Below are 51,638 nucleotides of genomic sequence, written 5' to 3' on the forward strand. Positions count from 1 at the left end.
TTGAAGTGAAGCAGCGAAGTGTCTTGTTTTGAAACAATTTCAATGTGTAATAGATTTTCTAATGCATATTGCGGGTTAAATCCGATTTTCCGGAACTGGAAGCTAGCTGATCGTTTTTTGGCAGTCTGATAATAAATTCGGAACCCTTTCCTTTTTGAGAATTAACCTCTATTGTTCCATAGTGGTTTTCAATGACCTGGTAAGATATGTATAATCCTAATCCGGTACCTTTGCCAACATTTTTTGTTGTAAAAAAAGGATTAAATATTTTATCTTTAATCTTTTCAGGTATGCCTGTTCCATTGTCTTTGATACTTATAATAAAAGTATCGTCATTCTCTTCCCACCAGGTTTTAATGGTAATGTTCCCACGCCCATCAATAGAGTCAATGGCATTGGATATTATGTTCATGAATACCTGATTCAGTTTGGTGGGTAGTCCATACACGCTGTCTTTGTTATGGTAGTTTTTTATTATTTTGATGTTGTTTTTATATTTGCTGTATAAAATAAGTAGTGTGGAATCCAGTAATTTGTTAATGTTCACTTCTATGAAATGGTTGGATGCATCCCGCGAAAAATTACTGATGCTTTCAATAATATTTACCACTCTGGATATTCCCTTTTCAATACTGCCAATCATAATTTGTGCAGAATCTATAGTTTGTGCAATATCCTTTGGGTTGCTTTGGGGACTATTATTTTTCTCAGTGTCTTTGATGAGATAATGGGTTAGTTTTTGAATGCATTTTTTTAACCCGGCAATACCACCGCTTATATAGTTAATGGGATTGTTGATTTCGTGAGCAATGCCGGCAGTCAGAATACCCATTGATGCCATTTTTTCAGACTGTACCAATTGATTCTGGGTTTCTTTCAGGTGCAGTCTTGCTTTCACTAGCTCCTCGTTGTAATTTTCTAATTTAGTTACATAATGATTTAGCCATAACTGATCCTGTTCTATTTTTTCTTTGGCATCTGCCAATTCTGTAATATCCGTTGTTATGCCCAGCAGGCCATATATTTTGTTATTGTGGTCAAACAGCGGGATTTTTTCAGTTATAGTGGTTTTTTTTGGCCCATCAGGGAATTCGGTTTTTACGGTGAGTTTTTGTGGTGACTTTTGGGCCAATGTTTGCTTATCAGTTTTGTTGATTTGTTCCGCGATATCTTTGGGGAATAAATCAAAAGCGCTTTTTCCAATGAACTCGCCAGGGGCAATATGCCAAGTCTTTTCTACATATTTGTTGTATAGTATATATTTAAGGTCGGTATTTTTAATAAACACAGAACTGTTGAGGTTGTCAAGAACAATGTTCAGCCATTTTTGGGATTCTACTAGTTGGATTTCATGTTCTTTATATTGAGATATATCGACAATAGTGCCTATCTTCCTTTCTACCTCACCCGATTTGTTGCGGATTACATGGCACGTATCCTTAACCCATTTAATGGTTCCGTCAATATGTTGTATTCTATATTCGGTTTCATAGATATTTACACCTGCACTAATATTTTCGTTCCATTTGTTTATGGTTTGTTCTCTGTCTTCGGGAAATATAAAATTTAAATATTCCTCCGTGGTGATTGGCATCTTGTCGGTTTCAATGCCGAATAATTCTTTAGAATATTTGCCACGGACAAAATTATTTTCATGGTTAGAATGAACGGAATATAAAATCATCTTATGAATATCCAGAATTAAACTATCTGTATTTGGAACTTCTTTCATTGTCGTATTCAATATTATCTGTAAACATTGAGCTGCTTATAACAAACTGAGCGTCTATATTAATTTCTGTTTTTTTTTGAGTGCGAAAATCATTGGATTTCAGACAAAAGTATTATTTTTTTTTATTTGTTGAATCGAACAAGTATAGCGTTTATTGCGTTATTGGTTATTCTAAAGCCTGCATAAAGCGAAATATAAAAATAAAGGGTATTTTGAAAATTCCACTTGTGCAGTTATTGCTGACTAATGGACTGGAATACCAAAATGTTTTAATTTACGCTAAAAAAATCAAACAAAATAGTATGTTTAACTTTTAATATCTTTTTTTGTTCTAGAATTTTTCTGTAAGCAATCGAAAATGGCCATACGGTAATTCGATGAAAAGCATATTGTACATAGATGGCGAAAGGGCAATTCTTGATGTTTTTAAGCTTATTTCGGGTAATGCGGATTTTGAGGTGCGAATTAAAATTGAAATGTCATTATATTGACAAATTCGATTCCGGCGTGATGAAATAACGACACTATTATTGGTGTTATAGCTAAAAGAATTTTGTAAGATTTAGATTAACAAGCATCTGTGAAGTTGGCGTGGTATTTGTTAATCTGTTTTTTTTGACCGGAATTCCCAAAGCTGGTTTTAAGAAAAACAGTACCAAATTAGAACATTTATATTCTTGTTTAGCAAAAAGGCGCTAACCTGGATGATTTTGACAAATTGAATTGCAATGAGAAGTGTATTGTACATAGATGACGAAAAGGCAAATCTTGATGTTTTTAGGGTTTGTTTTGGTGATGATTTAACTATTTATACCGCCACCTCCACAAAGGAGGGGTATGAAGTTTTATTGAGCAGGGATGTACAGGTAGTTCTTGTTGATCAAAGGATGCCGGGAGAAACCGGGATTGATTTTATATTAAGGGTAAAAGATGAGTTTCCGCATACCGTTTTTATGGTTGTTTCGGGTTATGCGGATTTTGATGTGGTGAAGCAGGCCATTGAAACGGGCAGGGTATATCGGTATTTGTCGAAGCCTTGGAATGAGGAAAAATTACGACTGGATATTCTTAATGCCATCGATAAATATAATGATGAACATAGAAACAGGCAGCTTTTACATGAGTTGGAAAAACGGAACAAGGAACTGGAATTATTGCAGCAAAGGTTGAAAGATGAAGTTGTTTATTTAAGAAAGGAATTGAAAGTCAAGCATGGTATCAGCAATATTGTTACCTGTGACTATCGTTTCCAATTGCTGTTAAGTAAGGTTAAGACCATAGGGCTGACCAAAGCACCGGTATTGATAACCGGAGAAACGGGGACCGGTAAAGAGTTGGTAGCTCGGGCAATTCATGAAAAAAGCAACAGGCCTGGAGCATTTGTGTCCATAAATTGCGCCGCGATTCCTGAAAATCTGATTGAAAGTGAATTGTTCGGACACGAAAAAGGGGCGTTTACGGGAGCTGTTAATCTGCGGAAAGGTAAATTCGAAATTGCCGATAACGGAACCCTTTTTTTGGATGAAATTGGAGAGATGCCCATGGCTATTCAGCCCAAGTTGCTGAGGGTCCTTCAGGAAGGGACAGTAGAGCGGGTAGGGGGCAACAAAACAATGAAGTTGAACGTAAGGATTGTTGCGGCGACAAACCGGGTTTTAAGCGATGAGATAGCTAATGGCAATTTCCGATCAGACCTCTATTACAGGATTAACGTCATAGAGCTGGCTATACCCCCCCTTCGGGAAAGGAAAAAAGATATCCCCTTGTTGGTTAGTTTCTTTCTGAAAAAATATAACCGTATATATGGTAAAAAAGTTAAATCCATCTCGGCTTCGAGTTTAGATTGTTTGCAGCGGTACGAATGGCCTGGGAATGCGAGAGAATTGGAAAATGTAGTGGAACGGGGCGTGATAATTTCGAGTTCGGAAACCTTAAGCGTTGACCTCCTGGGTGATCATCATGCAGCAGAGGAGAAGGACAAACACCCTTACCGGCATGAGGAGGGCAAGAGCCTTTACCTGCATGAGGTGGAGAAGCGGCACATTGAACATGTGCTTGAGCGCACTTCGTGGAAGATAGGCGGAGATGCTGGCGCGGCCGAATTGTTGGGTTTAAAAAGAACCACACTGTTGGCGAAAATGAAGAAATTAAATATTGAAAAAGTATAAGTAGAGATATAGGTGCCACGTTCCCATTGGATGTGAATAATACAGTTCATGGGTGTGGTTTAACCTTCTGATCAACTCCACGTTGCAGCTTTGCCTCCTTTCCCACCTTTTCCGCCTTCAACAAAACCAGCATGGGATCATATTTTATGGGCTGTTTGATGGAACAGGGCCCTTCACCTACTGTCGTATTTGCCCAATCACAATAGCACTTTGTTTTCAGTATGACTTTTAAGATAGGGATGTCGTTATAGTGGCACTTTCGGTTACGATGTGACGGAATAATGACTAATTATTTCATGCTATGTTTAAACGTAATTTGTAAGAGCAAGAATAACAATATATTGGAATATTAGGCACGGTGTTTGATGTTCTCGTTTTAAAATTGAAAACGAACGGCTAAAAAATAGTCAAATGATGTTGAATATTTTGTAGCAAAAAGCAACTTAAATGATAAATATAGATATTGACATATTGCTGGATTATATTGAAAACAGAACAGATGAAATATGTTATCAGAACGTTAAAGAGAATGAAGCGTTAGGCAAATGCAATCAGGATATTTGCGGGTATAACATGGAAATTGTGGAAATAGTAATCCACAGTACCCTGAAGGCACAGTTAATTCAGAGTTTGATTTACATAACCAATGAAATCGTTGCCATAAAAATGAAGGCAATATCAAAAACTCAAATGGCGGATCAACTACACCGGTTATTTCGTCGATATATTTCTTATACAATCAAAGGTGTGTACAAATATGATAAGCTTCATCCATTTTGGGGGTTTTTGCCATTTGAACAATTGGTAATTAGTGAACTAACGAGACTTGGGAAGTTTGAGGAATTAGGAAGTATTCAAAAAGTACGCAATAAGGAATATGGTTTAAACAAAGGATCTTATTCCTTCCGACAGCAAGATTTAGGCATGCAATGAATTTAAAAAAACAGGAAACGCGTTTCATTACTTAAAAAAAATGACGCAAACAATAAATCTATCAAACCCAAAAATTGGAAGGAATCATATCCATTATATGGATATTGTTATAAATAATTCATCTGTAGATGCCTTAGGTGGTTCACATGATGAACTATAGGTAAAAACATGATCAACCTACATGTACCAATGCAAACTAATTCACAAAGTAATCCACAAAAGAATTATCCCAATACAATAGAAGCCGATACAAAGAATCACTCCATTATCGCAAATGGTCCGGTTTCCAAATATATTAAAATGCTCGGGGAAGACGAAAGCTTGAATACTGTCCACGAAAACAACCGATGCAGGGAGGAAGACTTGGAAATCATAACGTTAGAAGCAGCTTTTGAATACAGTGCGAATGCGGTAATAATTTCTAACAAAGAGGGTATTGTAAAATATGTTAACCCAAAGTTTACCGAGACTACGGGTTATTGCCCGCATGAAACAATAGGAAAAAATCTGCGATTACTGCTTGCCGGAAAAGATGCAGAACAGAAATATAATGCGATTGGAGATACCATGATGTCAGGGGACATTTGGAGGGGTGAGTTGAACACAAGGAAGAAAAATGGCGAATATTTTTGGGAACGCGTGACGATCACGCCCATAAAAAGCAGGCAAAACGTAATCACCGCTTTTCTTGTCGTAAAAGAAGATTTCACAACGCAGAAAGAAATGGAGCGAAAATTAAAGGTACAGGCCCAACAGCTGATTGAAACAAAGCTAAAGGCAGGGGAAAGTGATAGGTTAAAATCGGTTTTCCTATCCAATATAAATCATGAAATTCGGACGCCCATGAATGGAATATTAGGTTTTTCGAACTTGCTAAAAATCCCGGAGCTTTCAGGTGAAGAAATTGAAGATTATACTGATGCCATAATAACTAGTGGAGAACGATTGCTTAATGTCGTTAATAACCTGATTGATATTTCAAGAATAGAATCAGAGCAGGTTAGCGTTGTTAATGAAGAAATAGAAATATGCCAGCAAATGCGCACTGTTTACAACTATTTTAAGCCGGAAGCTGAACAAAAAGGTTTGCGCTTAATTTATGAGAAGAACATAGCCTCAGATAAATTAATCATAAATACAGATTTTGATAAAATATTTTCAGTTCTTACAAACCTTATACATAACGCGATTAAATTTGGTGACAAGGGCAATGTTACATTTGGATTCAGCAAGATGAACAATTGCCTTGAGTTTTATGTAAAGGATAATGGAATAGGTATAAGTGAAAAAAATAAGAGAGTGATTTTTAATCGGTTTAGACAAAGTTCTGAAACATTTACCAGGGAATATGAAGGAACAGGCTTGGGTTTGGCTATATCCCAGGCTTATGTTAAAATGCTGGATGGAAAAATTTGGGTGGAAAGCGAAGAAGGGGTAGGTTCAACTTTCTTTTTTACTATTCCTTATACTGCATCAGATGAAATAAATAAAATGGATATTGCTTATTTGAATCAATAAATGTTATTGATTCAAGATGTTTTTTTTAATGAGAAGAGTTAATAGGGGTAAGAGTATCGGATTAATGACCAATATAATTTAGTGATGGAAACCTATAATGTACAAAACAAACAACCCGGTAACCAATCGGATGATCTAATGGCAAATTACAATCGGAAACTTAATAAAGAAATACATTTGATTTATGATAGGTTAATCCAACTGAAGAGGGAGCTTGAAATGGACCATTTAACGCCAAAGGTAAGGGAATACCATCATGTCAGAATCGATGAGCTGCAAACACTATTGAACCTATTGGGAATGTAAGCGTTTAGTAGGGTATGTGAACTGGGGAATGTAAGCTGAGCTCTGTCCTGTGATTTTGTTTATTATTTCAAATTAAATTATTTTTTTCTTTGAACCAATTTCTAAAAGCACAATTGGGAAGCTTTCAGGTTCTATAAAGGGCAGCTGAGGTACCAAGCCGTTTATAAACCCTTGACGGGTTCTGCAAGCGACTCACCTTCGCCTTTAGATTTAGGGGCATTAGCTTATTTCACTTCAGCCTGGCCAGTTCTTTCTTCACGTTTTCCTTTTCTTTCTTAATCCTCGAAATTTCTTGCAGAACAAAAGAAATCTCATATCCGTCGGCAATAGCGTCTTTATCGAACTTTTCCATGACAATGTAGTAGTGTTTTTTGCCAATAAACTGCACTTTTAAAGGTTTGTCCGTGTTTTGGGCAATAAAATCAATAATGCCGTTGTCGGCTCCTTTTTTGTAATTGACCACTTCCCAATACGTTCCCTGGTCTTCGAATTTTCTATTATCAAAGCCATCTTCGGGTATTTCTTCGCTCATAACGGATTGGCCCTTGTCGTACACTTTTATTTTTTTGTGGTAGATATAGTAATCGCCGGAATATCTGCTCGAGATGTAGAAATTACCTTCCATATCCAGGTGGGCTCTTAGGTAGGTTCTGTTGTATGAGTTTTGCGGTTTCTGGCGTTTGTGAATCAGAATCTGTTTTTTACCATATTCGTCGGACACAATAAAATTCTTCATTAAAACCTTAAGTTCATTTTCTTTAGCCACCAAGGCACTGTCGAAAAAGACCAGGTTCCGTTCTTGCTCGCCTATTTTAATGGTTCTCATCAGGTCTTCTGCCCGAGCTACAAATTCAATTTCCTTGGGAAACTCATCCAGAATTGAATCCAGGACCACTTTGGCATCGTTAAACTGATCTTGACTAAACAGGTGTGTTGCCCTGTCCAACTTCTCTTTGGCCATTTCTTGGGGAGTAGGCCCACAGGCATATACCATAAATATAAAAGCAACAATAAATAGGTGTTTGGCTTTTGCGCAACAAGGTGTTTTCATGCAGTTTTATAATATTCGTTTTGATTCCCGATATTGTGAATAATGTGCAATAGTACAAAAATAAAAAAACCGACAATAAATGCCGGTTTTCATGTCAATAAGTTGTGTAATATTTAATTTAAAAACTCAAAATCTTTTACTGTCACCTCTAGTGTCGATTGAATTTCGCCATTTTTGTTTTGGTAACCGGAACTGTGTGGTTCGCCTTCAATCAGTACCTTTTTGCCTTTTTTAATGTATTCGGCAAATTTGGTGTCAGAATCTTTGCCGCGCCATATAGCTGCTCTCACCCACTCGGTTTTTTCTACCTTCTCACCTTTAGAGTTTTTGTAATTCTTTGAAACGGCAACATCAAAATTTATTACTTTACCGTTGTTGGTTTCTTTTACTGTGGCATCATTACCAACATTACCACTTAAGATTAGTTTTAACATATCGAGTAATTTGTTTGATTAATACTAAAACCAATTTACCTTAATTTTAACAGAATGTCAATAGTGTTCTAAAAATATTGCTAGCTGCATATTTATTTGTTGCACTAGGTTAAATCACGCTGCTTGCCACGTAGAGGGAGGATCGCCACTTAATTTTGTTGAAATCTGTCCCAAAAGTCAAAATATTTCAATGTCCACTTGCAATTTTCGGATAAGTCAAGATTGTACACCGGGTGGTTTCAGGCTTGATGTTAGCTGCACCCCTAATATGTTGTAACCTTTGGTTGGTTTATGCTCCTGTTAGATATATGTAGATTATGGATTTACATATTTAGCAATAAATTCCTGAGGAACTGGAACAGGGCGATTTTTTGCTTCGTTGATCATCACAACCAAAGTGTCGCCAACGGCATATACCTCATTACTATGTTTGTTTTTAAACGTGTAACTCACATTAAATTGAACCGCCCTTACCATGGTAAAAACCATTTCGCATAGCACACAATCTCCCAGCCGTATAGGATTTTTATATTTGCAAGAGGTTTCGGAAATCACAAAAGTCAATCCCTGTTCCCTGCAGCGCAAAAATTCGTTCATCAATAATTCCGTACGTGCATTCTCCATATAGGTAAAATACACCGAATTATTTACGTGATGGTTCATATCTATATCGAAGAACCTAATATTTACAGGTTGTGTGAATTTTTTCATGCCATATGTATTTTTTTCTGCAACAAATATACGCTGTTATTAAAACAAGCGTGTTGCCAAAGTAAGCTCAAACATAAAAGAAATACTACCTTTGCAAATAATTAAGGAATGTATTATAGGCAAGTGAAGGATATGGTAAAAGAGGCACTGTTTGGAAAAACATTAAAAGAACTGCAGGAAATTGTCAAAGAGCTTGGATTTCCGGCGTTTACCGCAAAACAAATTGCAGACTGGCTTTACAAAAAGAAGGTGAATAGTATTGACGACATGTTGAACCTTTCCAAAAAGAATCGGGAAATACTCAACAAAGCATATCATGTTGGATTGAGTCCATTTGATAATGTTCAGGAATCCATTGATGGCACCAGGAAATATCTATTCCGTACCAGTACCCAACAATTTATCGAAGCGGCCTATATCCCTTCTGAAAACAGAAAGACTTTATGTGTTAGCTCACAGGTTGGATGTAAAATGGGATGCTTGTTCTGCATGACGGGAAAACAAGGGTTTCAGAAAAACCTTACCGCAGGAGAAATACTTAATCAAATGGTGAGCATTGACGAACGTGATGTGCTGACCAACCTGGTATACATGGGGATGGGTGAACCTATGGATAACATAGATGAAGTACTCAAAAGCCTGGAGATTATCACCTCGGATTGGGGTTTTGCCTGGAGTCCTCGAAGAATAAACGTATCCACCATTGGTGTTGTTCCCGCCATGCGCCGCTTTATTGAAGAAAGTGAATGCCATCTGGCGATCAGCATGCACAGTCCCTATAACGATCAGCGAAAGGAACTGATGCCTATCGAAAATGTATATCCTATCGAAGCCGTCATTGAGACGTTAAAAGAATATGATTTTGGACGCCAGAGAAGGATTTCATTTGAATACATTATGTTTGAAAAGGTAAATGATTCCACTGAACATGCCAAAGAATTAGTTAGATTGGTGGACGGGTTAAAGTCAAGGGTTAACCTGATTAAATTTCATCCCATACCAGATACCCCGCTGACAGGTTCTAAGCATAAAACCATGGAGGCATTTAAAGAAGTGTTGGAGAAGAAAGGGATTATTGCGACGATTCGTAAGTCGAGAGGTGAAGATATATATGCGGCATGCGGCCTGCTTAGCACAAAAAAATTATTAAAAGAGGACAAGGAGAAAGACTTTTAACCCGCATTGTTCAACTTATATTATATTTGGGCTTGTCAATTTACTAATAGAACAAGGGGTGCGATGTACTCATAAAGCATTTTCAAAGTGCATCCGAAGAACTGATGCTAAAAATATATTTCGGCCATTATATGGTCAAAGTCAACACCCTTGCTTAATACTATATCTCTCACGTCCACTACCATATCAGGATTGCCACAAAGGAAATACTTCATATCTTTGGGCAGTTGGTCTTGATCGTTAAGCCAATGTGTTAGTCTTCCTTCGATAACATCATCTCCGGTTTCCTGCGTGCAAAATCTAAGGTAATTATCGGCTAGTTTTTCTTTGAAAAAATCCTGAAACAAAAAACCATCTAGCGTTCTGGAGCCATGCAAGAACTTTTGAGGTATGGATTGGCCAGATTCCAACACCGATATAAATGGGGCAATGCCCGTTCCGGTTGCTATCCACCATTCTTCTGTCGCTGAAGGAGTGAATTTTCCGAACGGCTCCGAAACCAGGACTATATCTCCGGGATTTGCGGCAGACAAGGGAGGTGTGAGAAGTCCTTCGGGATATACATCAAACAAGATGCGCATGTTCTCTTTTTGATTGCCACTGGCAATGCTGTAAAGTCGCGGGTCATCCTGTAAATTTAACGAAACGGCCACTACCTGACCAGGAATAAAATTAAATTTCCTTTCGAATTCCAGCGTAAAATAACCAGGTGTAATTTCATTGACAGAAGTAACTACGTGAGGAAACAGTTCTTTTCTTTTTCTTGCCATGGATCATTAGTTTTTCTCCCAAACACAAAAATTCCGCACTTTGTTTAGCGGCTTCTGTATAATACATGTTAATATATCATTCGAATCAAGGCTGTACTATGCTTCCACAAACATACAGCCTTGATTCGCATAAAAAATTATTATTCCTTTACGGGCATATACACTTCTGTAACCCATTTTCTTGAGTCAGGTTCTTCCATAGGGCTGTTTAAATACATCTCGTATGGCGGAATATCCTTATTCTCTTTTATTTTATGGGTTCTGGTATAAGTCATACCGGCAGCCCAGGCATTGCCTATATGCTTATAGTCTCCTAAGAATTTTATCTTCAGTGCTTTGGTAGTTGGTAGTTTACTTACGTAAAATGGTTCTTCGGCCTCATAACCTTCATTTATGGGAACTGCGGCCGAATATTCAATATTTCCTGTTATAAAATCAAATACATGGTAAATAGATAGTGCTTTCTCAAATTCAATGGAATGGTCCATGGCATAGCTGCTAAGTGCAGAAAACGATGATTTCATATTAGATTCGACATCGTCCATGTTACAAGCTACCTTCTGACCCACGTAGTTTATGGCGGGAGCGTCAACAATACCAATAATCTCAACATTTGAGGCAACATAACCTTTCTCGGCCAATTCTTTAATCATCTTTAATCCGCGTTCATAGTCCATGCCAATCCAAGGTTCCATCATCTTGGTCATAAAACGCAGATAAAAAGGCATCTCACCTTTCATTCCCCAGGTAAGCTTGGTAGTTGAATCATTTAAGCTGCTGAATTCCCAATAAACAAATGAGCTTGATTCCATGGGCTGTTTAAATACGATATCCTGTTCAATCGATTTGCCTGCTTCTATTTTAGTATGGCTAATCGTCCCTTCGCCAACCAGTTCGCCAGCCCAGGTGTAGGTATCGTTTACGGTATTGCCATGGCCCGTTACATCTACCTTAGCATCTGGTTCCATGCACAGCCATGGCGACCAGGCCGTCCAATTATTAAAATCTTGAACCAAATCAAAAACCTCCGCGTTTGAAGAATTTACAGTAATGGACCTCTTAACGTCATACGCACCTTCAAGCGTAGCAAGCCAAATAGCTGCCGCTCCAAGTGCAACAATAACAACCACAAGAATGGTAATCAGGAATTTCTTCATGATAATTGGTTTTAGTATTTAAAAAGTATATGTTTTTATTAGACTAGTTCAAAATAGGGAATATATTTTATTTGTTCAATGTTTATCCCGGATTTGTCTTTACATAAGCCAAATCAATCAAGTTAGCACCGGGGGATCTCCGCAAAGCAGAATGTAAACAAATACCTGACTGATAGCAGGCAGGCCGATGACTTGTTCAGAAGTATTATAAAGTATCCATGAATATTGAAAGGAACGTAGTGAAACCGGTACTAAAATCATTGAATGATTGGTATTGGTCAAAAAGGGTTAGAAAATTTGTAACCTTATGCCTAATTTTCTCGAACAAACAAAATACGTACCTATTACTCGCTTAAATATATGAACAAATCCTCTAAATATATTTTATTCGCATGTAATGTCTTGCTGATCACCGCGTGTCATTTTTTTAATCCCTCCGAAAAAATTCCGTCTGTTCCTTTGTTATATTTTAATTTTGATGGAGATAACACCTCTTCGGGTATCGAACCTTTCCGGATATACGGGAATCAGGAAATGTCGTACAGTCAGGGATTAAAAGATTCGTGTTTAAACCTTACCGTGAACTCATTCCACCGCAAACCTATCGTTATCGAAACGAAGGGTGACTTTATCCCTCGGCAACAAAACGCTTTTTCTGTAATGGTGTGGGTAAAGATGCAAGAAAATGATGGTGAAGTGTATGGGATTATTGGCAATAAAAGTATCGGTAGTGATACCGAAAGGGGATGGGCAATTTCAAGCACAGCTTCGGGATCGTGGCAGTTAGATGTTTCTGATGGTTTTCAGCTGCAAAAGTATACAGCTACGCCTGTTCGTCAAAAAATTAATGATGGAAAATGGCATCAACTCGGTTTTATGATGGACAAAAACGAACAGGTGGCCCGCACTTATTTCGATGGCAAATTGGTTGGGGTTTTAAGTTTAAATGGAATTCAAGGTTTCGATGCGGATTATAATTTGTACATAGGGTGTAACGCAGGCTCGATGGACTATGCTATGGATACTTTTAACGGGATGATTGATGAGGTAGGGATATGGTCGCAGAAATTGTCGGATAGACAGTTTGCAGATGCTTACTTAGGTATTAAAAAAGAGAGATTGACCATGGCCGAAGAGGCAGAAAGTCCCATTAGAATAATGACCTGGAATATTTGGAACGGGGGCAGGCAGCAGGGGAGAATAGTTGGATTGGACAGGATAGCGGGATGTATTGAAGAAAATGCCGCCGATATCATCGCCCTTCAGGAAGAATTTGGTTCAGGGGAATATTTGGCCGACAAACTGGATTTCTATTTTTACCGGAGAAGTCATAATCTGTGTTTGTTAAGTCGATATCCCTTAGGAAAGAGTTTTAATATCTATAAACCTATTAATGCAGGCGGTATTGAGGTGTTGTTAAACGATAACAAACATCTGGTAGTGTGTCCGGTTTGGCTCAGCTTTAAGCCAAATATAAAAGGCCTGTTGATGAACGAAAATATAAGCACCGACACTATTCTGAAACTGGAAGATGCTACACGAGGAAACGAAGTTCGTTTTATTTTAAGCGAATTGGGGCAACTGAACAATGATTTTAATTCCAGTCCTTTGATTTTAGCTGGCGATTTTAACAGCGGTTCTCATCTAGACTGGACGGAAAATAACAAATACAACAAATACAACAGAGTTATTCCGTTTCCGGCAACCCAAAAAATGGAGCAAGAAGGCTTTAAAGATGCCTTCCGCGAAATTTGGTCCGACGCATCGGAAATATCCGGAAACACATATTCTCCAATTTTTAAGGAAGGTTACAACGACCGTATCGATTTTGTTTTTTACAAAGGTAACCACCTTAAAGCTATTGATGCAGCGGTTGTAGATAGTACTACTGCATTATTCCCTTCAGACCATGCTGCCGTATTAATTACTTTCCAATGGCAATAAAAAAATGTAATTTAGAATAGGGGTAAATAAGCATTTACTTTGTCTTATTATAAATGTATGTACATGGATGCGGCAAAAAACAGGTAAATATAACGACCAATTGCTTTTCGCACAGGTAAAAAAAGGTGATGAAAAAGCGTTTGAACAAATTTTTAGGCGATACTATGTGGGTCTTACGGCATTTGCGAAAACTTTTGTTCATGATATTGATATGTCGGAAAGTGTTGTGCAAAACGTTTTTGTAAAGCTGTGGGAAAAAAGGAAGCAGTACGAAATTACCTCGTTAAAATCGTATTTAATGATTGCGGTCAGAAACAGCTGCCATAACGAAATTAAGAGGGTACAGCACGAGAGGGACTTTAAAAAAGCAGTTCAATCCGAAGAGGCTATTGAAACGGTGAACTATCCTGATTCGGGTGCGATGGAAAGAATTGCTCAAACGATTGAACGGTTACCGGAGCAACGAAAAAGGATCTTTAAATTGAATAGATTAGAAGGACTAAAGTATCGGGAAATTGCCGAAAAACTTAATATCTCTCCCAAAACGGTTGAAACTCAAATGGGAAAAGCATTGAAGTTTTTAAGAGAGAATTTGTTAGAATTAAAAAAGCAAGTGTATAACATATTGCTATAACATGAAGATGATGAAGAACAGACAAAATATAAATTGGGATTTGGCAGCAAGGGTGTATTCCGGGGAAGCATCACAAAAGGAAGTGAATGACTTTGAGAAGTGGTTGGAAAAAACAGACCACAAAGCAGAGTGGATTAAAATTTCCGAAAGCTTGAACAAAGTGGACCATGCATTGCTATCGGACAGGGTGGATGTTAACCAAGCCTGGGATAACGTAAGGAATAAAACCATTGGCCAGAACAAAGCAGGAATAAGGATGCTGTATGTTGGCTATGTGGCGGCGGCGGCATGTATAATTGTTGCCATAATGCTGTTCCTGAATCCTTTCCAAAAAAATGTAGTTGACGATTCACTGGTACTTGCGCAGAGCGAAAACTTAATTGAGCAAATTGATTTAAACGATGGTTCTGTCATCGATCTAAACCGAAACAGCAGTATCGAGTATCCTAAATCATTTGCCAGTGGTTCCCGGTTGGTTTCGTTAAAAGGAGAAGCCTTTTTTGATATTGCGGCTGATAAAACACGTCCGTTCGTTGTCAACACCAACCAAATTCAAATAAAGGTTGTTGGAACCTCCTTTAATGTCAAAGCTTTTCCCGATGCCAACCTGAACGAGGTAAATGTAAGCTCCGGGATTGTTGAAGTATCATCCTTGTCTAACCCAAACAACAAGGTGGTGCTAAATGCTGGAGATAAGGCTGTATTTAATGCGGAAGATCATTCGTTGGTGAAGAAGCAAGTGTCCAGCAATAATTTTATGGCATGGAAAACTAAAGAATTTGAGTTTAAACGGGACAAGCTGACTCAAGCCATTGCTTTAATTGAGGAGGTTTACGACGTAACCATCGAAATACCAGTAGGTTTTGATGTAGAAGACAATGTAATCAGTTCCACTTTCGATAAATATACCATCGAACATATTATTATCGTTTTAAATGGCCTTTATGGGGTCGATTTCCAGTATCAGGAGAATTAGATCCATTAAATTTGTTATATTAGTGTTTGTACAGAAAGAAACTCTTTTTGTTATTGTCTTTGGCAAGAGAAGCTTTGATGCAGCGTAATGATACGGTTGCGTTTGGCACATTACGTAAAAGACTGTTTGTTAGAACAACCATGACTAAATGAGAGCCACAAAGCGACTAATAAACATTTTAATAATTATACTCCTAAGTACTTATTGCTATTCACAGGATGAGGTATTGGACGAAAAAATTGATGTTAAGTATAAGTCCATTAAAATTGAGGCGTTGCTCGATTCTATTCATCTAACGTACGATTTTGATTTTTCCTATGATCCTTCCGATTTGCCTGTTGATTCAGTGATACATATTTATTACGAGCAACATTCCCTTTTTACCATCCTGCAAGACATCTTCAAGAACTACGATTTGAGTTTTAAAGGCGTTGGCAGACAGATTATCATTTCGCATCAAAAGCGGGAATTGGCGCTGCGTAATTATATCACAATTCAAGGAACCGTTATTTCATCGGATAACGGACAAAAGCTTCCGCTGGTAAATATAGCCGTCAAAGGAGAACCCCTGGGAACTACTACCAACATGGAGGGGGAATTTACTTTTCTTGTACCTCGTAAATTTGTCGATTCGGAAATAAATATGTCTTCGATTGGATATAGTCCATCCAGTATTCACATTCCTCATTCGGATACCTCTGTTATTGTTTCGCTCAAACCACAAACCATCCAAATAAAGGAAATTAAAGTGCGATTTATCCGTCCTGATGAAATAATTCAGCGCTTGATTGAAAATAGAGCGCAAAATTATTTTACAAGCCCTATGTTGTTAACGGCATTTTTTAGGGAAACCATTAAACAGGATGGTAAATACATCGAAGTGTCTGAGGCTGTTCTGGATATTTATAAGAGCTCTTACCTTAATACTTTTGATAAAGAAGAAGCCCGTTTTGTAAAAGGTAGAAAAAAAGTGGAGGACGAAGATATTTCCGTGGCACGGTTAAAGCTTGCCGGGGGGCCGGCCTTGTTCTCAACAATAGATGTGGCCAAACATCTCGATTTTATCTCGGGAGAAGAGGGCAATAATTATTTTTATATGTACAAAGGGAAAGACATCGTTCACGACAGGGTGGTGTATAAAGTCGGGTTTAAGCCCATTGTTGAGATGGAGAGCATTTACTACGAAGGGGAGCTATATGTGGATGTGGAGACTTTTGCCCTTATTAGCGCTGATTTTAGCATGACCAAGAAAACATTGCGTAACAGCGATAAGTATTTGATCCGGAAAAATGCCAGAAAAGTGAAGTCGATACCTGTTTATACACGATATCAGGTGGATTATCGACCTTATGGTGACAAGTGGATTTTAAACAGTGTGCGGGGTGAGCTGACAATTAACATGCGGGATAAACGAAATAAAATCAAGTCGGAATACCATGCATCCGCCGATTTACTGATCACCAATGCCCAGCATGGGAAAGGCCTGCGTATCAGATATTCCGAAGCCTTTAAAACTAATTATGTGCTGGCCGATAAGATAGTAGGATACGATCCTATGTTTTGGAAAGATTTTAATGTGATCCATCCCGAGGAGGAATTGGTGAAAGTGTTTAAGTCAACACCCGTAGAGATTAACCTGGTGCCACAACCCAAAAAAACCAAGCCGTAAAGCTTGGTTCTTTGTTATTTATAATCTGACATTGAAATGTATTAAGCGCAATGTTTTTGTAGATATTCTATGGTTGAACCTACTGAATTAAGCATGGGCAATTCCGAGTTTTCTATCTCAACTTCAAACTTGGTTTCCAATAAGAACAGAAAACAAGTCAAATCAACTTCATCCATCAACAACTCTTCAGTAAGAGCAGCGTCCTCTACAATCTTGTTCCTTGGCACACCTGTTTTTCTTAAAACTTTGTATAAGTTTCTTCTAATTCTCTCTTGCTTCATGATATTAAATATTTGGGCTTTTCAAGCTCATTCCTATATAAGACAATCAACACGAATAATACACGTATAAAAAATATGAATTTTCTCTAATAAAGTTCGAACTTGTTTTTGTAATGCCTGTAAACAGATGTATATGAGATATTAACGAAAGAGCCAAGTTTGTGTTTTTTTTTAAAAAAATTAAAATTACCCTGTTTACTCTAAATAATCCGGGATTTTTAATTTACCTTATTATAATATAACCGCAAATATATCATGGATGATCAGATGATAAATTATCTATTAATTAGGCAGTCTTAAGTTGGTTGTTTTTTATTAGGTGAATTACGGATAAGAAATTTTCTAATGACAATTTTGGAATTATCTTTGCTTCCCTCAGAAAATAATCATTAAAAGATATATAATAATGAATACGTGGTTTGAATGTAAAGTGAAGTACGAAAAGATTGACGAGCAAACAGGGAAGCAGAAAAAAGTGAACCTTCCTTACCTGGTTGATGCCGTTTCATATACCGAGGCCGAAAGCAGAATACATGAAGAGATGGAGCAATACGTTTCGGGGGAGTTTTCTGTGCCTTCCATCAAAAAAGCGAATTATACCGATCTGTTTTTCTATGATGACGGAGATAAATGGTATAAGTGCAAGGTGATGTTTGTTACCATTGACGAAGAGGCTGGTAAGGAGAAAAAAGTAGCTAACCAAATGTTGGTATTGGCCAATGATTTGAAAGAGGCCCACGAAAGAATTGACGAATCGATGAGCGGAATGACTGTTGATTACGATATTGTAGCTATTATTGAAAGTAATATTGCCGATGTGTTCCCTTATTTTAAGGATGAGGTAAACGAGCCTATTCCTGATAATTTGAAGCCCTTGGCCGAGTTTGAGCAAGAACCAAAGAATGACTTTCAATCCGAAGAAACTGAAGAGATTGAAGAAACAGAGGAATCTTTTGAGTAAATGACAAAGGAACGGTTCTGTATAAGCGCCTTGTGTGGCAGAACCGTTCCCTAAAGCTTACTATAAGATGCACCCAAGCCTAATGAATCATTTAAATAAGCGAAAGGTGTTCGATGTTATCCTGTCGATTAGAATTAAGCACTTATAGGGCAACTATTAATACCATGTTAACATTGAAGTTAACACTTGGTATCCCGTCTGTCGCCGGACGGGTATGCCGATAGCCTTCCGCAATCCTGCGGAACAGGTCGCCCCGAACTCGATTCGGGGATTAATGATAGCGTTGAATTCGGAGTATATGTTACACTCGTATCATTAACATATCGACATAACTAATTATATACTACTCATTCTCTATTTCTATCCAAATTTCTTCAAATACCCATATTTAGCTATTTACTAAGTCATATATTTCTTCTAAATTTACCTTTGTTACTGCAAAACCGTAAACAAATTATCGCATTGTATTGTAGTAATATTAGTACCTTTTTTATAATCTGGAAATATTGACAAAACATGATGTGTATATTAAATATCAATTTGTTTACTTTTTTTAAGAAAAGATGTTTTACAACCTGTTTTTGTTTCAAATTGTAGATTTTGCAGGGGTTTTAGTGTTAATACCTAAAACAATTAAGGATTATTTCATATTCCAATGAAGAAAAATATCTTTAATTGATTATTTTTGGCAACCGTAAATAAGAAGTCTTATAAAATCGAATATAATGAAAGAGGAAGTATTCAATTTAAAACCAACCAAGAAGGATCGTAAGGATATGATCCAGTACATCAACCTTCAATTGGCTGCCCTTGGTCAACCTCTGTTCCACGACGAAACCGATGCAATGAAAAAACTTTCCAATGCAAGGTTTCTGGATTTAACAGAAAGCCTGATCAGCAGTTTTAGGGAAAAATCACGATTGTTGTCTGATCACCTTTCTCCGGTTGATACCAGAATACAGAATTTTATCGATGATTATCTTAAAGATGTTGAAATTGGTAAATCGCTTCGTATTCCTAACAACACATTTGTGCTGAACCAAAAGGGACTGGCACGAGAGATCAGTTTGCCACCCAATGGGGATACCTTTAAAAATAAATTGGTAACATCTTATCGTGTAAAACAAGGTGTTTTAAATAATCCACTGCATGATAAAAGAACCACTAAAGGTACTTTTCATATTGTAGAGGGTGGTTTGCCTGTGCCTTTAGATAAAAAGGAAGTGCCTAAGGTGGCCTTTGCGCACCTATTACATGCTGCGTTAAACCCGCCAGAAGAGTATAAAGTACTTCCCTTCACCTCGAATCAGGAAAAACAAGCAAAAGTGATGCTTTCGTTATTGATGCGTCCTATTGTTTGTCCGCAAGTAAAAGGGGTAATCGAGGAAAAAAGTATGGAGATCCGTTTTTTTGCTCCCGGGTGCCTGGCAAGTAACCTTGATTTTGTGGAAAGTATTTTTGGTAATGCCGGTGACCATAATCTGGCTGAGAACGATGCAGCGCTTGATGTTGAGCATTGGACCGGACATACCGGAACTGTAATTTTAGCTCCACAGCTAACTACATTAAAGAAGAAAGATATTGGTTTGCCTCATATTTCCGAAGCCACAGAACGTCAGAAAAATGACGGAATGTGCTGGGAAAATGAAGATGAACTGTATAACGATGGTGGAGCATTTAAAATAACATGCCGCGACGACAGAGGGGTGGTAGTTACGCTAATTGCCGATAACTATTACGGTTATTCTAAGAAGGAAGTAAAAACCCAAATCGGATATTCTGCAAATTTATACGGTTTGGTTGAAGAGGAGCACGCAGGTGGTGCCGTTGCTTATCCGCGCGGAATAATGGGTGAAAACGTATTTGGCAAAAATTTCTGCGATAAATTCGATACCAAGTATTCTTTTAAAGAGGCAATGGATTTGCTTGGGGATAAGGTAGATGTGAAGCCAGAGGGCTATGCCGTGGACAATAAGTATGCGAATATTGTTTACATACCTGAAACCGCCAATATCGACATACAAAAAAGTTCTGTAAGCTGGAATAATAATGGCAGTGAATTTAAGCTTAAACTCTCTCCGAAAAAGACCTATGTGTACCCAACCGGGGATAAATTCGATTTGGTTAAGCATCCGGCACAGCCGCTTTGGAGAATGATCCATACAAACGCTGAAGGCATGTTCTGCCATAAGCCCTGCACTGTTTCCGGTGGTGGTAAGTCAGAAATCTCCAAGTCTCTTCAAAATGCCATTAAATATGGTACGTTTAACATTCAAAATCTTCAAGAAGACTTCAAACTTGCCGACGAGATCATTAACAAGGATTATTCAAAACGTTGGAAAAATATCCGTCCCGATGCTGGTGTATCCCGTCCGTTCCTTAGTCCTGAAAGAACCTTGGGTTCGGCAGTGAAGCTTCTTACTCCTTCCGATCAGTATAGCGATGAGTACAACAAGTTCCTTAAAGATATGCCGGAACATATTCGTACTTTGGTTCTTTTTGTAAAGCGTTTGTACAGAAACGACACCGAAAAAGGAAACTGGAAAGATTATATGACCGTTGAAATTGTGAACGGTCGGGCAGGAACCACATTGATGTATAAAAATAACCCGGTTATCGGTAGTTACGTTCGTATCGGATTTAGCAAGGACCAAAACTGGTTGGTACATAAATTGCGCTCTGACTTTGTTCCCAGTCATAAAATTCAGATGGAAGATGATATCACAGCTTCTATCACTTTGCCCGCTGAAAAAATTAAACACCTTAACCCGGAATTTACCAATAAGAGTGTTAAGGTAACCAAAAACTGCGAAAGCCACTTGTTCCAGCGCCCTGATGAGGCTGTTATTAGAGGATATGACGTGGATGCAGAGTTTGATATTGTTCAAAACGGTACATTCTTAACTAACTATGAGCCGCTTCGCAAAGCCGACGCTATTGAGCTGGTTGAGGATGCCATGAGTTTTGATAGATACACGAAGCCGGTTAAGGATCTAATTACCAAGGTGGCCGATAGCGATAAGGACGGATATTTCGTTACGCCTTCGCATACCCGTATTGTAGAGGATGGACCCACTAAAAACCCGCGTTATTTACAGAAAAACATTTATGCCATTGAAACCAAAGATAGCTATTTGGCAGATGTTGGTGTTCGTTTACGCAGAAGAATAAAACCGGATGAACCCGTAATAACTACGGTTAACGCGGTATTGCCCGGGCGCAGAAATAACCCCGCGGACAAAAAAGCCGGGATTAGATCGTTGAGCGTTTATAACCCAATTCACTATCAGGAGTTGCCGGAGTTGTTCATGGACTTTATTTGTAGTTTAACCGGTAAGTCACCATCTACTACGGGTGCTGGTTCGGAGGGTGCGTTGACCAAGGGGCCTTTTAACATGTTGGCGCCAACGTCCGATTTGAACAATGCATTATTGTCTTATATTTTAACCGAATACCAAGGCTTTAGTTCCGCTGCGGGTTATGTTGGGCAGGATAGATTCGACCATGATATCAGTCTTCTTATTCCCGAAATATGGGCTCGCTTGGTACCTGAAGACAGAGATCCTAAATTATTGATAGAAACAGGGTGTCTTGAAAAATTGGAGGATTTTGAACACAAAGGGCAAAAAGTTCTTGCGAGCCGTTTAGGGTATAGGATTACTGAGAACTTTGCGTTCAGATGTATGAACCGTCTGTTTGATGAGCCTAAGGCGGTATTTAATGAGGAGATGTTGAAGCCTGAATTGCAAGGTATCGAAGACTTTGTCGACGGAGTAAATAATATTGTTGAAGCACAAAAGAAAGTGGCTTTGGCGTATTTTGCCGATGGAAGTGTTAATGCCGCTATTCCTCCTTTGAAAATCCTATTGAGCATTATGGCTTATGGCGAATATGAAGGAAAAGATATTAGCGATCCTGAATTGCGTAAATTCTTCAACAGGGATTACGTGATTGAAAGCGATTGGTACCAGGAGCGATTGAAACGTAAGCAAACAAAGGAACTTGAGTTTACAACTAAGCAGTTGGCAGACCTTGAGGATTTTGCAAGTAAACCGGAAAATCAGCTTCTTGTGGAAGAAATGGATATTAACAACAGGATTAATGTAGCCAAAGAAAGATTGGGCTATGTTAAATCAGATGATTTTATCAATAACATAGTAGGAACAATTGGTTTAGATCCATTGTATAGAGGGTAATCGACTACTGTTATTTTGTGATATTATAGGCAGCTTCTACGGGGCTGCCTTTTTTTGTTAATGCCTTACCTCCAATGTTCAGCAAAATGGTAGAATATTGGAGGTATGGTACGTAAGCAAAATATTTTTTATGGAAGCGCATCGACTCAAAGACCAAAACTGTTAGATATGTTTAAACCCGCAATATGCATTAGAAATCCTATTACACATTGAAATTACTTTAAAACAAGACACTTCGTTGTATCACTTGAACTCACCAGAACGATGCTATGCCTCGTTTCAGTAATGCCTTGTTTTATTGTACTTGCCATGCTCATGACGAACCTCCAATACATAATCCGGGTTAAATTGAAAACATATTAAACATGTACAGGCATCTTGGTCAAGACAAAAAACGCTTTGATTTTCGGCTTGGCCAGGTTGTATCATGATTTTTCGGTTTTGTAAATACGGCTTTTTGAGGGAGTATGTATCTGGTGGGTAACGTTTATAGATAAATGTAAAGTGCTCTTGGCACAAAGCCTTTTTATTGGGGTTTGTTTTTATGCGAAATTCATAAACAAAAAAAGGCCATCGAATTCCGATGGCCTTTTTAAGTATCTTAGTGTAATTACTAGAAATATTTTAACCTTTCGTCTTTAACCTCAGATTTTTCTCTGATAGAACGGGAAAGACCGTAGGATTTACTGCTATTGGTACTTTCAAGCTGTGTTTTAGTTGAGCTAATATCCGGTGTGTCGCTGATTGACTCGGAAGTTACCTTAACTACATAAACACCTTGGTTTCCTTTAACAGGGATTGATATTTTGTCAACATCGCTTAGCGAAGCTAAAGCTACCAATGCAGGCTCAACTCCGGCTCCTGAAACCTGGAACGATCCAAAGTTGATGTTGGCCGCTGACTGAACCTTGCTGTTCATCTTTTGGGCTAATGAAGTTAAACTTTGACTGGATGCCGTATTCTCTTTGAATTTCTTCATGATAATATCAGCTTTTTTGTCCTTCACCAAAATATTCCTGATTCTACTTTGTACTGAGGCATCGTCTACATCCTGGAATCCTTCTTCCGAAGCTTCGGTTACCACTGCGATTACAAATTGGTTTCCAAATTCGTAAATAGTAGGAGACATATCGTTAACTCCTGACTCAAAGGCCCACTGAACAAGTCTTCTTGAACTTTCCAATCCGCTAACGTTTCTGTCCGTAGCTTTTAAAGTAGCAAAACGAGGTGTTAAGTTTTCGGTTTTAATACCTTCCCTAAATTTGTCAGCTGTGTTATTTGTAGCGGCAAACTTATTGGCGTTAGAGTACACTTGCTGATATGTCTTAGAGCTATACTTAACTTCTCTGGCTAATGTGGCAATGTTGTATTTGGTGGTTAGTTTACCCACCGCCTGAATTTCGATGATGTGAATACCAAACTGAGTCTGAACTTTAACGACATCGCCTTTTTTGCTGTTAAAACAAGCATTGTTGAACGGCTTAACCATGGTTCCCTCTTTAAACCAGTTTAAGTCGCCACCATTGATGGCCGAACCGGTATCTTTTGAGTTGGTTCTTGCAAGGCTGGCAAAGTCAGCACCTTTTTTGATCAGGTTCATCAAGCTATCTGCTACGGCATTTCCTTTGGCAGGATCTTGTTCCTGAATTAAAATATGTCGGGCCTTAACAGAATCGGGCATTTGTTTAATCGCAACAACTCTGCTTAATTTGTAGGTTTCATCTTCGAAATAAGGTCCGTAGACATCTCCTTCATTCGCCTTTTTAACGAAATCTTTGATGGCGATCCTTACATCTTCAATCTTCAGGTTATTGTCTTCATAAGGAAGATCGGAGTTCATGGTCACGAATTGCGCAGCATCCGTTTCCGGTTTGGAAAACTCAGGCTTAATGTCAGTGATCCATTTTTCGGCCATTTCCTTGTCTTCTTGCGACGGATTTACCACAAATGTGACATATTGTATGGTGCGTTCGGCATCTTGCTTAAAGTCGTCCTTATTATCATTGTAATAAGCTTTAATTTCGCTTTTGGATACTTCAACAGTTGTGTCCGGAATAGTGCTGTAATTGACGGCAACAAAGTCAAAGTCTACATTACGCAATTTGGCCTCAGCCTCACTGTTGATTTGGCTTGATGTTACATAAAAACCTTTTTGGAAAAGGTTAGAATACTTTGTGTTCAGCTTTTCGTTTACCAGACTCTTTTGAAGAAAATGCCAGTAAAAACTTCTGTTGCGATCTGTTTTGCGTGATCTTAAAAAATTCAATACAGCGGACTGATTGAAAATACCGGTTTGCGGATCGGTAAACATCTGGCGAATCCCGGGATGAGGGTTTTTACCAGTTGCCATGTCAATTACCTCGTCGGTGGTTACATCAATCCCGACATCCTCATATTTCTCGCCCATCACAATATCCATCACCATTTCTTCCCATACCTGTTCGCGAATCTGGTATTGCATATTTTCGTCCAGGCTGCTTTGTCCTGAGCTTAATTTACGAAAATCTTCAGCTTGACTGATTTCGTTCTGATACGCATCGTAACTAATGACGGTACCATTTACGTTTCCAACTTCAATACTACTTGGTTGCTGGCCACCTCCTTTTCCGCTGAAGAAATCTGTCAATATAAAAGCAAGTAAGGCGAATCCCACCATAAAAGCGACAAGGACTCCACCTTTTTTTCTAATTCTCTCTAATGTTGCCATTCTGTTTATTGTTAATTTTAAATTCTCAAAAATCAGGTTACGAATATACAAAAAAATGGAGAACACGATGTGCGCTAGCGCATGGAATGAGCAAAATCAGCAAAAAAACATTTTTCTTTGGTGCTTAAAATCTGTCGGCCAGCCTAAGGTGTAGATAAACAGTATGTTGATTCAAACCGAAGGAGTGCTTGAAACGTTTGCTAAAAGCAGTGTGGAAGCAGGGTTGCTAAGGATGGTTCAGGACAGTGAGGTTTATGAGGTCGATTCGGTTGTCAGAAGCGACCTGGATCTTCATTTTGAAGTTGTCTATTTGAATTTCTTCTCCGTTTTTGGGGATAGCTTCGTGATGGTGAAGAATAAAACCTGCTATGGTTTCGTAGTTGTCCGATTCGGGCATGTTAAGACTGTATTTCTCATTGACATAATCAATTTCCACTCTTCCCGAAAATATAAATTCGTTTTCCGAAATCTGTTTTTCTACTAAATCAGAAACATCGTGTTCGTCGTCAATTTCGCCAAATATCTCCTCCAATATATCCTCCATGGTAACAATACCTGCTGTACCTCCAAATTCGTCAACTACCAGCGCAATACTCCTGTGCTCTTGGGTGAATACTTCCAGCAGCTTATTGGCTGTCATGGTTTCGGGTACGATTGATAATGGATTGATGGCGTTTTTAAGCTGCTTGGGTTTTTTAAATAATTCGGAAACATGGACGTATCCTATTATATTGTCAATGGAGTGTTTGTAAACCAATATTTTTGAGTAGCCGGTTTCAATAAATCGTTGTTTTAAAATTTCCAGTCCTTCTCCAATCTCAATGGCTGATATTTCGGTTCGGGGAATAATGCACTCCCTGATTTTTATTTTGGAAAAGTCGAGCACGTTTTTCAGCAGTTTTACTTCCTTAGCTACCTCATCATCGATTTCCAACTTTTCATGGTGGTGCGATATCAGATTGTCCAAATCGATTCTTCCCAGTACCATATTTTGCGAGGTTTGCAAAGTAGGCGTCTTTAATACCTTTTTCATTAAAAAGTCGCTAAGCAGCAAGGTTAGTCGCGATATTGGGTAAAACATTGAGTAAAAGATCAGCAAAGGTAAAGCTGCTATGTTTAACACCAATATTGGGTTGATTCTAAATAAAACCTTGGGAAGGAATTCTGCGGTTACGAGAATGAGAAGGGTGGATATTGCTGTTTGGGCAACAAGAATACCAGTAGGGGAACTTACATAGATTCCAATAAGAGGTTCAAGTATCCTACCCATTTGTAAACCGTATACAACAAGTGCTATGTTGTTGCCTACCAGTAATGTTGAAATAAATAAGCCTGTGTTTCTTATAAAAATATCTATAATATTGCTCAGTTTAGGAAACTTCTTTTTATTCAGCTCTATCAACAGTTTATTGGAAGATATAAAAGCCATCTCGCAACCCGAGAAGAATGCCGAAAACATTAAAGCAAGAATAATGATGGTGGTGTGATCCATTTGCCGCCGAGTAAATTAAAGTCGAAAATAATAATAATAAGGGTTCAAACGAAAATAATTAATGAAGAATATACCTGTCAGTTAATATTTAAAAACATTTTATTCTTCATCCAATCCGATGGTTCCGCTCATTTTCTTGAGGGTATACTGTTTCAAGTTTTCTGTAGCATTAAGGCCATAGCCTGTTATTATTTCGTCTTCGGTAGTGATTTTAACAAACTTTTCCGTGTAGATATGTTCGTTTTTCTGATCCCAAAAAAGCTGTTCGGTGTTAAATACAACGCCTTCGTCATTTACGGCTTCTACATTATTGCGTAAATCCCATAATTGTATTTTGTCGTGAAAGATAGCGTACTTGCATTTTATTTGAGCATCGATGGTATTCAGCGAATCATAAGTCATAATATGGCCACCCTTTGGATATTCTTTGTAGGGCTCTTCGGCTTTGTCGTAATTTAAGAGTAGTGGGGTGGTAACGTGATATTTGATTCGTCCCGAATCCGAAATAAAAGTTTCAAAGTCCACAATTTCGAGCGAAGGTGAATTTTGGTTGGCTTCCAATGCTTTAATTTCTTCTGGTTTGTTAGAAGTGCATGACAAGCTAAAAAACAAAACTGCAAGTGTCAACGCACTTGCAGTTTTGAAAAATTTATTAGTACTGATATAAATATCGTGGGATCTCATGATTTATAAAATCACTATTATTTAGCTCTAATCTTTGTGCTGATTCCAATCCATCCGCCTACAGAATAAGTGTCGCCAACTTTAAATCCCTGAAAGAATATCTCTTCGGTTCCGGGGAAGTGCTTAGAGTAAATACTAATTAGTCCGTTGGCTTCTTCAGCAACTTCTGCATCGATGCTCTTGGCTTTAACAAACATATCCACTGCAGCCCAATAAGCTGTTTTGTGTTCAAATTCGTTTGAACCAAAGTTGCTTGCGGATGCGGCAAAAAGTTTTCCAATTAATATGTAAGGTGAACCCCAGTCAGGTCTTAATTCGATTGCTTCTCTAGCCAAAGCTCTGGCCTCTTGTAATTTGCCCTGGCTTTGCTTAATTAGTCCTAACTGATAATTATACGTTCCTTTTTGAATAGGATCTTCCTCCAGTCCAATGGCTTCGGTGTAATATTCTGTGGCCTTTTCAATGTTTTGTTGTTTAAGGTAACCCCGTGCAATACCGTAGGCTGCGGCAGCTGATGGTTCAAGCTCATATAGGCTTTCAGATACATCATAAAGTAATTGTGCATCTTCGCAGTTTCCGCGAGCCAATAGTTTGACTACCAATTTTAACCAGTCTTTGTTATCATTGTTTTCGGTAAATTGAGGGCCAAAGATTTTTTCGATCGTTTGACAGTCTGCGGCACCGCTTGTTGCAAAAAGTTTCTCAACGTTAGTTTTAACGTCGGCTAATACCTCTTTGGTTTTTGCTTTAGTAGTGGCGTTTATTTGTGCTGTTAAAATATCGTTCACTGTAACGTAATTCTTAACCACAGATTCTGCGCCCGTTTGACCGGCTTTGTACATGGCAACTGTGTTAGTCATATATGTTGCCAACACCGCCACTTCACTTTTGTTTTTTTGTCCGGCTACCGATTTCTCGAACAGTCCCTGTGCTTGCTCCCTGTACTCAGGCATGGATCTTTTATACGCAAGCATTTTTGTTGCCTTACGGCCCAAAATATAGTTTTCGTTATATTTTCTATGGTTGCCCATATATTTGATGCGTTTGTCGTATACGCCCATCAGCTGTTGAAAAAGTTCTTCTTTTTTAGCTTTGTCTTTTTCGTTTTTGATGCGCCACTCCATGATTTTAATACCATCGGTATAAACCTTTGAACTTGAAAGGGGACATTCGTTATAGACTATTTCCCAAGAACTTACAGCATCCGCATAGCTTTTTTGTTTTACATATTCTGTAAACAATGATAAATTTTTAAGACATCTAAGACTGTCTTCGCCGTGGCCGTATTTCGAACCATCTTCAACTCCTTTTTGGGCAAATGCCTGAGCACCAATAAGAGTTATCATTCCCGCGATAAAAATCTTTGTTAAATTCTTTGACATGGTGTTATAGGTTTAAAATATTTGTTAATCAAATTGTCTTTTGTAAAACCACAGTTCATGTATACTAAAATTAGCTGTAATTTTTCCGTATGATTGTTTGTAATTGTTGCTTCCGTTTGCATCTCTTTTGCCAAATTCTACCGCTAGGTTAATCGATGTTTTGGATCTTTTCAATGGTAAACCCAATCCAAAAGTTATGCCATAATTTTTCAGGTCGCTGTTAATAACGTTGTTGTTAACATCACGATAGGAGCCGATGTTTTCGTCGCGAGCATAAGCGCCTGCTCTGTACCGTACTCTGGCCAAGTAACTTTTTGCCGATCTGTCGTTAGGTATATACTCAGCGCCTACCGAGTATTTGGTTGTGTTTTTGTAACTGAAAGTTTTATCGAAGTGCTTGGCATCCGACCAAAGTTCTGCAGAATAATCGGCAGCAACAGTAAGTTTGTTTTTAATATTATAGGAAAAACCAAAACCGTACGAGCCGGCATATTCGATTTCGTTGTTATCAAGGCTTTTGTTATGATGACGCAGTGTGTCCACGGTCGAACCCGGATAAAAAAGGTTATTGTCGTCGCCAAATATAGATCCGCGGGCAATATACGAGGTTGCATCTCCTTTAAGGCCTATTTTAGGACGGAATGTGACCCCCAGCGTTAATGACCTGGCATCGTCCAGCAGGTGTGTGTATTGGGCCCCAAAGTCATATACTATGCTGGAAATTCTTACTTCATTGTATATTCCATGATTTAAAGCCAGGGTAGAACCCAAAAACTCTGCTTTGGAAATATTTCTAAGATTTCCGAAAAGATAACCAAAGCTGGCACCCACGGATAAGTTTTCAATGGGTTTAACGGCCAGGCTGAAATAGGCTTGGGTTAAATTACCACTTCCGTTAAGTTCCGATTGGGAATTTATTTGCTCATCGGTTGTTAAAAATTTATACCCTGTGCCAGATATCGGTTTAAATCCAACGGAAGAAGTCACACGAGGTGAAACAGAGAATGCAAGCGCAATATAATCAAATACCATGTCGCTATTTTCAATGTTACCGTCTTGCGTTTCCTGAGACTGCCAGAAATAAGACATACCTCCATCAAAATAAAAGGATAAGGAGTCAAGGGCAGATAAAGAAGCCGGGTTAAAATTGTTGATGCCGTATGAAGATCGCACTCCAATACCCGTTCTTCCCATCGCGCTGCTAGAGGAATATCCTATGGTTTGTGATTCTCCCAAACCGAAACGCGAAAGTGCAGAGAAGGTTCTCTGTTGAGCGGATAAATGAACGAGTGGATGAATAGATAAAAATGTTAGCACCAAAAGTGCTAATTTATTTGTTTTTAGCATTATATTCTAAAATTGTATTTAAACCGGTTTGTACCAAATTAGGATTTACAAAGATGGGATTTTTTAGATTTTTGGCAAAAAAATATGCGTCCCCTCCGGTTAAAATAGATTTTGCATTGATATTCAATCTGTTAAAGTGCTCAATATAGCTGTCAACCTCAAAAATTACGCCATTTTGAACACCAGACCAGATGGCTTCTTCGCTGGATAAGCCCATAAAAGGTGATTCCGGGTTCAGTTTTAACAAAGGCAGTTGCTTGGTGTTTTGGTGAAGTGCATTAAATCGGGTTTGAATTCCCGGGGATATATTTCCTCCGGTAAAGGTATTGTCAGCATCTAAAAAATCAATGGTAATGGCGGTACCGGCGTCTATAATTAATTTGGGATGTCCTTTGAATAAATTAAATGCTCCTACCAATGCGGCTATCCTATCCTTACCTAAAGACCGGGGCGTTTTGTAGATGCTTTTGATAGGTAATAGGCTGGTTTCGCTTAAAATATGTAAATCAATATGGCTGTTTATGCCCAACTCCAGCTTAAGTTCTTCTGCGTTAGAGTAATCGGTTTGAACAGATGATATGATCGTTTTGTTAATAGAATAATTAGACTGGACAATTTCCAGAACACTTTTATCAATTTTTTTTACGGAATCGGAATGAATCAAGTTACCCTTGTCAAAAACACCAATTTTTGTAAATGTATTTCCCTGATCTATGACTAAATTCACGGATTGTATTATTTATTATTGTAAACACGACGAATAATTGGGTAATTACATAGTTTGCTTCAAAGCAAGCCTGGCTGAAATTTATGGAGGTAAAAATACTAAAAAAAGCTTTGTAATGAAACCAAATAAATGGGCACATACATTATGAGAAAAGTATTTATTGTTGAAGATGACCGTTTTATAACAGCAATTTTCACCATGTTTTTACGTGATTTGGGACATGAGTTGGTGGGGCGAACAAGTTCGGGCAAGGAGGCGATTGACAAATGCAAGGTGCTTAAGCCGGATGTTGTTCTGATGGATATTCATTTAGACGGTGAATTAGATGGCATTCAGACTGCCGAAATGCTGAAACGCGAATTAGAGGTGCCGATTATTTATATATCAAGCGATACTTCTTCACCCGTGATAGAGCGTGCCATAGTATCAAACTCATATGGTTACCTGGTAAAGCCCATCAACAAAAAAGAACTGGGGATAAGTATTGACCTGGCGTTTTTTAAACATAAGGTGGACATTGAACAAAAAGAAAGAGAAAAAGGTTACCGGGAGTTTATCTCCGATTCGCCCATGCCTATTGTGGTGGTAAGGGACGGTAAAATAGCTTATTTAAACAGGTTAGGATTAGATGTTTTCAGAACGCATTATATAGAAGATGTAATGGGTTTGCCCATTAAAAACTTTGTGGCAGATAAGAGTTATGAAGAATTTTGTGAAATAATTGATTCTTCTATTTCACAGGATAAAAGGATAGATCCGTTTTTAGCCAAGATGAAAACCGTGCATGGGGATTATTACTGGGCAGAAATTGCAGGGTCAAAGGTGAAATTTAACAATCATCAGTCGGTTCAGTTAATTTTCAGGGATGTTTCGGTTCGTAAGTTTAGCGAGAGGAAAAATAAGGTTTACGAAAAAGTTATTTTCGAAAGAAAGAACATGTCGTTTGTGTTAAACGATAGCTTTGAGATCGTCAGGAGCAATGTATATACGCAGGAACAGCTAGGGTACGATAAGATCGAAGGAAGAAAGTTTAAATCGATTGTAAACTCCGATACCGGGTGGCTGGATGAACTGAAAAAGATGGATTGCAAAACCCACAAAGGTCAATCCGTGGAAGTTATTTTTACAAATGGTAGTTCTTCTGTGTTCGACCTTTATGTGGTATGTTCCGTAAACGGAGAATTAGATGAGATAATTCTTTTCGAAAATTGCGATTAATGTTCGTGAAAAATAGAACTGTAAATATCGTCGAAAACCTTCTTGACCGATGAAATATTGTCTACCGATGGAAATACCATACTTAATTTTTTACCCTTTTCACGCATTTTAATGTTTTTGGATTGTCTTTGAAGATATGCTAAGATGCCTGTAAACACCGGTGACTGGTAATATGGTGATTCTTGATTGGATACAAAATAGACAATCAGTTTGCTGTTTTTATAGATGATTTTTTCGATACCGAGGTCAATGGCATTCCAACGGATTTGTACCACCTGAATAAGTTCCAGGGTGGTGGTTGGGATAGCACCAAACCTATCCATCAGTTCCGATTTAAAGGCCTCCAATTCATCTTCGTTCTTTAATCCGTCGAGCTTGCGATATAGCTGCATTCTCTCCGCAATATTTTGTACGTAGTCATCGGGCAGCAATAATTTCGCATCAGTTTCAATGGTGCAATCCGAAACAAAATGGATGTTTTTGTCGGTAGCCCCATTAATTTCTTCCTGATACAGCTCTTTGAACTCGGTTTCCTTAAGTTCCAGAATGGCTTCGTTCAATATGCGATGATACGTCTCAAAACCTATGTCGGCAATAAAGCCACTTTGTTCGCCACCCAACAAGTTTCCCGCGCCTCGAATATCCAAATCTTGCATAGAAATATTGAATCCACTTCCCAAATCAGAAAACTCCTCGATAATTTTCAGTCGTCTTCTGGCCTCTTGTGTAACAGATGTCAAGGGGGGTGCCATGAGGTAACAAAAAGCTTTTTTGTTGGACCGGCCAACCCTTCCGCGTAACTGATGAAGTTCACTTAATCCGAATTGATTGGCATTATTGATTATAATGGTATTGGCATTCGGTATGTCTAAACCCGATTCAATGATGGTAGTGGCTATAAGTACATCGTAATCGCCATTGATAAAATCGAGCATTATTTTTTCTAACCGCTGCCCTTCCATTTGTCCATGCGCCACAACGGTTTTTACGGTTGGCAGAATTCTGTTGACCATCGCCTCAACCTCATGAATGTTCTGTACCCGGTTATTAATAAAGAACACCTGACCATTCCTGTCTAACTCATATGAAATGGCTTCTTTAATTATTTCGTCGTTAATGGTGTGAAGCTCGGTAAGGATGGGGTGGCGGTTGGGTGGCGGGGTATTTAAGATGGATAAATCGCGCGCTCCCATTAACGAAAATTGTAAAGTGCGCGGTATAGGGGTTGCGGTAAGAGTAAGCGTGTCCACATTAATCTTTATTTTTTTCAGTTTCTCCTTGATGCTAACCCCAAAACGTTGTTCTTCATCAATAATTAGCAATCCCATGTCTTTAAATTCCACATCTTTACCTATTAATCGATGTGTTCCGATAAGGATGTTTAATTCCCCGGTTTTTAACTTGTTCAGGGCATTTTTAATATCCTTGGTTTTACGCAAGCGGCTGATGTAGTCTATGTTGCAAGGGAAATCTTTGAGCCTGTCGGTAAAGGTTTTAAAATGCTGCATGGCCAAAATTGTGGTGGGTACCAACACCGCTACTTGTTTGTTGTCGGCCACTGCCTTAAAAGCCGCACGTATGGCTATTTCGGTTTTTCCAAAACCAACATCTCCACAAACCAGCATATCCATGGGGGTGTCTTTTTCCATGGCTTCCTTCACCAGTCGGGTCGACTTTTCCTGGTCAGGAGTGTCCTCATATATAAACGAAGCTTCCAACTCTGTCTGTAAATAACTATCAGGGGTAAAAGCAAAGCCGGGTTCCTGTTTACGCTTGGCATACAACGCAATCAGTTCGCGTGCAATGTCTTTGACTTTTTTCTTGGTTTTGTCCTTGATTTTCTGCCAGGCAGCAGTTCCCAGTTTATTGATACGTGGTGGTTCGCCTTCTTTGCTCTTGTATTTGCTAATTCGATGCAGCGAATGGATACTGACCAACAACACATCGTTATCCTTAAATACCAAACGGATGGCTTCTTGCTTTTTGCCGTTGACCTCAGATGTTACAAGCCCCCCAAATCGACCAATCCCATGATCGACATGTACCACGTAATCCCCCGGATTTAAGCGGCTGATTTCCTTGAGTGAGATGGCTTGCTTGGCTATTCTGGCTTTGTCGGTTCTAAGGCTGAACTTGTGGTATCGTTCAAAAATCTGGTGATCGGTATAAAAACAAAGCTGCAGGTCGTGATCAATAAAGCCTTCATGCAGCGTTTTGTCTTGTGCGATATAGTTTACTTCGCTACCCTTGTCCTCAAAAATGGCAGCTAATCGCTCGTGTTGTTTCGGGTTGTCTGCTAATATAAAAGTTTTGTAACCACTTTCTTGTTTGCGGATTAAATCTTCTTCCAGCAAGTCAAAGTTTTTGTTGAATACAGGTTGCGGCGTTGTTTTAAATTTTATTTCCTGCGCATCTTTAAATGTACTTTTTTTGCCGAATTCAATGCTTTGTCTATTGCACAGTTGTTTGTGGATTGTTTCGCCATTAACAAACTTATCAGGCGAAGGAACACTTGCGTCTTTTGATTTCTGGCTGTGGCGATGCACAATTTTAACGTGTACATCTTTTATTTTTTTTGCGATAAAGTCAATATCATACGCCCAAAACTTGGTTTCCCGATTCACAAAATCAAGCAAGGAAATATTGTCTTTATCATTAACAGAACTTAAGTTTGGTATGATGGCTATTTCGTCGAGCTTGGTTTTGGAAAGCTGGTTTTCCAGATCGAACGTGCGAATAGAATCAACTTCATCACCAAAAAAATCAATGCGGTAAGGATCTTCATTGGCAAACGAATAAATATCGATAATGCTTCCCCGCACCGAGAACTGACCAGGTTCGTATACAAAATCTACTCGCTGAAACAGGTATTCGTTCAAAACTTCCGTTACAAAGGATATATCCAGTTGCTCGCCATTTTTAATATTTAATGTAGAATCTTTTAATTGAGTAATGGTTGGAACCTTCTCGAACAATGCCAATGGATAGCTAACAACGATACCCGTTTTATTTGTGTTGGCCAGAAAGTTCAAGGCTTCGGTGCGCAATATAATATTCGACGATTCTAAGTTGCCGTACTCGGGAGATCGTTTGTAGGTTGAGGGTAAAAAATAAACGTTTTCTTCGCCTATCAACTGAACCAGGTCATTATAAAAATAAGCAGCTTCTTCTTTGTCATTCAATATAACTAAATGGGAGTCTTTATCTAGGCTAGCAGCCATTAAAATACTTTTAAAAGAGCCTGTTGTGCCTGCGATAAAGATATGCTGGGTAGTTTCGGCGATGGCAGTTTTTACTTGATTTATAATAGGGTTGTTCTGGTACTCTTTAAGAATGTTGGACTGATTCACGCTGCAAAATTTTTTTGCAAAAGTAATTAATTAACAAAAAGGTTAGCCATTAAGTTATAACTTATACAAAATTGATGTGGATAGGTTATTAAATAATGGCTTGTGATTGTAAGGATTGCAGTATTCCTTTTTTTATCATAAACAGATGGATATTGTTAGTCCAACCCGTTAGTTGGAACTATCGTTCGCTCATCGGCTATGGCCGCGGTGCCGTATAGAAGTGCTGATACTTCACTGAATAATATGGGTTCGACCCGGAGCCCATATCCTGTTAGTAATAAATAAGAATCGATGATGGGGTTTGTCTGAATTACTTAATTAAATCTTAATCTTATCATTCATATAATATCCAGGATATGAAAGTTTATACGGGTTAACCTCAAATTTGAAAGCCTTCCAAAATATATTCGAAACGACTTGTCAGGAACTTGATGCAGAAAAAACAATTTTGTGTTACAGGATTTGACCGATGTGGGCGAAAAAATCATAAGCCGTTTATCATTACATATTTTAAGAGTGATGCGGTGTTGGAAACCCCGGCCTTATTGAGTATGTTTTTACGATGTGTTCTTACCGTATTGTAACTAATGTGGAGGAAATCAGCAATTTTTTTACTTGTATATCCGGTCGTAAGTAACCTGATTATTTCTTTTTCCCTGGAGCTAAATACATCTTCTGTTTTTTCAAGTTGAAGGTTATTGTGATTAACATTAAATGTTTCTCCCGTTGATTTATTTAGTATCAAGCCATGAGGTATGTTAGTTGCATCCAGATAGCTGATGTCAGTATAAATGTTACAAAATATATAGGGTATTTTTTGTTCGTCAAATATTAACGGGATACTTTGATGTTGAACGGTGACGATATCTCCATTTGATTTTTGAGCTTTATAGTAATAAATGACAAACACCATCTCCCTTTGTTGGACCGGGCATAACACAATATATTCCATGGCTGATTTTACCGTTGCCATGTTGGTGGGTATATGCTCTTTAATAGGATAATCAAGCGTGAATTTTCCACCCATGGACAAAAGCTCTTCATTATTATAACCTGTCAAACTCATGGTGTCACCTGTTACCAACTCGATACTCCATTCGTGGGTATTGGCAATTATCACAAATGATTTGCCGGTAGTGAAAATTCCATTGATAAGAGGATGATTCATCAGTTTAGATTTATAGTTGTCATCTAAAATCTGATAATTCTGTTTGCCAAATACCTTTTTAAAGGCCATGAGATCAGTAGAATTTGATGTCATGATTTCCAAGTTGATTTTTGAAGAAAGTTAAATTAAGTACAAAAATACCTCAATTGTAGTATTGAGTTCGCAAGCTAATTGCCATAAATTGGGTCTCGTCCATGATATAACACGTAATACCTATAAATGGTTGCATCGTTACATAGGACATAAACTTAAATCAATTACATTATGGGAAGGAATATTACTATTGTGATGATTTTTTTGATGGCAGGATTTCAAATTTTATCACAAACATTGACGGAAAGAGGGCTGGCGCCCAGTGGGCATGTTTTTGCAATGGAGCAAAAGGGAGATGTTTTGTATGTGGGCGGGAGTTTTAACAGGGTTGGATATTCCACAGGAGGTGCAGCCTTGCTGGAAAATAAGGATACTGTCCCGAACCTTCAACTTCCATACGTCCACGGGGAGGTGTTTGCCATTGAACCGGATGGACAGGGTGGTTGGTATTTGGGTGGAGATTTTGATCAGGTGGGTGTTGTTCCCCGAACTAACATTGTGCACGTTACTTCTACCATGGAAATCGATCCGGATTTCGATCCTCAGATAAATAACAAAATAAATACGCTTCTTTATCAGAACGGTATCTTGTATATGGGAGGACTGTTTACCGAAGTTGACGGAAATGCACGGACTTACCTGGCCGCGATAAACACATCAAGCAATAACCTGGAGTCTTTTAACCCGCAACCGAATGGTCAAATAAATAAAATAAGTACAAGTGGTGAAGTGGGCGTAGGTGACAAGATATTGATAGCCGGTTATTTTACACAGGTTTCTGGTGAAAATGTTACGGGTATTGCAAAAATAAATAGGTTCAATGGTACCGTGGAGTCTTTCCCGGACCTGCCCTCGGGGCGGGCCAATGATTTACTTGTGGATGGCAATGACCTGTATGTGGGAGGTGCTTTTTCGGGAGGGGTGATGGCGGTTGATTTAACTAATAATACAATTAAACCGTGGAGCCCGAATATAAAAGGTTTTGGTTTTAGCCTTCGGGTAAATGCACTGGCTAAAATAGATACTGTTATATATATTGGTGGTAATTTTAATAGTGTGGACGGTGTTAGTCGCAGAAATATGGCAGCAGTCAGTACACAAGGAAACCTGCTCGATTTTGCACCCGAACCCAATGCCGAGGTGTTTGAGTTGTACGAACATAACGGAGACTTATTGGCGGGAGGTGATTTTTTGAATATCGGCAACCACAACATTGCTCACGTTGCTAAGTTTGATGATTTAGGCAATATCGACCAGGATTTTAATTTGAGGCCGGATTGGTCGACGCATGTTATTGCGGGAATGGGAACACAACTCATGTTAGGTGGCGAGTTTTTGTTGCTTCAAAGTCACGAAAGAGACAATGCTTATGCCATGAAGATATCTAATGGTAGCCTATTGGAATGGGCTCCTATTGGAAATTTTCTGACAGTAAACCATATAAAGGCAGATGAAATTAATGATGTTATTTATTTGGCAGGATGGGATTCGAATTCCATGAAAAATATAAAAGCATTTGATGATACCCTGGGTGAGGAGCAGTTGTACTTTAATTTTGTTTTCAACAACAGCGTTAATTGCATCGACCAGGATAACCAGACTGGCAATTTATATGTTGGAGGAGCTTTTACTACGGTCAATGGTGAAAACCGAAGCAGGATGGCGGCTGTTGACCAGTCAGGCACCTTGTTGCCATTTTCAATTACGGCAGATGATGAAGTGCGGCATCTCAAGGTGTCGGAAGAAAACACGGGGATTTATTTCTCGGGTAAATTTACACAAGTCAATGATTCTTCCAGGTTTAAAGTGGCTTTTACCAATTTTGATGGAGAACTCAATGCATGGGCACCGGAAATAGATAGCCAGTCATTTGAAGATTTTATCTATGTACATTCCATTTTGCCCATGGGCAACCAGGTTTTCCTGGCCGGTACTTTCGAAACCATTAATGGTGAGAATAGGAATCGTATGGGCGCTGTTGATCCGGTTACGGGCAATCTTTTGCCCTGGAACGCCAATGTGGATGCTATGTCGATAGATTTTATGGAACCTTTTCAAAACGGGTTGATGATAACCGGAGAAAGCCTTAACCAGGTTGGAGCAACCAGTGTGAGCCACATAGCATTTATTGGGGCACAATCCGGCCAGGTGCTGGTAAATATCGCGGATTATGGTTTTGGGAACCTGCAGAAAATATTGACCATGGAAGCGGCCGATAACACTTTATATGTAGGAGGTACGTTCAGTATGCTGCGCGAAAAGCACCATCCACACGTAGCCACTATAACTTTTCCTGACCAACCAGATTTTGGAGATGTGGAGCGATACACACCAAGTAAGGGAGGGAATATAGGTGATGTGACCCTGGAAATATTCGGTTCGGGTTTTAAACCTGGTACCGAGATCATGTTAAGAGGGGATGGTATGGATGACCTGGTGGCCGTGGACGGATCTACATTTAACCATGATGGCGTCAGGCTTATGGCTACCTTCGATTTGCGGGGGCAACCGGCAGGTCCAAGGGATATAGCCGTTATGATTCCGGATGGATCTACCATCCTATTGGGAGGTGCCTTTACCATAACCGAAGGCGTGGGTGCCAAACCTTGGGCCGATATTGTTGCCCCATCCTTGTTTACCAAAGGAGCCAGGGAGTTTTTCTATATCAGCTATGGAAATAGTGGAGATGTGGACGCACTTGGCGTCCCAATGTGGATTACGCTGTCGCCTAATATTACGGTGAAGGATATAGGTTTTGATGTGATTCAATATTTAGAAGAAGATCACTTATATTACGACAGCATTCCCGAATATGTGATGATAGATTCATTAATCGATAAGCCTTACAATGCAAAAGCATATTCATTTATTGTTCCAAAGTTACCGGCTGGATCAAGTTTTGTGGTCGCCATGGAAGTAGAAGGTACCGAAATAGGAGATTTCTATTGTCGGGCTTGGACACAACGGCCCATGTACGGTTCTCCACTGAAGTATTGGGTGGGCGATTGCAACGATGCCATTTTTACGAAGATAGTTGGTTACATACCGTATGCGGCGTGTGCTACTGGTGTTATCGATGCATTTGTGTCCCCTTATGTCGATTATGCATGGGATCCGGATTTTGCCAGCTTTTCTTATAATATTAATTATTTATCCGCATTGGTGGGTACTGGCCTTGATTGTGCAGGTGACGTTTTGTCGGGAGGAACGTACGGCTTTGCATCAAGAGTCGTTGGCGATCTGCTTACTGTTAAAGGTGATTTCGACCTGATTCAAAGTTGTACAGAAATGGAGGAGAAGGAAGACTCGTTAGGTCAAATTGTTGCTTCGTGCGATCCCAACGACAAAAGCGGTCCGATTGGGCAAGGTTCTGAGAGCTGGCTAAATACGCAAAAAAACTTTTCATATATGGTTCGTTTCGAAAATGAGGAAGAGGCCACTGCACCAGCCAAATTAGTTTTAATAAGAGATACCTTGGATTCTGTTATATTTGATTTAAGCACTCTCAAATTACACGGCTTTACCATTGCCGATAATGTATATACTATAAATGGCGTAGGCAGTGAATACAACAGCATTGTTGATTTAAGGCCGCGGTTGCCATATTTGGTCAAAATTGACGTGAGCCTGGATTATAATATCGGCGAATTGGTTTGGACCTTCACCACATTGGATGTTACAACTGGACTTCCCGTAACCGGTCCATTAGAAGGATTTCTTCCCCCAAATGAGGATGGGGTTAGCGGGAGAGGTTCTGTTTTTTATGATGTTAGGGTTTTAGACGATCTTCCATCCGGGACGGAAATAAAAAATAAAGCAGGAATATTTTTTGATTATAATGATCCTATTATAACCAACGAATGGATGTTGAAAGCAGATAATGATAGTCCGGAAAGTCATATGCAGCCTTTACCTGAAACTGTTTACGACGATGAAATATTGTTAAAGTGGACAGGTTCAGATGTCGGTTCAGGCATTAAGAACTATCGTGTAATGTACCGGGAAGTAGGTGGTGAATGGTATTATGTGACCTCGTTTATTTCTGATACTTCAATTGTTTTTAGCGGTACGCCGGGTAAACATTACGAATTTATGACCATTGCAGTTGATTCTGCATTGAACGTGGAACATGAACCTTTAGTTCCTGATGTATCTACGTATTTTCACGATGAAACAACAAATGTTCTGAATGGGCAGACATCAGGTATTCGATTCTATCCCAATCCGGCAGATGAAACGCTTTTTGTGGGTTTGAATGAGGCGTTTAATAAGTTTTTTTACCGGGTGTACGATATTTCCGGAAGGTTGGTGTTGAAGCAAAATTTATTTAACACAAATGAGAACGATGTTATAAATATTGATTTAAAAGGATTACGGCCCGGATTATATTTGTTGCAATGGCAAAACAACATGGAAAAAGGGGAATATAAGTTAATTAAGCGTTAGTTAACGGTTATCACTATTCCCGAAGCCTGAATTTTATTTTTTGTGGAAGCCGATCCGGAAGTATAAGGTTTGTCATCCAAATAAATCTGGATGTAGTATAGTCCTTTTTTCTTGAAATCAAATGCCAGTTCGGTAAATCCCCTGGCATTTGGTTTGGGTAATTCCCAGGGCAGTATTTTATAAGCCAGGTCATTTGTATAGTCGTCGTATTTCATCTGTCGGTTGATAGCTGAAGCGCTCATGGGGTATGGGAACTTTTCGTAATATGCCAATATCATATGCACATACTTGCCTTTAATAGGTTTAACAGGAATTTTAAATTTTTCATTCGCCGTAACCGTAGTTTTGAAATCACCCGTGGTCATATAAAGGTCCAGGAATTCCTCGTAATATCTAAATTGCCCTTTGTGTAAGTAAAAACCGAGCCCCACGGAATTATGGTTTGGGTCGATGCAATTTTGCTTGTGACCGTCATTTGGTGCCCGTTCAGCCATAAAAGCGTTATGCGCCTGCTGCATATAAGCAGCGATATCTTTGGGTGCCGATGCCAAATGCTCCGAGGAGGACAGGGCAGAGGCATTCTCGGATACATGTGCTGTTCCTCCTGCAAAAGCGTAACGATGATAGGGTTTTTCGCCACGTGTGTTGAAATGCCCCATGAAATTTCCCAGGGCCGCTTCTTTGGCTATTTTGTTAGCGACTCTGGAAGCCAAAATATCCAATTGGACTGGCGGTTTGCGATACTTTTTTCGAGATGTATTAATATGTGCAAGCTGGTTCAGCTTTATAAGCAGGACACTTTTATCATCCTTATATTCGCCCAGCCTTATTTCTTGATCGTTAAGTTGATGGTATTTTTTTACCTCATGCTCCGGTATAGTATAGGTTTTTACTTGTTGCGCGTTGCCATGGAGACCGATGATGAGTAGGACTCCGGCAATTACAATAGTGATTATATTATTTAATATTTTCTTCGGCATCTGCGAGTATTGGTAATACAAAGTAAAATTTACTTCCCACATTTTTTCGACTTTCAATCTGAATTCTCGAATCATGCATTTTAAGAATGTCATTGCAAATAATCAACCCAATTCCGGCACCTTCTTCGTTGTGTGTTCCTTTTCGGGTAATGTGGGTGTTAGGGCTTAAAATTAATTCAATATCCTTCTTCGAAATACCAATGCCGCTATCAATAACGGCAATTTCCATTTCGTTGTCGGATACCTGTTTCCCTGTTAAAAAAATATCACCGCCCGCTTTGGTATACTTAATCGCGTTAAATATAAGGTTGCGTACAATGGTAACGATCATATCTTTATCACAAAATAGCTTTGCATCGTCAGGGAACGAATGCGTTATGTTGATTTCTTTCTGCTTGGCTATTTCCCTATATAACGATCTGTTTTCCGAAAATATTTCGTTTAGATCGTATTGTTTGGGTTTAAATGCATACTGGTTTAACTGTGCCTTGCTCCAATTGAGTAAGTTGTTTAGCAGATTATAGGTTCGTCTGGTGTGAAGGTATATTTTTTCGATATCGGATTTTTTAACCTTGAATTCCGTTTTGTCGTTTCGCAACAATATATCGAAATAACCAATTAATGATGTAAACGGACTTCGTAGATCATGTGAAATGATATTGAAAAAACGATCTTTGGTTTGATTCAAATTTTCCAGGTTATCTTTCTGTACGATGATTTCCTCTTTTTCTTGCGAAATATTTTTCTGAGCCCGGTATAGTTTTAAGGAAAAACGTTCTATTACAACGCCCGCCACCATAAACAAACCAGAGGCCACTACCACATATGCACTTGATGTTACAAACAAAAACATATCGTAAACATGCAGTTTGTGCACCAGGTACGATATTAGAATAAAGCTAAACGCTGAAATGCCGATGTAAATATTTATCAAAGTGATGCTGCTCATGGACAGCCCCAGTGTGGCGATGGTAATAATCAGACCGGAATAGTAGGTGTCAAAGCTTGTATCGGCAGGGTTTAACGAAGCATACATAAATAATATGCTAAGATTCATGCCAAGCAAAGCAGTTGCATTTATAATTCTCATGTAAATTTTGTACTTATTTACAAAGGTACTTATGTACGCTACAACTAGGAATGGCAAACCAGATAAAAGTCGTGGCGAAATCGAAGAATAAAACGAATGTGACGATCCATAATAATCCATTACCGCAAATAATGGATAAAAACTCATGTATAACAATAGTAAGTTGCGTATATATTGTTTGTTGCTATTGAAAAGCCAAAGCGTATAGTCCTGCTTGCTTTCCTTTCTCTCCCTGTTCCAAGCCATATAATTATCTCTATCTAGCCCAAGTAATGATGATTAACAATGCTGTAGTTTTAATATGGATTAGATGATATACATGCAGCGATATATATAACTGCCTTACTGTCCTGGTACGCATTTGTGCCAGAACAGTTTTTGGCTTTGTTACGTAATAGTATCGAAAAGGTTATTCCTTTTGAAATTTAACCAAATACGCGGATAAATTCTTCCACCTTATTTACCATGTTGGTTGATCCACAGTAAAATGGCGTTCGTTGGTGCAACGATGTTGGTTTAATCTCCATCGTCCGTTTATGACCATCGGTTGCCTTTCCGCCTGCCTGCTCAATGATAAAGGCTATTGGGTTGCATTCATATAATAATCGCAGTTTGCCTTTGGGGGCACTTTCGGTGATAGGGTACATAAATATTCCGCCCTTTAATAAATTGCGATGAACATCCGATACCAAAGAACCGATATATCGCGACGAATACGGACGTTGTGTATCAACATCTTTCTCCTGACAATATTTGATGTACTGCTTTACGCCGGCAGGGAATTTTAAGTAATTACCTTCGTTAATGGAATAAATATAACCGTCTACCGGATTTTTAATCGTTTTATGCGACAGGCAAAATTCTCCTATGGAAGGGTCCAGGGTGAAGCCGTTAATTCCTTGTCCTGTGGTATAAACCAGCATGGTAGAAGAACCATAGAGAATATAACCTGCAGCCACCTGTTCTGTTCCGGGTTGCAAAAAATCTTCCATAGTGGCCTTTTCACCTTGTTTGGTTTTGCGTTTGTAAATGGAAAAGATGGTTCCGATGGACACGTTAACATCAATATTAGAAGATCCGTCCAGTGGATCCATTAAAAAAACATATTTTCCGTTTCTGGCCATATCATCATCAAAAAGGATAAAACTCTCGTTTTCCTCAGAAGCGATCGCGCAAACTTCCCCACAGGAGTGAAGCGAGTTGATAAAATGGTCATTGGCGAATACATCCAGCTTTTTCTGGTCTTCTCCCTGTACGTTGGAAGTTCCCATTTCACCTAAAATGTCCACGAGCCCTGCTTTATTAACTTCCCGGTTCACAATTTTGGCTGCCGTACCAACATGGTGTAAAAGGTGAGATAGATCCCCCTCTGCTTGGGGGAATTGTGATTGGCTTTCAAGGATAAACTCGTTAAGGGTAATTACATCGAATTGATTCATAGAATTTTTTTTAGATTTAAATGGCCAACAAATCACGTTCAGTTTAATTCATCGTGCGATGATAAAAGTCACGTGGTAATGCTGTGCTTTGATTAATTTTAAAATGTCGTATTAATTAGGTTTGATTTGGCGATAAAATTAATGTTATGATTCAAGTGTATAAGTTTGGAGGAGCGTCGGTAAAAGATGCTTCGGGTATTAAAAATGTTTGTAACATCATTAAAAACAATTCCAATCCTTTGGTAGTGGTTATTTCGGCTATGGGAAAAACTACAAATGCCATGGAAGTATTGGTGGAAGCCTTTATTCAACAAAACCAAACTCAAATAAAAAATGCCTATGAGGCTATTTTTGACTATCATAACCAGATAGTACAAAATTTGTTTGATGATGGTCATCCTTTTGTGTTGAAGTTTGACCAACAAATAAAAAAATTATGGGAAAGGGTACAGCTGAACCCTGGATTGGATTATGATTTTGAATACGACCAAATAGTTCCCTTTGGAGAACTTATCTCCACACAGATTGTTAGCGCATATGCAAATACTATTGGAATAGAGAACCAATGGTTAGATGTACGCAAAATGATTAAAACGGACGAGAACTATCGTGATGCCGATGTCAATTGGGGGTTGAGCTCGCAGTTTGTGCATAAAAATATGAATTTCGAAAAGCATCAGCTATATATAACACAAGGGTTTATTGGTTCTTCCATTAATAATATTACCACAACCCTTGGGCGTGAAGGGTCTGATTATACGGGTGCTGTCCTGGCTCATATTTTAGATGCCGAAAGTTTATCTATCTGGAAAGACGTTCCCGGAGTTTTAAACGCAGATCCACGTTGGTATCCTTTCGCACAGCAACTCAAAGAAATTTCATACCCTGAAGCTATCGAGTTGGCATACTATGGAGCACAGGTCATTCATCCTAAAACATTAAAGCCACTTCAAAATAAAAATATCCCTCTCTTTGTAAAATCATTTTTGGATGAACAACAAGAAGGAACCGTAATTCAATCCGTGGAATCAAAAGAGGTTGATGTTCCTGTGTACATTTTAAAACGGCAACAACTTTTTATCACCATCTCACCAAAAGATTTCTCCTTTATTCTAGAGGATAACTTAAGTGAGATATTTGCCATTTTTGGTCATTATAAGATTAAGATTAACCTGATGCAGAATTCCGCGCTTAATTTTTCAGTATGTGTGAATAATGTTCGTGATGTGAAAAAATTAATCGAGGCTTTGCAAAAAAAATTCGTGGTTAGATATAATGAGCATGTGGAATTGGTTACTATAAGAAACTACACCGCGGCAGCCATTCATGAGATGACACAAGGGAAAGAACTAGTGGATTCTCAGTTAAGTCGTAAAACGGCCAGGTATGTTTTAAAAGAGAGTGAGTGGGAATTTAAGTAAACAAAAGCCGGGGAGCACAATATGATTGAGTCACCGTATTGGTACTCCCTTTGCTCATTTTGGGTTATACGTTCTCCAATTCCTGGCTTGTCTTATAATCGATATATCCTTTTTCCCCCGGAGTGTAGAAGGTGTCAAAATCGGGATCGGTCAAGGCGATTCCGTTCTTCATTCTATATATTAAATCGGGGTTGGATAAAAACGGACGTCCAAAGGCTACCAAATCCCCATTGTTTTCTTCAATGGCAGCCTCAGCAGTTTCTTTTGTATATCCTCCGCTTGCAATAATAGTCCTCCCAAAAGCTTCTTTAATTTTTGCTTTTACGGATGCAGGTACTTCAGGAGCACCCATTGCCGAATGGTCCACAATGTGAATGTATGCCAATTGGCGTTTACTTAGCTCCCTGGCTAAATGTTCATAGGATTCTTCTAGGCCATCAAACACTTCCATATCGTTAAACGCTCCGTATGGCGAAAGACGTATCCCGGTCTTGTCGCTACCTATGGTTTCCGAAACTTTTTGTGCTATCTCAATTGCAAATCGGTTTCTTTTTTCAATGGATCCACCATAGGCGTCATTCCGTTTGTTTGAGCAAGGGTTTATGAATTGATCTATTAAATAACCGTTTGCGCCATGCAGCTCCACACCGTCGAACCCTGCCTCCATGGCGTTTTTTGAAGCGGTTACATATTCATCTATGGTTTCTTTAATTTCGGCACCTGTCATTTCTTGCGGGATAGGATACGCTTGAGGGCCACTCTTATCTGTATACATTTCGCCGCTGATCCCAACTGCTGAAGGGGCCAATATTTTTGAGCCGTCAGGCATGTTATCGGGATGCGAAACCCTGCCGGTATGCATTAATTGAATAAATATTTTGCCACCTTTGTTATGCACCGCTTGGGTAACATGTTTCCAGCCGTCAATCTGTTCCTGATTAAAAATGCCTGGAATTCGGGGATAACCCAGTCCATTTGGAGATGGCGTTGTTCCTTCGGTAATTATTAATCCCGCGGCCGATCTTTGTTCGTAATAAGTAGCCATCAAGGTGTTGGGAATGTTGTCGATAGCTCTGCTTCTTGTCATGGGGGCCATTACGATTCTATTCTTCAAAGTAATTGAACCAAGGTTAAACTCGTTAAATAATTGCATGATGTTATATTTTGGTGAAACACTGTCTTAACTTAAGCGTAATTGAATACTTCCTGTAATCAGGAACAACAATTTCAAAACAAGCGTGCATTCAAAAAGTTTATTTACAGAAGCTGTAAATCATAGCATGCCCCATTGTGCGGTGCGAATCCTATTGTGTGGCAGTCGTACGGTTGTATATTATAATGTTCTGGTATCATGCGGGTCACAGAACTCTGAGGTTAGAAATCTTTAACGAAAAATGCGGCTTTATAACCCCGTAAGTTGTCAGAGTCGTCATACAATTCATAAGCCAACAATATAGCGTGAGTATTCTTGTTTAATTTCTGAATACTTTTATTGTAGATCCAAGTCTCGGTAAACTGCAGTTTCCCAACTTTTTCCCGGCTGAAACGATCGTCGGCTTCTAGGTCTTTGATCTCATCAATGCTCAATGCTTGATGGGTATAATAATCGTATGCCTTTTTTTTACCAGTATAAATCATTTCAAACAGGTCGTCAACCAATTTACGATGTCTTACGTTTTTTAGCTTAGCAGTTTCCCATTTATTCAGAGTATCAGGATTGGAGATTAGGACTTCGTAAATGATGGTGTCTGCCCAAATCTCCAAATTTTCACCAGAGGAATGGTGGACCTTGTTACTGTCACCGCAACCTATCAGGCCTAGAAATGAAATGGTAAAAAAAACAAGGTAATTAAATATTGTTTTCATCATTTTTTTGTTTCTAACGTAAAAAATACTGACTGATTATCCCGAAAAATACTGAGTTTCGATTTGGGATGTTTTTCAGCCTGATTAATTCATGAATTTTCGTAATAGAATAATTTAAGAAGAGGTCAGGCTAGGTTCCCTGAAAAATTATTAAAAATATTGTTTTGAAATTTTTGGGAATTACCAATGTGAACTTCAAACTGACAATTACGACAGTTTATTGTAAATGTCAATTAAGCCGTAAGTGCAATTGATAAATGACAGATGCACTAATTAAAGCTGACAGTTGCCATACCACAGAATATGAACACCGTAAAGTGGCGGGATGTACTTCGTTGTAACTGCCTATCGTCTAATGAATTCAAGTCTTTCACCCTTTTTGTCGTCATTAAAAATACCGTTGTGATAAGCCAGGTGACCGTTCACAAAGGTATGACTGACATAATGGGCAAATTTCTGTCCTTCAAACGGACTCCAGCCGCATTTCGAGTAAATGTTTTCGGGCGCAACCATCCATGTCGATTCCGGTTCAACAATAACCAGGTCGGCTTTATAACCTTCCCTGATAAATCCACGTTCTTTCACACGGAATAATTTAGCAGGAGCATGACACATTTTATCCACCACCTGCCCGTAGGTGAATACACCCTGGTTGACCATCTCCAGCATGGCCACCATAGCATGCTGGACCAACGGACCGCCTGATGGTGCTTTAAAATAAGTGCCTTGCTTTTCTTCTTTGGTGTGAGGGGCATGGTCTGTGGCAACCACATCGAGGTTTCCGTTTTTCAACGCCTGGCGTAAGCCATCCCTATCGTTTTTCGTTTTTATGGCGGGATTCCATTTAATGTAGGCACCATATTTTGCGTAGTCCTCATTGGTAAACCACAAATGATGAACACAAGCCTCTCCGGTTATCTTTTTCTCCTCCAGTGGCATATCTTTATCCAGGAGCTCCAGCTCTTTAGCTGTGGTCAAGTGCAATATATGCAATCGGGCTCCATGCTTACGCGCCAAGGTGGAGGCTTTTAATGACGACTTATAGCAAGCTTCTTCCGAGCGGATGAGGTGATGCATTTCAAAAGGAACCTCTTCACCATATTTTTCTTTGTAGGCTTTTAGGTTAGCCTGGATGGTATCTTCGTCTTCGCAGTGGGTAGCTATTAAGGTAGGCGCCTGCGAAAATATTCCGGCTAAAGTATCCTCATTATCAACTAACATATTGCCTGTTGAAGAACCCATAAAAACTTTTATTCCACATACCCTTTCAGGATCCGTTTTTAGCAGTTCATCCAAATTATCATTGGTGGCACCTAAATAGAAGGAATAATTGGCAATCGATTTTTCTGATGCTAGTTTATATTTATCCTCCAATATCTCTTGTGTGGTTGCTTGCGGTTTTGTGTTTGGCATTTCCATATAAGAGGTGATACCTCCTGCAACCGCAGCCCTGGCTTCAGTAAATATTTCAGCTTTATGGGTGAGACCCGGTTCGCGAAAATGGACCTGATCGTCAATGGCACCGGGTAACAGGAGTTTGCCTTCGCCATGGATTAACTGGTCAGCTACAGGCAATTTTTCGCCATGCTTATAAATACGCTCAATTATATCCTCAGCAATTAATACACTGCCAATAAACGATTCGCCTTCGTTTATTATTTTTATATCTTTAATTAAAGTTAAGCCCATAGCCTACGTATATATGTTGAATAAATTATTAGCGTTCGTATTTTTTAAACCAGCTCGCTATTTTCATTTTAATCACACCCCAAACTGCCTCGGTAAAAATTCCCCCACTCATTTTTGATGTCCCTTTCTGTCTCTCAGTAAAAACAATTGGAACCTCCGAAATGTTGAAACCATATTTCCAGGTTGTAAATTTCATTTCAATCTGAAAAGCATACCCCTTCAGTTTAATCTTGTCTAAAGGAAGAGTTTCTAGCGTAGCTCTCTTGTAACATTTAAAACCTGCAGTGGTATCCATAATCTTCATGCCGGTGATAAACCTTACATATACCGATGCAAAGTACGACATTAAAACACGACCCATTGGCCAGTTCACAACATTGACGCCTGATTTGTATCTGGATCCGATTGCTAGGTCAGCCCCATTTTTACATGCGTCATATAAAGCTAATAATTTTTCAGGAGGGTGCGAAAAATCTGCATCCATTTCAAATATATAATCGTATTTTTTGTCAATGCCCCACTTGAATCCGGTCAAATAAGCTGTTCCCAATCCTAGTTTTCCTTTTCTTTCCAATATATGAAGTTTTCCCGGGTACTTCTCCGTCATTAATCTTTTTACAATTTCTGCGGTACCATCAGGTGAGTTGTCTTCTATTATTAAAATATGGAATTCCTTGGGTAAAGCAAAAACCACCTCAATAATGGCTTCAATGTTATCCTTCTCGTTGTATGTGGGTATGATCACTAAACTGTCGCTCACGGCTGTATATCTTTTCAAAATTAAGCTACGAATATAATAACAACATATATACTTATAGTACCATTTAAACAAAAAAATGGGTGTTGTCATTCATGTTGTGGTTTTGCCATCTTATGCAAACAGGTTATTGTTTTAAGCCGGATTATGTATTGGATGTTCGTCATGAGCATTGCAAGTACAATAAAACAAGGCATTACTGAAACGAGGCATAACATCGTTCTGGTGAGTTGAAGTGATGCAACGAAGTGCCTTGTTTTAAAGTAATTTCAATGTGTAATAGAATTTCTAATGCATATTGCGGGTTTAACCTGTTTAGCAGAAATGCGGTAGGATTAATGCGCATAGGCCTTGGCTTGAGTTATTGGAGATAAAGGCTGGGAGTGAGGTATTGCTACCTTTGGTTGATAAGTATGCCTAGTCTGTAAAGTATCTGCTGCTATCGTTAAAATAAATTGGGATGGCATAATTCCAGGTGTTGTGCCTTTTGATTTTATATCCTGTAAATTAACCATGTGGGTTGTGTTGCAAATATCTTGATAACTCAGACCGCTTTTTTTAGAAAATAAGCGATTACTTGTATAAGTCGAAAAAATTATCAGGAATCTCCATAACCAGAGTTTAATTGATAGCCTAATTATATTGCACCATTTTCTGTAAATTTTAAAGTCGAACAGGTAACTATGTAATATTTTGTGATGATAGATTAAGAAAATATTAACGCTAATAATTTGAAGATAAGGGTTATAAATCGTGGGTTTGAAATAAGTTGAAAAAAAGTGGGTAGATTGTTTTGAAATAAAAATAAAAGTAGGTTACCTTTGCAGCCGCTTTTAAAGAAAGGCACTATTCATTTTGATATTTTGATCACGAGAAGCTGGGAGTAGATGTTATTATTGCATTGAATGGACGTAGGAAATTGTAGATCAAATTTTTCTAAAAAAATGAAAAATTAGTTTGGAAGTTAAAGTGAAAAGTGATTATCTTTGCAGCCGCTTTGAAAAACACGGATGGGTTAACGGGCCCGTTTTTCAAGCCTTCCCTAGCGGGTCGCCCTTTAGAAAAGGCGAGGAGTGGGGGCGGGGCAAGAAGAGGCAAGGTATACTGACATGATGAGTGACGCCAATGGCCGGCGACCGGAAATAGGACCGGTTTTGAAGGGCCG

At 38.8% G+C, this 51,638-nt stretch carries 36 protein-coding genes; 14 read left to right on the top strand and 22 right to left on the bottom strand.

Features of this window, described 5'->3' with window-relative positions; translation table 11 throughout:
* Positions 1-58 precede the first annotated feature (58 nt).
* On the bottom strand, positions 59-1,732 hold the full coding sequence (locus tag ACRD64_RS21380; RefSeq protein ID WP_430935904.1) for a PAS domain-containing sensor histidine kinase: 1,674 nt from the start codon (positions 1,730-1,732) through the stop codon (positions 59-61).
* 728 nt (positions 1,733-2,460) lie between these two features.
* Between ACRD64_RS21380 and ACRD64_RS21385 the strand changes: the two genes are divergently transcribed.
* The 4 genes from ACRD64_RS21385 (at position 2,461) to ACRD64_RS21400 (ending at position 6,657) form a co-directional block, all read left to right on the top strand.
* The gene (locus ACRD64_RS21385; RefSeq protein ID WP_430935906.1) at positions 2,461-3,900 is read left to right on the top strand and encodes a sigma-54-dependent transcriptional regulator; all 1,440 of its coding nucleotides are present in this window, start codon (positions 2,461-2,463) and stop codon (positions 3,898-3,900) included.
* A 447-nt stretch (positions 3,901-4,347) separates the two neighbouring features.
* Positions 4,348-4,833 (top strand): hypothetical protein, encoded by a 486-nt coding sequence (locus tag ACRD64_RS21390; RefSeq protein WP_430935908.1) that lies wholly within the window; start codon positions 4,348-4,350, stop codon positions 4,831-4,833.
* A 189-nt stretch (positions 4,834-5,022) separates the two neighbouring features.
* Entirely contained in the window at positions 5,023-6,351 is a 1,329-nt protein-coding gene (locus ACRD64_RS21395; protein ID WP_430935910.1) for a PAS domain-containing sensor histidine kinase, read from the top strand.
* Between the two features lie 84 nt (positions 6,352-6,435).
* Positions 6,436-6,657: a hypothetical protein gene (locus tag ACRD64_RS21400; RefSeq protein WP_430935912.1), complete on the top strand. Its 222-nt coding sequence runs from the start codon at positions 6,436-6,438 to the stop codon at positions 6,655-6,657.
* Positions 6,658-6,886: 229 nt separating this feature from the next.
* On the opposite strand, the gene ACRD64_RS21405 is transcribed toward ACRD64_RS21400, so the two are convergent.
* From ACRD64_RS21405 to ACRD64_RS21415, 3 genes are all read right to left on the bottom strand, one after another.
* Positions 6,887-7,708, bottom strand: a complete 822-nt coding sequence (locus ACRD64_RS21405) for a hypothetical protein (RefSeq protein ID WP_430935914.1) — start codon at positions 7,706-7,708, stop codon at positions 6,887-6,889.
* A 113-nt stretch (positions 7,709-7,821) separates the two neighbouring features.
* Positions 7,822-8,142 carry a single-stranded DNA-binding protein gene (locus ACRD64_RS21410; protein WP_430935916.1) on the bottom strand — a complete coding sequence of 107 codons (321 nt, stop codon included), beginning with the start codon at positions 8,140-8,142 and terminating at the stop codon, positions 7,822-7,824.
* A gap of 315 nt (positions 8,143-8,457) precedes the next feature.
* Positions 8,458-8,853 (bottom strand): acyl-CoA thioesterase, encoded by a 396-nt coding sequence (locus ACRD64_RS21415; RefSeq protein WP_430935918.1) that lies wholly within the window; start codon positions 8,851-8,853, stop codon positions 8,458-8,460.
* Between the two features lie 108 nt (positions 8,854-8,961).
* On the opposite strand from ACRD64_RS21415, the gene rlmN reads away from it, so the two are divergent.
* A complete protein-coding gene (gene rlmN, locus ACRD64_RS21420; protein WP_430935920.1) occupies positions 8,962-10,029 on the top strand; it encodes a 23S rRNA (adenine(2503)-C(2))-methyltransferase RlmN in 1,068 nt (355 codons plus the stop codon).
* Between the two features lie 107 nt (positions 10,030-10,136).
* On the opposite strand, the gene ACRD64_RS21425 is transcribed toward rlmN, so the two are convergent.
* Both ACRD64_RS21425 and ACRD64_RS21430 read right to left on the bottom strand, forming a co-directional pair.
* Positions 10,137-10,799, bottom strand: coding sequence for a ferredoxin--NADP reductase (locus ACRD64_RS21425; RefSeq protein ID WP_430935922.1), 663 nt, complete (start codon positions 10,797-10,799; stop codon positions 10,137-10,139).
* Positions 10,800-10,939: 140 nt separating this feature from the next.
* The gene (locus ACRD64_RS21430; protein ID WP_430935924.1) at positions 10,940-11,956 is read right to left on the bottom strand and encodes an SRPBCC family protein; all 1,017 of its coding nucleotides are present in this window, start codon (positions 11,954-11,956) and stop codon (positions 10,940-10,942) included.
* A 360-nt stretch (positions 11,957-12,316) separates the two neighbouring features.
* On the opposite strand from ACRD64_RS21430, the gene ACRD64_RS21435 reads away from it, so the two are divergent.
* The 4 genes from ACRD64_RS21435 to ACRD64_RS21450 all read left to right on the top strand — a co-directional run bounded on the left by ACRD64_RS21435 (position 12,317) and on the right by ACRD64_RS21450 (position 17,179).
* On the top strand, positions 12,317-13,900 hold the full coding sequence (locus ACRD64_RS21435; protein ID WP_430935926.1) for a LamG-like jellyroll fold domain-containing protein: 1,584 nt from the start codon (positions 12,317-12,319) through the stop codon (positions 13,898-13,900).
* A 67-nt stretch (positions 13,901-13,967) separates the two neighbouring features.
* Positions 13,968-14,534 carry an RNA polymerase sigma-70 factor gene (locus ACRD64_RS21440; RefSeq protein ID WP_430935928.1) on the top strand — a complete coding sequence of 189 codons (567 nt, stop codon included), beginning with the start codon at positions 13,968-13,970 and terminating at the stop codon, positions 14,532-14,534.
* Between the two features lie 7 nt (positions 14,535-14,541).
* On the top strand, positions 14,542-15,510 hold the full coding sequence (locus ACRD64_RS21445; protein ID WP_430935930.1) for a FecR family protein: 969 nt from the start codon (positions 14,542-14,544) through the stop codon (positions 15,508-15,510).
* A gap of 148 nt (positions 15,511-15,658) precedes the next feature.
* The gene (locus ACRD64_RS21450) at positions 15,659-17,179 is read left to right on the top strand and encodes a carboxypeptidase-like regulatory domain-containing protein (protein WP_430935932.1); all 1,521 of its coding nucleotides are present in this window, start codon (positions 15,659-15,661) and stop codon (positions 17,177-17,179) included.
* Between the two features lie 41 nt (positions 17,180-17,220).
* On the opposite strand, the gene ACRD64_RS21455 is transcribed toward ACRD64_RS21450, so the two are convergent.
* Entirely contained in the window at positions 17,221-17,460 is a 240-nt protein-coding gene (locus tag ACRD64_RS21455) for an acyl carrier protein (RefSeq protein WP_430935934.1), read from the bottom strand.
* Between the two features lie 406 nt (positions 17,461-17,866).
* Here ACRD64_RS21455 and ACRD64_RS21460 point away from each other — a divergent pair, with 406 nt between their 5' ends.
* Positions 17,867-18,421, top strand: a complete 555-nt coding sequence (locus tag ACRD64_RS21460; protein ID WP_430935936.1) for a DUF4494 domain-containing protein — start codon at positions 17,867-17,869, stop codon at positions 18,419-18,421.
* Between the two features lie 725 nt (positions 18,422-19,146).
* Positions 19,147-22,617, top strand: a complete 3,471-nt coding sequence (locus tag ACRD64_RS21465) for a hypothetical protein (protein ID WP_430935938.1) — start codon at positions 19,147-19,149, stop codon at positions 22,615-22,617.
* A 613-nt stretch (positions 22,618-23,230) separates the two neighbouring features.
* On the opposite strand, the gene ACRD64_RS21470 is transcribed toward ACRD64_RS21465, so the two are convergent.
* The 6 genes from ACRD64_RS21470 to ACRD64_RS21495 form a co-directional block, all read right to left on the bottom strand.
* A complete protein-coding gene (locus ACRD64_RS21470) occupies positions 23,231-25,324 on the bottom strand; it encodes a peptidylprolyl isomerase (protein WP_430935940.1) in 2,094 nt (697 codons plus the stop codon).
* 226 nt (positions 25,325-25,550) lie between these two features.
* Positions 25,551-26,816 carry a hemolysin family protein gene (locus ACRD64_RS21475; protein ID WP_430935942.1) on the bottom strand — a complete coding sequence of 422 codons (1,266 nt, stop codon included), beginning with the start codon at positions 26,814-26,816 and terminating at the stop codon, positions 25,551-25,553.
* A 99-nt stretch (positions 26,817-26,915) separates the two neighbouring features.
* Positions 26,916-27,500: an LPS export ABC transporter periplasmic protein LptC gene (lptC, locus tag ACRD64_RS21480; protein WP_430935944.1), complete on the bottom strand. Its 585-nt coding sequence runs from the start codon at positions 27,498-27,500 to the stop codon at positions 26,916-26,918.
* A 17-nt stretch (positions 27,501-27,517) separates the two neighbouring features.
* The gene (locus ACRD64_RS21485) at positions 27,518-28,882 is read right to left on the bottom strand and encodes a tetratricopeptide repeat protein (RefSeq protein ID WP_430935946.1); all 1,365 of its coding nucleotides are present in this window, start codon (positions 28,880-28,882) and stop codon (positions 27,518-27,520) included.
* Positions 28,883-28,906: 24 nt separating this feature from the next.
* Positions 28,907-30,229 (bottom strand): OmpP1/FadL family transporter, encoded by a 1,323-nt coding sequence (locus ACRD64_RS21490; RefSeq protein WP_430935948.1) that lies wholly within the window; start codon positions 30,227-30,229, stop codon positions 28,907-28,909.
* Entirely contained in the window at positions 30,213-30,956 is a 744-nt protein-coding gene (locus ACRD64_RS21495; protein WP_430935950.1) for a type III pantothenate kinase, read from the bottom strand. The genes ACRD64_RS21490 and ACRD64_RS21495 overlap by 17 nt, the downstream gene beginning before the upstream one ends.
* 144 nt (positions 30,957-31,100) lie before the next feature.
* Between ACRD64_RS21495 and ACRD64_RS21500 the strand changes: the two genes are divergently transcribed.
* On the top strand, positions 31,101-32,174 hold the full coding sequence (locus tag ACRD64_RS21500) for a response regulator (protein ID WP_430935952.1): 1,074 nt from the start codon (positions 31,101-31,103) through the stop codon (positions 32,172-32,174).
* On the opposite strand, the gene mfd is transcribed toward ACRD64_RS21500, so the two are convergent.
* Positions 32,171-35,524, bottom strand: coding sequence for a transcription-repair coupling factor (mfd, locus tag ACRD64_RS21505; protein WP_430935954.1), 3,354 nt, complete (start codon positions 35,522-35,524; stop codon positions 32,171-32,173). The two genes, ACRD64_RS21500 and mfd, sit on opposite strands and share 4 nt — an antisense overlap.
* A 484-nt stretch (positions 35,525-36,008) precedes the next feature.
* On the bottom strand, positions 36,009-36,785 hold the full coding sequence (locus tag ACRD64_RS21510) for a response regulator transcription factor (RefSeq protein WP_430935956.1): 777 nt from the start codon (positions 36,783-36,785) through the stop codon (positions 36,009-36,011).
* Between the two features lie 171 nt (positions 36,786-36,956).
* Between ACRD64_RS21510 and ACRD64_RS21515 the strand changes: the two genes are divergently transcribed.
* Positions 36,957-41,231 (top strand): DUF7619 domain-containing protein, encoded by a 4,275-nt coding sequence (locus tag ACRD64_RS21515; protein ID WP_430935958.1) that lies wholly within the window; start codon positions 36,957-36,959, stop codon positions 41,229-41,231.
* Here ACRD64_RS21515 and ACRD64_RS21520 read toward each other — a convergent pair.
* The 3 genes from ACRD64_RS21520 to fbp all read right to left on the bottom strand — a co-directional run bounded on the left by ACRD64_RS21520 (position 41,228) and on the right by fbp (position 44,740).
* Complete coding sequence (locus ACRD64_RS21520; protein ID WP_430935960.1) at positions 41,228-42,211, bottom strand: CAP domain-containing protein; 984 nt, start codon at positions 42,209-42,211, stop codon at positions 41,228-41,230. The genes ACRD64_RS21515 and ACRD64_RS21520 overlap by 4 nt on opposite strands.
* Positions 42,189-43,301 carry a sensor histidine kinase gene (locus ACRD64_RS21525; protein WP_430935962.1) on the bottom strand — a complete coding sequence of 371 codons (1,113 nt, stop codon included), beginning with the start codon at positions 43,299-43,301 and terminating at the stop codon, positions 42,189-42,191. The genes ACRD64_RS21520 and ACRD64_RS21525 overlap by 23 nt, the downstream gene beginning before the upstream one ends.
* Before the next feature lie 425 nt (positions 43,302-43,726).
* A complete protein-coding gene (gene fbp, locus ACRD64_RS21530; RefSeq protein ID WP_430935964.1) occupies positions 43,727-44,740 on the bottom strand; it encodes a class 1 fructose-bisphosphatase in 1,014 nt (337 codons plus the stop codon).
* A gap of 146 nt (positions 44,741-44,886) precedes the next feature.
* On the opposite strand from fbp, the gene ACRD64_RS21535 reads away from it, so the two are divergent.
* Positions 44,887-46,161, top strand: a complete 1,275-nt coding sequence (locus tag ACRD64_RS21535; protein WP_430935966.1) for an aspartate kinase — start codon at positions 44,887-44,889, stop codon at positions 46,159-46,161.
* Positions 46,162-46,225: 64 nt separating this feature from the next.
* Here ACRD64_RS21535 and ACRD64_RS21540 read toward each other — a convergent pair whose 3' ends face one another.
* The 4 genes from ACRD64_RS21540 to ACRD64_RS21555 all read right to left on the bottom strand — a co-directional run bounded on the left by ACRD64_RS21540 (position 46,226) and on the right by ACRD64_RS21555 (position 50,494).
* Positions 46,226-47,314, bottom strand: coding sequence for an alkene reductase (locus ACRD64_RS21540; RefSeq protein WP_430935968.1), 1,089 nt, complete (start codon positions 47,312-47,314; stop codon positions 46,226-46,228).
* A 221-nt stretch (positions 47,315-47,535) separates the two neighbouring features.
* Positions 47,536-48,030 carry a hypothetical protein gene (locus tag ACRD64_RS21545; protein WP_430935970.1) on the bottom strand — a complete coding sequence of 165 codons (495 nt, stop codon included), beginning with the start codon at positions 48,028-48,030 and terminating at the stop codon, positions 47,536-47,538.
* A 342-nt stretch (positions 48,031-48,372) separates the two neighbouring features.
* Positions 48,373-49,716, bottom strand: coding sequence for a dihydroorotase (locus ACRD64_RS21550; protein WP_430935972.1), 1,344 nt, complete (start codon positions 49,714-49,716; stop codon positions 48,373-48,375).
* A 28-nt stretch (positions 49,717-49,744) separates the two neighbouring features.
* Positions 49,745-50,494, bottom strand: coding sequence for a polyprenol monophosphomannose synthase (locus tag ACRD64_RS21555; RefSeq protein ID WP_430935974.1), 750 nt, complete (start codon positions 50,492-50,494; stop codon positions 49,745-49,747).
* Positions 50,495-51,638: the final 1,144 nt, after the last annotated feature.

This window comes from Saccharicrinis sp. 156 (assembly GCF_050589685.1).
In the GTDB taxonomy this organism is placed as follows: Bacteria; Bacteroidota; Bacteroidia; order Bacteroidales; family Marinilabiliaceae; genus Saccharicrinis.

What these genes read in the sequence shown, in the direction of transcription:
- ACRD64_RS21515 (WP_430935958.1), top strand. Translation starts at nt 36,957, where the DNA reads ATGGGAAGGAATATTACTATTGTGATGATTTTTTTGATGGCAGGATTT.
- ACRD64_RS21460 (WP_430935936.1), top strand. Translation starts at nt 17,867, where the DNA reads ATGAATACGTGGTTTGAATGTAAAGTGAAGTACGAAAAGATTGACGAG.
- lptC (WP_430935944.1), bottom strand. Translation starts at nt 27,500, where the DNA reads ATGAGATCCCACGATATTTATATCAGTACTAATAAATTTTTCAAAACT.
- fbp (WP_430935964.1), bottom strand. Translation starts at nt 44,740, where the DNA reads ATGAATCAATTCGATGTAATTACCCTTAACGAGTTTATCCTTGAAAGC.
- ACRD64_RS21405 (WP_430935914.1), bottom strand. Translation starts at nt 7,708, where the DNA reads ATGAAAACACCTTGTTGCGCAAAAGCCAAACACCTATTTATTGTTGCT.
- ACRD64_RS21550 (WP_430935972.1), bottom strand. Translation starts at nt 49,716, where the DNA reads ATGGGCTTAACTTTAATTAAAGATATAAAAATAATAAACGAAGGCGAA.
- ACRD64_RS21485 (WP_430935946.1), bottom strand. Translation starts at nt 28,882, where the DNA reads ATGTCAAAGAATTTAACAAAGATTTTTATCGCGGGAATGATAACTCTT.
- ACRD64_RS21535 (WP_430935966.1), top strand. Translation starts at nt 44,887, where the DNA reads ATGATTCAAGTGTATAAGTTTGGAGGAGCGTCGGTAAAAGATGCTTCG.
- ACRD64_RS21395 (WP_430935910.1), top strand. Translation starts at nt 5,023, where the DNA reads ATGCAAACTAATTCACAAAGTAATCCACAAAAGAATTATCCCAATACA.
- ACRD64_RS21490 (WP_430935948.1), bottom strand. Translation starts at nt 30,229, where the DNA reads ATGCTAAAAACAAATAAATTAGCACTTTTGGTGCTAACATTTTTATCT.
- ACRD64_RS21440 (WP_430935928.1), top strand. Translation starts at nt 13,968, where the DNA reads ATGCGGCAAAAAACAGGTAAATATAACGACCAATTGCTTTTCGCACAG.
- ACRD64_RS21525 (WP_430935962.1), bottom strand. Translation starts at nt 43,301, where the DNA reads ATGAGAATTATAAATGCAACTGCTTTGCTTGGCATGAATCTTAGCATA.
- ACRD64_RS21520 (WP_430935960.1), bottom strand. Translation starts at nt 42,211, where the DNA reads ATGCCGAAGAAAATATTAAATAATATAATCACTATTGTAATTGCCGGA.
- ACRD64_RS21455 (WP_430935934.1), bottom strand. Translation starts at nt 17,460, where the DNA reads ATGAAGCAAGAGAGAATTAGAAGAAACTTATACAAAGTTTTAAGAAAA.
- ACRD64_RS21500 (WP_430935952.1), top strand. Translation starts at nt 31,101, where the DNA reads ATGAGAAAAGTATTTATTGTTGAAGATGACCGTTTTATAACAGCAATT.
- ACRD64_RS21430 (WP_430935924.1), bottom strand. Translation starts at nt 11,956, where the DNA reads ATGAAGAAATTCCTGATTACCATTCTTGTGGTTGTTATTGTTGCACTT.
- ACRD64_RS21545 (WP_430935970.1), bottom strand. Translation starts at nt 48,030, where the DNA reads ATGATGAAAACAATATTTAATTACCTTGTTTTTTTTACCATTTCATTT.
- ACRD64_RS21435 (WP_430935926.1), top strand. Translation starts at nt 12,317, where the DNA reads ATGAACAAATCCTCTAAATATATTTTATTCGCATGTAATGTCTTGCTG.
- ACRD64_RS21415 (WP_430935918.1), bottom strand. Translation starts at nt 8,853, where the DNA reads ATGAAAAAATTCACACAACCTGTAAATATTAGGTTCTTCGATATAGAT.
- ACRD64_RS21540 (WP_430935968.1), bottom strand. Translation starts at nt 47,314, where the DNA reads ATGCAATTATTTAACGAGTTTAACCTTGGTTCAATTACTTTGAAGAAT.
- ACRD64_RS21390 (WP_430935908.1), top strand. Translation starts at nt 4,348, where the DNA reads ATGATAAATATAGATATTGACATATTGCTGGATTATATTGAAAACAGA.
- rlmN (WP_430935920.1), top strand. Translation starts at nt 8,962, where the DNA reads ATGTATTATAGGCAAGTGAAGGATATGGTAAAAGAGGCACTGTTTGGA.
- ACRD64_RS21445 (WP_430935930.1), top strand. Translation starts at nt 14,542, where the DNA reads ATGATGAAGAACAGACAAAATATAAATTGGGATTTGGCAGCAAGGGTG.
- ACRD64_RS21510 (WP_430935956.1), bottom strand. Translation starts at nt 36,785, where the DNA reads ATGACATCAAATTCTACTGATCTCATGGCCTTTAAAAAGGTATTTGGC.
- ACRD64_RS21385 (WP_430935906.1), top strand. Translation starts at nt 2,461, where the DNA reads ATGAGAAGTGTATTGTACATAGATGACGAAAAGGCAAATCTTGATGTT.
- ACRD64_RS21475 (WP_430935942.1), bottom strand. Translation starts at nt 26,816, where the DNA reads ATGGATCACACCACCATCATTATTCTTGCTTTAATGTTTTCGGCATTC.
- ACRD64_RS21425 (WP_430935922.1), bottom strand. Translation starts at nt 10,799, where the DNA reads ATGGCAAGAAAAAGAAAAGAACTGTTTCCTCACGTAGTTACTTCTGTC.
- ACRD64_RS21470 (WP_430935940.1), bottom strand. Translation starts at nt 25,324, where the DNA reads ATGGCAACATTAGAGAGAATTAGAAAAAAAGGTGGAGTCCTTGTCGCT.
- ACRD64_RS21450 (WP_430935932.1), top strand. Translation starts at nt 15,659, where the DNA reads ATGAGAGCCACAAAGCGACTAATAAACATTTTAATAATTATACTCCTA.
- ACRD64_RS21380 (WP_430935904.1), bottom strand. Translation starts at nt 1,732, where the DNA reads ATGAAAGAAGTTCCAAATACAGATAGTTTAATTCTGGATATTCATAAG.
- ACRD64_RS21410 (WP_430935916.1), bottom strand. Translation starts at nt 8,142, where the DNA reads ATGTTAAAACTAATCTTAAGTGGTAATGTTGGTAATGATGCCACAGTA.
- ACRD64_RS21465 (WP_430935938.1), top strand. Translation starts at nt 19,147, where the DNA reads ATGAAAGAGGAAGTATTCAATTTAAAACCAACCAAGAAGGATCGTAAG.
- ACRD64_RS21400 (WP_430935912.1), top strand. Translation starts at nt 6,436, where the DNA reads ATGGAAACCTATAATGTACAAAACAAACAACCCGGTAACCAATCGGAT.